Annotated in this window: 39 protein-coding genes and 1 pseudogene (1 of these 40 only partly in view); 20 read left to right on the forward strand and 20 right to left on the reverse strand. The window is 73.2% G+C overall.

Features of this window, described 5'->3' with window-relative positions; genetic code table 11:
- The 5 genes from ACFVFR_RS17975 to ACFVFR_RS17995 all read right to left on the reverse strand — a co-directional run.
- Positions 1 to 297, reverse strand: the 5' portion of a protein-coding gene (locus ACFVFR_RS17975) for a hypothetical protein (protein WP_383702590.1). The gene continues 225 nt to the left of window position 1, outside the view; only the first 297 of its 522 coding nucleotides appear in the window; the start codon lies at positions 295 to 297; the stop codon falls past the left edge of the window.
- A gap of 79 nt (positions 298 to 376) precedes the next feature.
- Positions 377 to 1,270, reverse strand: a complete 894-nt coding sequence (locus tag ACFVFR_RS17980; protein WP_383702592.1) for a hypothetical protein — start codon at positions 1,268 to 1,270, stop codon at positions 377 to 379.
- Positions 1,267 to 2,355, reverse strand: a complete 1,089-nt coding sequence (locus ACFVFR_RS17985; RefSeq protein ID WP_383702594.1) for a hypothetical protein — start codon at positions 2,353 to 2,355, stop codon at positions 1,267 to 1,269. Before ACFVFR_RS17985 ends, ACFVFR_RS17980 begins: the two co-directional genes overlap by 4 nt.
- Entirely contained in the window at positions 2,352 to 3,371 is a 1,020-nt protein-coding gene (locus tag ACFVFR_RS17990; protein WP_383702596.1) for a hypothetical protein, read from the reverse strand. The genes ACFVFR_RS17985 and ACFVFR_RS17990 overlap by 4 nt, the downstream gene beginning before the upstream one ends.
- Positions 3,368 to 4,093, reverse strand: a complete 726-nt coding sequence (locus tag ACFVFR_RS17995) for a cupin domain-containing protein (protein ID WP_383702598.1) — start codon at positions 4,091 to 4,093, stop codon at positions 3,368 to 3,370. The genes ACFVFR_RS17990 and ACFVFR_RS17995 overlap by 4 nt, the downstream gene beginning before the upstream one ends.
- A gap of 860 nt (positions 4,094 to 4,953) precedes the next feature.
- Here ACFVFR_RS17995 and ACFVFR_RS18000 point away from each other — a divergent pair.
- Both ACFVFR_RS18000 and ACFVFR_RS18005 read left to right on the forward strand, forming a co-directional pair.
- Positions 4,954 to 5,583, forward strand: a complete 630-nt coding sequence (locus ACFVFR_RS18000; RefSeq protein ID WP_383702600.1) for a restriction endonuclease — start codon at positions 4,954 to 4,956, stop codon at positions 5,581 to 5,583.
- A gap of 167 nt (positions 5,584 to 5,750) precedes the next feature.
- Positions 5,751 to 6,563, forward strand: coding sequence for an SAM-dependent methyltransferase (locus tag ACFVFR_RS18005; RefSeq protein ID WP_383702602.1), 813 nt, complete (start codon positions 5,751 to 5,753; stop codon positions 6,561 to 6,563).
- Positions 6,564 to 6,741: 178 nt separating this feature from the next.
- On the opposite strand, the pseudogene ACFVFR_RS18010 reads toward ACFVFR_RS18005, so the two are convergent.
- A pseudogene (locus ACFVFR_RS18010) lies at positions 6,742 to 7,089 on the reverse strand (DUF664 domain-containing protein); the annotation flags it as partial.
- 179 nt (positions 7,090 to 7,268) lie between these two features.
- The gene (locus tag ACFVFR_RS18015; RefSeq protein WP_383702604.1) at positions 7,269 to 8,540 is read right to left on the reverse strand and encodes a trypsin-like serine peptidase; all 1,272 of its coding nucleotides are present in this window, start codon (positions 8,538 to 8,540) and stop codon (positions 7,269 to 7,271) included.
- A gap of 266 nt (positions 8,541 to 8,806) precedes the next feature.
- Between ACFVFR_RS18015 and ACFVFR_RS18020 the strand changes: the two genes are divergently transcribed.
- Positions 8,807 to 9,778 carry an NAD-dependent epimerase/dehydratase family protein gene (locus tag ACFVFR_RS18020; protein WP_383702606.1) on the forward strand — a complete coding sequence of 324 codons (972 nt, stop codon included), beginning with the start codon at positions 8,807 to 8,809 and terminating at the stop codon, positions 9,776 to 9,778.
- Positions 9,779 to 10,541: 763 nt separating this feature from the next.
- Positions 10,542 to 11,750 (forward strand): lactonase family protein, encoded by a 1,209-nt coding sequence (locus tag ACFVFR_RS18025; protein WP_383702609.1) that lies wholly within the window; start codon positions 10,542 to 10,544, stop codon positions 11,748 to 11,750.
- A gap of 641 nt (positions 11,751 to 12,391) precedes the next feature.
- Here the strand turns inward: ACFVFR_RS18025 and ACFVFR_RS18030 are convergent.
- Positions 12,392 to 12,907, reverse strand: a complete 516-nt coding sequence (locus tag ACFVFR_RS18030; RefSeq protein ID WP_383702611.1) for a lytic polysaccharide monooxygenase auxiliary activity family 9 protein — start codon at positions 12,905 to 12,907, stop codon at positions 12,392 to 12,394.
- Between the two features lie 474 nt (positions 12,908 to 13,381).
- A complete protein-coding gene (locus tag ACFVFR_RS18035) occupies positions 13,382 to 14,929 on the reverse strand; it encodes a glycosyl hydrolase family 18 protein (RefSeq protein ID WP_383702613.1) in 1,548 nt (515 codons plus the stop codon).
- Between the two features lie 493 nt (positions 14,930 to 15,422).
- On the opposite strand from ACFVFR_RS18035, the gene ACFVFR_RS18040 reads away from it, so the two are divergent.
- The 4 genes from ACFVFR_RS18040 to ACFVFR_RS18055 all read left to right on the forward strand — a co-directional run bounded on the left by ACFVFR_RS18040 (position 15,423) and on the right by ACFVFR_RS18055 (position 21,164).
- Positions 15,423 to 16,307, forward strand: coding sequence for a serine/threonine protein kinase (locus ACFVFR_RS18040; protein WP_383702615.1), 885 nt, complete (start codon positions 15,423 to 15,425; stop codon positions 16,305 to 16,307).
- A gap of 320 nt (positions 16,308 to 16,627) precedes the next feature.
- The gene (locus ACFVFR_RS18045; protein WP_383702617.1) at positions 16,628 to 18,490 is read left to right on the forward strand and encodes a protein kinase; all 1,863 of its coding nucleotides are present in this window, start codon (positions 16,628 to 16,630) and stop codon (positions 18,488 to 18,490) included.
- A gap of 123 nt (positions 18,491 to 18,613) precedes the next feature.
- Complete coding sequence (locus ACFVFR_RS18050) at positions 18,614 to 20,719, forward strand: protein kinase (protein ID WP_383702619.1); 2,106 nt, start codon at positions 18,614 to 18,616, stop codon at positions 20,717 to 20,719.
- 124 nt (positions 20,720 to 20,843) lie between these two features.
- The gene (locus tag ACFVFR_RS18055; RefSeq protein ID WP_383702621.1) at positions 20,844 to 21,164 is read left to right on the forward strand and encodes a DUF6191 domain-containing protein; all 321 of its coding nucleotides are present in this window, start codon (positions 20,844 to 20,846) and stop codon (positions 21,162 to 21,164) included.
- A gap of 102 nt (positions 21,165 to 21,266) precedes the next feature.
- Here the strand turns inward: ACFVFR_RS18055 and ACFVFR_RS18060 are convergent, their stop codons facing one another.
- Complete coding sequence (locus ACFVFR_RS18060) at positions 21,267 to 21,866, reverse strand: TetR/AcrR family transcriptional regulator (RefSeq protein ID WP_383702623.1); 600 nt, start codon at positions 21,864 to 21,866, stop codon at positions 21,267 to 21,269.
- Positions 21,867 to 21,936: 70 nt separating this feature from the next.
- On the opposite strand from ACFVFR_RS18060, the gene ACFVFR_RS18065 reads away from it, so the two are divergent.
- A complete protein-coding gene (locus tag ACFVFR_RS18065; RefSeq protein WP_383702625.1) occupies positions 21,937 to 22,752 on the forward strand; it encodes a class I SAM-dependent methyltransferase in 816 nt (271 codons plus the stop codon).
- 138 nt (positions 22,753 to 22,890) lie between these two features.
- Here the strand turns inward: ACFVFR_RS18065 and ACFVFR_RS18070 are convergent, their stop codons facing one another.
- Both ACFVFR_RS18070 and ACFVFR_RS18075 read right to left on the reverse strand, forming a co-directional pair.
- On the reverse strand, positions 22,891 to 23,160 hold the full coding sequence (locus ACFVFR_RS18070; protein WP_383702627.1) for a hypothetical protein: 270 nt from the start codon (positions 23,158 to 23,160) through the stop codon (positions 22,891 to 22,893).
- Positions 23,157 to 23,651 (reverse strand): ATP-binding protein, encoded by a 495-nt coding sequence (locus tag ACFVFR_RS18075; RefSeq protein ID WP_383702629.1) that lies wholly within the window; start codon positions 23,649 to 23,651, stop codon positions 23,157 to 23,159. The genes ACFVFR_RS18070 and ACFVFR_RS18075 overlap by 4 nt, the downstream gene beginning before the upstream one ends.
- Before the next feature lie 102 nt (positions 23,652 to 23,753).
- Between ACFVFR_RS18075 and ACFVFR_RS18080 the strand changes: the two genes are divergently transcribed.
- Positions 23,754 to 24,614, forward strand: a complete 861-nt coding sequence (locus ACFVFR_RS18080; protein WP_383702631.1) for a DUF5753 domain-containing protein — start codon at positions 23,754 to 23,756, stop codon at positions 24,612 to 24,614.
- 13 nt (positions 24,615 to 24,627) lie between these two features.
- Positions 24,628 to 25,446, forward strand: coding sequence for an SAM-dependent methyltransferase (locus ACFVFR_RS18085; RefSeq protein WP_383702633.1), 819 nt, complete (start codon positions 24,628 to 24,630; stop codon positions 25,444 to 25,446).
- Positions 25,447 to 25,564: 118 nt separating this feature from the next.
- Here the strand turns inward: ACFVFR_RS18085 and ACFVFR_RS18090 are convergent, their stop codons facing one another.
- Positions 25,565 to 26,215, reverse strand: coding sequence for a BlaI/MecI/CopY family transcriptional regulator (locus ACFVFR_RS18090; protein ID WP_383702635.1), 651 nt, complete (start codon positions 26,213 to 26,215; stop codon positions 25,565 to 25,567).
- Between the two features lie 583 nt (positions 26,216 to 26,798).
- Between ACFVFR_RS18090 and ACFVFR_RS18095 the strand changes: the two genes are divergently transcribed.
- From ACFVFR_RS18095 to ACFVFR_RS18105, 3 genes are all read left to right on the forward strand, one after another.
- Complete coding sequence (locus ACFVFR_RS18095; protein WP_383702637.1) at positions 26,799 to 27,416, forward strand: TOPRIM nucleotidyl transferase/hydrolase domain-containing protein; 618 nt, start codon at positions 26,799 to 26,801, stop codon at positions 27,414 to 27,416.
- 176 nt (positions 27,417 to 27,592) lie between these two features.
- Positions 27,593 to 28,198 (forward strand): hypothetical protein, encoded by a 606-nt coding sequence (locus tag ACFVFR_RS18100; RefSeq protein WP_383702639.1) that lies wholly within the window; start codon positions 27,593 to 27,595, stop codon positions 28,196 to 28,198.
- 200 nt (positions 28,199 to 28,398) lie between these two features.
- Complete coding sequence (locus ACFVFR_RS18105) at positions 28,399 to 29,352, forward strand: nitrilase-related carbon-nitrogen hydrolase (protein ID WP_383702641.1); 954 nt, start codon at positions 28,399 to 28,401, stop codon at positions 29,350 to 29,352.
- A gap of 155 nt (positions 29,353 to 29,507) precedes the next feature.
- Here ACFVFR_RS18105 and gap read toward each other — a convergent pair whose 3' ends face one another.
- From gap to pabB, 5 genes are all read right to left on the reverse strand, one after another.
- On the reverse strand, positions 29,508 to 30,506 hold the full coding sequence (gap, locus tag ACFVFR_RS18110) for a type I glyceraldehyde-3-phosphate dehydrogenase (RefSeq protein ID WP_383702643.1): 999 nt from the start codon (positions 30,504 to 30,506) through the stop codon (positions 29,508 to 29,510).
- 108 nt (positions 30,507 to 30,614) lie between these two features.
- A complete protein-coding gene (locus tag ACFVFR_RS18115) occupies positions 30,615 to 31,568 on the reverse strand; it encodes a GlxA family transcriptional regulator (protein ID WP_383702645.1) in 954 nt (317 codons plus the stop codon).
- A 129-nt stretch (positions 31,569 to 31,697) separates the two neighbouring features.
- Positions 31,698 to 32,630, reverse strand: a complete 933-nt coding sequence (locus tag ACFVFR_RS18120) for an FkbM family methyltransferase (protein WP_383702646.1) — start codon at positions 32,628 to 32,630, stop codon at positions 31,698 to 31,700.
- A 693-nt stretch (positions 32,631 to 33,323) separates the two neighbouring features.
- Positions 33,324 to 34,517, reverse strand: coding sequence for a 4-hydroxybenzoate 3-monooxygenase (locus tag ACFVFR_RS18125; RefSeq protein WP_383702677.1), 1,194 nt, complete (start codon positions 34,515 to 34,517; stop codon positions 33,324 to 33,326).
- 105 nt (positions 34,518 to 34,622) lie between these two features.
- Complete coding sequence (gene pabB, locus ACFVFR_RS18130) at positions 34,623 to 36,857, reverse strand: aminodeoxychorismate synthase component I (protein WP_383702679.1); 2,235 nt, start codon at positions 36,855 to 36,857, stop codon at positions 34,623 to 34,625.
- Positions 36,858 to 37,565: 708 nt separating this feature from the next.
- Between pabB and ACFVFR_RS18135 the strand changes: the two genes are divergently transcribed.
- The 4 genes from ACFVFR_RS18135 (at position 37,566) to ACFVFR_RS18150 (ending at position 41,710) form a co-directional block, all read left to right on the forward strand.
- On the forward strand, positions 37,566 to 38,645 hold the full coding sequence (locus ACFVFR_RS18135) for an LLM class flavin-dependent oxidoreductase (RefSeq protein ID WP_383702648.1): 1,080 nt from the start codon (positions 37,566 to 37,568) through the stop codon (positions 38,643 to 38,645).
- Between the two features lie 12 nt (positions 38,646 to 38,657).
- Positions 38,658 to 39,389, forward strand: a complete 732-nt coding sequence (locus ACFVFR_RS18140) for a methyltransferase domain-containing protein (RefSeq protein WP_383702650.1) — start codon at positions 38,658 to 38,660, stop codon at positions 39,387 to 39,389.
- Positions 39,386 to 40,828: an MFS transporter gene (locus ACFVFR_RS18145; protein ID WP_383702652.1), complete on the forward strand. Its 1,443-nt coding sequence runs from the start codon at positions 39,386 to 39,388 to the stop codon at positions 40,826 to 40,828. The genes ACFVFR_RS18140 and ACFVFR_RS18145 overlap by 4 nt, the downstream gene beginning before the upstream one ends.
- A gap of 99 nt (positions 40,829 to 40,927) precedes the next feature.
- The gene (locus ACFVFR_RS18150; RefSeq protein ID WP_383702654.1) at positions 40,928 to 41,710 is read left to right on the forward strand and encodes an aminotransferase class IV family protein; all 783 of its coding nucleotides are present in this window, start codon (positions 40,928 to 40,930) and stop codon (positions 41,708 to 41,710) included.
- 373 nt (positions 41,711 to 42,083) lie between these two features.
- Here ACFVFR_RS18150 and ACFVFR_RS18155 read toward each other — a convergent pair whose 3' ends face one another.
- Complete coding sequence (locus ACFVFR_RS18155; RefSeq protein WP_383702656.1) at positions 42,084 to 43,628, reverse strand: MFS transporter; 1,545 nt, start codon at positions 43,626 to 43,628, stop codon at positions 42,084 to 42,086.
- Positions 43,629 to 43,692: 64 nt separating this feature from the next.
- Here ACFVFR_RS18155 and ACFVFR_RS18160 point away from each other — a divergent pair, with 64 nt between their 5' ends.
- On the forward strand, positions 43,693 to 44,337 hold the full coding sequence (locus tag ACFVFR_RS18160) for a TetR/AcrR family transcriptional regulator (protein ID WP_383702658.1): 645 nt from the start codon (positions 43,693 to 43,695) through the stop codon (positions 44,335 to 44,337).
- 526 nt (positions 44,338 to 44,863) lie between these two features.
- Here ACFVFR_RS18160 and ACFVFR_RS18165 read toward each other — a convergent pair.
- Positions 44,864 to 45,472 (reverse strand): CGNR zinc finger domain-containing protein, encoded by a 609-nt coding sequence (locus tag ACFVFR_RS18165; RefSeq protein ID WP_383702661.1) that lies wholly within the window; start codon positions 45,470 to 45,472, stop codon positions 44,864 to 44,866.
- 79 nt (positions 45,473 to 45,551) lie between these two features.
- Here ACFVFR_RS18165 and ACFVFR_RS18170 point away from each other — a divergent pair, with 79 nt between their 5' ends.
- On the forward strand, positions 45,552 to 46,334 hold the full coding sequence (locus ACFVFR_RS18170; RefSeq protein ID WP_383702663.1) for an MBL fold metallo-hydrolase: 783 nt from the start codon (positions 45,552 to 45,554) through the stop codon (positions 46,332 to 46,334).
- Positions 46,335 to 47,074 lie beyond the last annotated feature (740 nt).

Raw genomic sequence — 47,074 nt, forward strand, 5'->3', positions numbered from 1 at the left:
ACCGGCTCTGCCGCCGAGCGAGGTGCGGTTGACCAGCACCGTCTCGCCACGCCCCCACAGGGTCCGGCCGTAGCCGATGTCCCGCCCGTAGGTGACCCGCCCATCGGCGTCCACACGCTTGATGACGCGCTGGCCGAGCAGTTCGTCGGTGCCCGTCGCGCCCCGGTCGTCGTGCCAGTGCACGACGCCACCGTCGCCGCGACGACGCCACTCCTGGCGGCCGTCCTCGTATCTGCGGTGGACGCTGTCATCGGCGAGCAGCTCGTCCGTGTAGCCGATGTCACGTGGCCGGATCATGCGCGTGTGGTCCTCGGGTGTGCGGTCGGCGGGCAGTGGCTGCCCCGGGTGGTACGGGCGCGCGGCGCGCGGCGCCCCGTCACGGCATGGGCCAGGTCAGGAAGCCGGCGGCCCGCGCGCCCCGCAGCTCGCCCCACATCGAGAGGCGCGGCGGGCGCGACCCGCGCGTGAGCCGCAGCACGGCGCGCAGCAGCCGAGCCGGCGGAACGGCGGCCATCTGCGCGAACCGCCCCCGCGCCAGCCACGCCACCTCGTGCGGGCGCAGCCCCCCGGGCAGCGGATCGGGCAGCGTCACCGGGCCCCGGGCCCGCCCGGACGGCAGACGCAGCGCCCCCGCGTGCCGGGGCGCCAGCCCCAGCGACGACACCCGCACCCCGGGCACCGGGCCCAACCCGGCCCGTACCAGCCCCGGCAGGGCCAGGCCGGCCGGACTCGCGTCGTGCAGCACGTGCACGGTGGCCCCCTCCGCCCGCCCCAGCGCCGCCACCAGCCGCGCGTCCAGCGGCCGACTCTCCCCGGCGGCCAGGATCGGACAGCCGGCCTCCAGGTGCACGTGGTTGGCCACCAACATCCTGGCCAGGGAGGCGTCCTGGCAGACCAGCAGTCGCGGCAGCCCGTAGGCGTACACGTCGGGCTCCCGCGCCGGGCCCCTCGCGGGACCGGTCGCCCTGGCCCCGGCCTCGCTCAGCAGCCCCGGCACCGCTGCCGTACGGTCCCGCAACGCCCGGGTGAAGTGCGTCAGCCGCAGGGAGGGGGCGGGGGAGTGCGGGAGGCGGCGCGGTGCGGCGGGCAGGGGCCACAGGACGCGGCACGTCGCGTAGTAGAGCTGGCGTTCGGTGAAGCGGATGCCGCCGGGCGCCGAGGCGCGCGCGGCGGCCACGGTGATCGCCCGGTCCAGGAGCCGGTGCGGCAGCGCGCGCCCCGCGCGCTGCCGCCACCACGCGTCGTGGGCCGACTGGTCGAGCTCGGTCATCGCGGGGCCCCGCCTTCGGTCGGTGTGGTCTCGGGCGGGGTGGGCCAGGTGAGGAAGCCGGCCTGGGACAGACGCCGGTGTCGTGGGTCGCCCGCCAACCGGTCCCGCTCCACCGCCTGCCGCACCGCGTGCCCGACGACGGTCTCCAGCCGCGCTGGGGGCACCGACGCGAGGGGGCACCACCAGCCCTCGGCGAGCCAGTCGGCGATCGTCAGCGGCAGTCCGGCCGCCGTGCGCAGCCGCTCCGCGTCGATCGTCGAGGGCCCGTCCACCAGCCGCACCAGCTGTCGGGCGCGCGCGGTGTCCGCCGAGAGCCCGGCGTCGACGACCACCCGGCCGGGCAGCGCGGCACGCGTCTCCAGCGCCAGCACGGTGCCCCGCGCGCTCGCGTCGTGCAGGACCACCACCGGAACCCCGGCGGGCAGGTCATCGACGGTCCCGGCCACCACCAGCCCCCACTCCCGCAGCAGGCCGTTGACCGCGAGGAAGACGACCACCGCCCGATCGGAGCACAGCAGCGCGGCCCGGGGCCGCTCCGGCGGCGCGGCCTGGTCGACGTACGTCTGGTCGTCCACGATCCCCGGCGGCAGCGCGCCGTACACCCGCGTCCAGCGGTCACACATCATCGCGCGGAACGCGGCGTACGAGGGCTCGACGCGTGCCCAGGCGGGCCGCGCCGGCAGGTACGAGCTCTGCCGCTCGGACGCCCAGCCACACAGGAACAGGCACAGCATCGCGGTGACCCACCACTTGGCGCCCCGGGGCGCGGGAAGCAGGCTGGCGGTCACCACGAGCGCGGCGGACAGCAGCAGCGCGCACGGCCAGGCGCTCCGGTGACGCTTGCCGCGCGGGGCCGTCGCCGCCAGGTACGGGTTACCCGTCCGGCTCAGGTACCAGAACTGGGTGAGCGTCACCTGAAGCCGGCCGTCCTGGGTGAGCTGCCGGGCCCGGCGCTGGATGCGCAGGTCGTTCATGCCCCGGCCGTCCGCCTTCGGGTCCAGGGCGAACGCGCGCCCACAGCGCGCACACGTACCGCCCACCCGCTCCTTGCCCAACAGCCGCGCCTGACAGTGTGGGCACGTCATCGCGCCTCCCCGGAGGGCCAGGTGAGGAAGCCGACGCCGGCGGCGCGCCGCCACTCGGGATCGACCCCGCGAGTCATCCGCTCGGCATCGCGGCCCACCACCGCGAGAAGTCGCACGGGTGGGATGGCGACCAGCGGAAACGACCATCCCCGACGCAACCAGGCGAGCTCGTCCTCGGTGTGGTCCCCCGTCGCGGTGAGCGCGACCAGCACGTCCTTACCGGGCCGGCGCTCCCGGTAGGGCACCGCGTTCGGCAGGGCCCGCACGACGCGCAGCGGCGGCCCGGCGCCGACCACCCGCCGCCCCGGCAGCGCCGCGCGGACCTGCCCGGGCAGCAACAGGCCCCGCGCGCCGGCGTCGTGCAACACGAGGACGGGCCCGTGCGCCAGCACCCCGGACACCTCGCGCGCCAACAGCAGACCGAAGCGCGCGGGCAGCCCTTCCGCGGCGAGGAAGGCGGCGACGGACAGGTCGGGGCACAGCAGGGTGGCGTGGTACCCGCCGGCGGGCTCCGGCCCGGGCCGGGGGTACTTCCGGTCGTCCACCACACCGGGCGGCAGCCCGCCGTACACCCGTGCCCACGGGCCGAGCACGTCCGAGTGGAACCTCTCGCGCGGCAGGCGCGGTCGGCCCCGTCCCACGCCGAGCGCCTTCGAGACGAGCAGCACGACGCCGAGCAGCAGCAGAAGGACGCCGACGACCACGAGGAACGCGGGCCCGCCGACCATCGCACTGGCGGTCAGCACGCCCCCGAAGAGCAGCGAGGCGGCGACACACCCACCGTCGCCCCGCGCGGAGCGCAACGACCTGCGCGACAGGGCGTACCACAGGTGCCCCGGCGTGCACGGCAGCCGGCCCTCCTCGGTCAGCTTGGCCAGCACCCGGCGCACCCGCAGGTCGCTGAGCTCCAACGGGCTGGTCTTGGGGTCCAGCGCGTAACGTCGCCGACAGCCGCCGCAGACGTTGCCGGGGCGCTCCTTGCGCAGCAGCGACTTCTCGCAGTGCGGACAGATCACCGAGGGGCCTCCAGCGCGCTGGCAAGGCGACGCATCCGGGTGGCCAGCCGCTCCCGCACGGTGGTCGTCCCCGGGCCCCGCAGCCGCTGCGCGCCCTCGATGTCGCGCAGCGCCGTGGCCAGGGCGGCGAAGTCGGTGCCGGAGCGGGAGAGGGTGCCCAGCGGCCCACCGCCCTCGGCGGGCGTGGCGGCCGAGCGCCGCTCCGCCTCGCTGGCGGTGATCGCGTAGTCCTCGTGGTCGATGCCGTAGCCGGTGTTGGCGGCCAGGATGGTCAGGGGCGCGGTGCCCCGGTTGGCGAACGAGTGCGGCATCATCTCAGGGATACGAATCATCACGCCCGGCACCAACGGCACCTCGGTGACCTCGCCGCGGTCCGCGTCGTAGAGGCCGCAGGCGGCGTGCCCAAGGCTCAGGACGAAGTGCTCGCCACCGTGCGCGTGCGGGGTGAAGGCGCTGCGCGGGCCGACGACCCCCAGCTTGACGGTCGCGTTCGACGGCCGCTCGGGCGAGGTGGCGGCGTCGCCGACCAGGTAGTGGGCGAACTGGCCGTCGTCGATGAAGCGCAGGAAGTCCCGCTCCGGCCCCAGCTCCCTCGCCCCGTCCCGGTCGGCGAGGACGATGCCCCCGCCGGGCAACAACCCGTACAGCTCCACCCCGCTGGGCAGCGTGCCGGCGAGTCGCCGGATACGCCGCGGTCCCCCGCCGTCGAGCAACCCTGACAAGCCGTCAGCGTGTGGCATGCCGGACATCAAGCCCCCCGTGGTCCCGTGTACGCGCATGCGCATCGTAAGGCGCTGATCGGCGTATTCGGGAGCGTGCGGATCGATTCGTGACCAACGGACCCTCCCGAACCCGCCGTTCCCGACCCGGCCCGGTCGTGCGCCGAACCACCCACCCCGGACATCCGGAACAGCAAGCTCCGCGAGGAGGGCCACCCCGGGCCGCCCCCTCACCACCCCATCCCGGCACGTTGCTCGGCTGGTTGGCTGGCTGGTTGTGCGCGTGCGCCGCCGGGTGGGTCGGCCGCTGGGTGGCGGGGCCGTCCGCCGCAGGGCGTGCGCCGGGTGGTACGCCGTGGCCGCTCGGGGCGACCCCGGGTGCGGAGGCCGTCGAGGTGGCCGGTTCCCGCGCCAGCGATCGCGCATCGTCACCGTTCGGCTGCTCACTGTCAGTGGTCCGTGGTCTGATGGTCGGGCACGACGAGGAGGCGTCCCGGGCGGCGCCGCCCCCGTCGTGCCGGTAGAGGCGGCGAGGACGGCGGGGGAGACACGATGTGGGCTCGTGGGGTGTGGCGCACCCGCAGTGGGTGGGGGCGGACGGAGTCGTGCGGGTCGGGGACCGGCGCGTGTGGGTGGACGTGGGTGACGGTGGTCGGCGGGGGACGCGCTGCCACGCGGTCGGCCCGCAGCGGGTCCAGGTGGCTGGGTGCTGCGCGCGGCCTTTCGTGGGCCGGTGCCATGACCACGCACCGGCGGGGAGGCGGGCGATGAGCCGACGTCCGGCGCCCCGGTCACCACGCCGTGGCGGCCGACCGCCGGCCCGTAGGCGTGGCGGGCCCCGTCGACGGCGTACGACGGCGGCGGTGCGGGCGCGCCAGCGGCTCCTGGTGGGTGTGGCGGCGGCCGTGGTGGTGGTCGTGCTCGTCCGGTGGCTCGTCGCGCACTGGTGGGTCGCGGTCGTGCTGGCCGTGGTGGCGGCGGGAGCGGGCGGGGTCGTGCTGTGGCGCGTCCGCGAGCGCGCGGCCTGGGCCCGGGCCCGGGCCGGTGGGCTGCGGCTCAGCCTGGCGGAGCTCGACGCCCTGCACCACAGCGAGTTCGAGACGGTCGTGCGGGACCTGATGCGCCGGGACGGCTGTCGCGCGGAGCGCGTCGGGGGCCGGGGCGACGACGCCTGCGACGTGAAGGCCGTCGACCCGGCCGGCCGGGTCTGGGCGATCCAGTGCAAGCACCGCAGAGACGGCGAGCGCGGCGCGGCGGTGGGTGTCGGCGTACTCCAGCAGGTCAACGGGACGGCCCGGCAGGTCCACGGAGCCGACGTCGCGGTCGTGTTGACCAACGGGCGCTTCTCCGCGCCGGCCATACCCTGGGGCCGGACCCATCACATCCACCTCGTCGACCGGCGGCGCCTGGGTGACTGGGCGGCCGGCTCCCGCCCCCTGTGGGAGCTGGTGGCCCCCGTCCCACCACCGCGCCGCCCCGCGCCCCCGCCGTGAGCGGGCCCCACCGCGCGGGCGGGACCCCTCGGGACGCGGGCGGCTCACCCGGCCCGCGCGCTCGCCCGTGAAGGCGTCACGGTGACGTACGTCGCCAGCCGCGTGGTCACTGTCGTCAGCACACACGCCGGGATCACACCGGACCTTCGGGCCAGGGAAGGCAGGACATGACGCGGAACCACCGCACCCCACTCCCGCTGGACACCTCCACGGCCCACCCGGCGCGGGTCTACGACTACATGCTGGGTGGCAAGACCAACTACCCGGCGGATCAGGACGCCGGGCGGGCGATGCGTCGCGTCTGGCCGTCGCTGTCGGTCTCGATGTGGCAGAACCGGGACTTCATGAGCCGTGCCGTCGCCTACCTGGCCCGCGAGCACGGCATCCGTCAGTTCCTCGACATCGGCACCGGCATCCCCACCCACCCCAACCTGCACGAGGTGGCCCAGGGCATCGCCCCGGAGAGCCGGATCGTCTACGTGGACAACGACCCGATCGTGCTGGCCCACGCCCAGGCCCTGTTGGACAGCACCCCGCGCGGGCGCACCAGCTTCCTGCGGGCCGATCTGCGCGACCCGGAGGCCATCATGACCTCGCCGGAGGTGCGCGACACCCTCGACCCGTCACGGCCGACGGTCCTCAGCGCCATCGCGGTCGTCCACTTCCTCGAAGACACCGACGACCCGTACGGTGTCGTGCGCCGACTGCTGGACCCCCTGCCCAGCGGCAGTTTCCTCGCCCTGACCACCGCCACCGCGGACTCCGCGCCACGACAGATGACCGGCGTGGCACGGGAGTACGCACGGCGGGGCATGACCATGCGGCTGCGCTCGTACGCACGCTCCCGGGCGTTCTTCGCCGGCCTCGACCTGGTCGACCCCGGCGTGGTGCTGGTGCACCACTGGCGCCCCGGCAGCGCGCAGGCCAACGTCCCGGACCGCCACGTCGCCATGTACGGCGGCGTGGCGCGCAAGCCATGAGCGGGCCGGCCCCCGGCCCACCAGGCCAGGGGCCGAGAGCGTGCGGACGGGCGGCGTGCCAGGTCGTGGGGGCGAGGCGCCGGCGTGACGGCCCCGGCGACAGGGCCCGCGTCCGACGGCCCGCCCCCGACCTCCGTCGCCCCGGGGTGACCTGCTCGCCGACCGCGCCGTCGATGCCCTCGCGCAGCAGGTCGGCGTGCCCGTCGTGCCGCGCCCGCCCCTCGATCATGTGCGTCAGGACGGAGCGCAGCGAGCTGGTCTCCCCACGGAAGACCACCGCCGTGTCGATCGACGCGAAGGAGTCGGTGACGGCGCGGGAGTCCGCCTCGTGCCACCACGCGAACGCCTCGTCCACGTCGGCGCCGGCCACGGGGAACTCACCGAAGACGCCGTCCACCGCCGTCCACCGGCCGCTGCCCGACCTTCCCTGGGCCACCATGCGGAACCAACCGCGCTCCACCTCGGCCGCGTGCCGACCGGGTCCGGGCCGGGCCCGGGACGCCACGGGCGCCGGGCGGGGCGGCACCCGGCCGGGCCCGGGGCGGCCGTCGGGGGCGCGCGAGGCCGTGGGCCCGGCACGGAAGTGCCCTGACCCACGACCGTGAGGCGAACTGACGCGCCGGTGACGGGGGCACGGGTCGCGCCCGCTCCACGGGACCCGGCGCGGGGTGGCGCCGCACCGGAGGGTGGCGGCGCGGGAGCCGCTTAGGCGACCGTGGCGGGCGCGGGCTGGGTGTTGTCGATGTCGCCCTTGATCTGGTCGTGGACCAGGGAGATCCGGGTCCCCCAGTTCGGGCAGCCGCCGAGGTGGTGGAGGGCGATGACCTTGTGGGAGGAGGCGGCCAGCACGGGTGAGCCCGAGTTGCCGCCGGAGGTGTCGCACCGGTAACCGGTGTTGACTCCGGAGGACACGACGTCGATCTTGCAGGTGGCGCCGCCCTGCGACTCCTCGTACAGGGACAGCCGCTTGGGCGTGGTGTCACCGTGGCCCGGGATGTAGATGCGCTCGCCGGCCTTGGGCGGGCGCGGGTCGAGGTAGAGCGTGCCGTACCGCTGGACGCTCTCGAAGCTGTTGACGCTGAACAGCGCGTAGTCCAGGTCGGCCAGCGCGCTGAGCCTGATCAGCTGCTGACCGCTCACCTTCGTTCCGGGACCGGGGTTGTTGCCGCCGCACGTCGCGCACTGGTAGTCGAACTGGAACTCGCTGGCCCGCAGGTCGGCCGCGCTCTCCATGCAGTGCTGGTTGGTGAGCATCCGATTGGTGTTGCCCACGCGCCACGCGGTGCAGTGGCCCGTCCCCCTGAGCAACTGGCGCGCGACAGCGTTGCCACGCGCGTACTCGACGGGGTGGCTGGTCTGGTAGCAGGCGATGTCCCGTCGCGCGTCGGTGCCGCACACGCTGCGCGTGGACGGGGCGCGTGCGGCCCGCTCGGCGGCGTCGAAGCCACGGAAGTACCGGTCGATCTCCACGCCGTAGCCGGCACGGGCCAGCCGCCCGGCGTCACGCGGCCCGGCCGCGTGCAGGGTCACCACCGCGGTGTCGCCGTCGATCGAGAGCGCCGCGAACCCGGGGCCGCCGTGCTCGGTGTAGTCCGAACCCCGACCGAGGTCGGCGTAGTAGGTGTGGACCTCGCGTCGGTCGGGGGAGGCGACGGTGACCCGGTCGCCGTCGGCCAGCCTGAGCGAGGCGAAGTGCACCTTGACGTAGGACGCGCCGGGCGAGCGTATCTCCGTACGCCAGGACCGGCCGTCGGCCCCGTAGCGCAACCTCCGCTCGCTGGTCCGCTCGCTGCCGGCGGCGGCCGGCGCGGGCGACGGGGTGGCGGCGGCCGGCCGAGCGGCGGGGGCCGCCGTGGGCGCGGTGTCCGGTCGGGCGGCGGACGCCTGGGGTGAGGCGGGCCCGAGGCTGACGGCCACGAGACCGGTCACCGCGACCGCGAGGCCGGCGAGGCGGCCCCAACGTCTGGTGGAATCCATCACACACTCCTTTGTGGGGAAGGAAACGGGTGTCCGGCGCGCGCCGATGGTCCCCGGGTGCCCGCGCGCCGCCGATGCGGAGCCTGGCACACGCGGTCGACGCGGAGAACTCCCAACTGGCCATAACATCGCGTCAGTTCGACCAGGCCGGATCGCGGTCAGCGGTCACGGGTGCCCGGCGCGGATCGCCCCGTGCCGGGCCGCGCCGGTCGGATGCGGGCGTTCACCCACCGGGCGGGCGGGGGGACGCGCTAGGGTCGGCCGTCATGCGCGTTCTCGTTCTGGGTGGCACGTCGTTCGTGGGCCGTGCGGTGGTCGACGAGGCCCTGCGACACGGCGTGGAGGTGACGCTCTTCGGCCGGGGCAGGACCGGTGTCGACCTCTTTCCCGACCAGATACGGCTCATCGGCGACCGGGACAGCGGCGACTACCGCGCGCTGGGCCGGGGCCGTTGGGAGGCCGTCGTCGACGTCAGTGGCTACCTGCCCCGCCACGTGGGGCAGGCGATGGACGCGCTGGGGGAGCGGGTCGGGCGGTACGTGTTCATCTCCAGCCACGCCGTCTACCAGCAGGCCGGCATCGGCCCGGGCTCGGACGAGGACACACCCCGCCGCGCGCCGGTCCGCGACACCGAGGAGATCGACGGCGAGACCTACGGTCGACTCAAGGTGGCCTGCGAGGACGACGTACTGGCCCGCTACGGTGACCGCGCGACCCTCGTGCGGCCGGGCAGGGTGGCAGGCCCCCACGACCCGTCGGACACCTTCACCTACTGGGTGCGCCGAGCCGCGCGCGGCGGGCGCCTCGCGCTGCCGGCCGACCCCGAGCAGCCGGTCCAGGTGGTCGACGCCCGGGACCTGGCGCGCCTGGTGCTGCGGCTGCTCCTGGACGACCGGTCGGGGGCCTTCCACGCCGTGGGCCCGGCCGAACCGGTCACGCTCGGCGGCCTGATCGCCGTCTGCGGGCAGGTGGCGGGAAGTGATCCGGAGGTCGTACGCGTGCCACCGGAGGCCGGCCCGCCCATGTTCCCGCTGGTGCGCGCGGTGTGGTCGACCCAGCAACGCAGCGCCGCGCGGGCCCGGGCGGCGGGGCTGACGGCCACACCGCTCGCGGTGACGGTGGCGGACGTGCTGGCCTGGGACCGAGCGCGTGGCATGCCGCCGATGACCCGCGGCTTCTCGCCACACGAGGAGGCCGCCGTGCTCGCACGCCACGCTGGCCACACCCCCGACGCGTAGCCCTCCCGGTCGCCACCCCGACAGGCTGACCCACCCGGCACCGCCGAGCCCGTTCCTGGTCGTCGCGGCCGGCGCGCCCTGTGCCTCGCGCTGCGGCCCGAGTCCGCGCGACACAGCCGGTGCCCGTGCGCCGCGCATCCACCGGCGCGGCAGGTGGCGGTCGGGTGGCCCTGTCGCGGTCACGGCGCTCGATGAGGGTGGGTCAGGACGCCCCAGCCGATACTCGCGCGCGGCCCCCGCCCCCGCAGCGGCGATTTTCGGCCTCCCCTTCCGTCCTCCCGGTCATGGCCGCCGGGGTGGAGGCGGTCACCGGGCGCACCCCGGGGCACCCACCCGACACAGCCCACCCCGGCACACTCCCTTGCGACGCACTCCGCGCCGGCCGGGTGGCGGACCGTGACGCGAGCCCCGGCCCGCCGGGACGCGCCGCCCGCCGGGACGCGCCGCCCGCCGGGCCGCGCCGCTCGTCGGGCCCGTCGGCCCGCGCCCCGGCGCGGGACGGACCGGCACTCGCCCGCCGCGCGCGAAGCGTGACCCGTACGCACACGCCCGGCGCGCTCGCACGCCGGTCCGTCGTACGCGGCGGTCGGGTGTGTCCCGCTGGTGCGCGAGGGGGCGTCCGTGTGACGCTCCGTCAGAACAGGCCGTGCGGGCGAACCCCTTGGCGTTAATTGGTCTGTACCTAAGCGGGGGGAGGCAGCACGCTTCTTGACCAAGACATGTCATGCAGTTTCGTCGTCCCAGGTATCGGAAGGTGCCCACCATGTCCCCACACCGCTCGGAGCAACCTCCGTCCACCGGTTCCGGCCTCGGACGCCGTTCGTTCGTCGGGTCGCTCGGCGCCGGCGTGTTGGGCGCCACCGTGCTCGGCGGCGGGGCGTCCGCCGCGCAGGCCCACCCGGCGTCCGCCATCGACGGGGAGGGCGCGGCCGAAGTGCGGCACGCCTTCCTCGGCACGTACGGCAGCGGCATCATCACCTGCACCTACGACACCGCGACCGGCGCGCTGACCAGGACGAGCGCGTTCGCCGGGGTCACCGATCCCTCCTTCCTGGCGCTGGCACCCTCGGGCAAGGTCCTGTACTCGCTGGACAACGGCGGGCGGCAGGGCGCCGTCCGGGCCTTCACCATCGGCGCGGACGGCAGGCTGACCGCGCTGGGGCGCGCGCAGTCCACCGGCGGGGCCAACGTCACCCATCTGTCGGTCCACCCCGGCGGGCGCTACCTGCTCAGCGCCAACTACGGTGCCGGCAGCGTGGCCGCCCACACCCTCAACAGCGACGGCAGCGTGGGCGCGCGTACCTCGCTCGTCCAGCACGTCGGCTCCGGGCCCGACCCCTCCCGCCAGGAAGGGCCGCACGCACACCAGATCCTCACCGACCCCAAGGGTGCCTACGTCTTCGCCGTGGACCTCGGCACGGACAAGGTCTACACCTACGCGCTCCAGCCCGGCAGCGGCGTGCTGCGGTCGGTGTCCGAGCTGAAGTCCGTGCCGGGCGCCGGCCCGCGCCACATGGTCTTCCACCCCACGGCCCCGTACGCCTACGTCGCCAACGAGCTGAACAGCACCATCACCGTCTGCTCGTACAACCCGGCCACCGGTGTCCTCACCCGTGGCGAGAGCCAGCCCACCCTGCCGGGCGGGACGGACCCGGGCACCCGCAACTACCCCTCCGAGGTGGTGATCTCGGCCGACGGGCGTTTCGTCTACCTGTCCAACCGCGGTCACGAGAGCATCGCCCGGTTCGCCGTCTCCGCTGGCGGCGCCACCCTGCGCCTGTTGGACACCGTGCCGTGCGGGGGCTCCTGGCCCCGGCACATCAGCCTCTCCCCGACAGGCGACGTGCTGTTCTCGGGGAACCAGTACGGCAAGACGGTCGGCACCCTGACCGTCAACAAGGAGACCGGCGCCCTGACCCGCTCCGGGAACCCCTTCTCCACCGTCTCCCTGGGGTGTGTCCTGCCTGTCTGACGCGGGATGCGACAGCGCGCGGACGGCTTCGGGTCGGGCCGTCCGCGTGCCGTGTCCCCACCACGGCTCCCCGGGCGCGGCGGCGCCGAGCTTCGGACCGTGCGTCCGGGGTGAGCCAGGCTGGAGGACGGGCGCGGGCCGGTGGGTGAGCCGATCGGACAACCCGCGCCCTTCTCGTGCCCGAACAGCCGGCCGGGTGAGCACCCCACGTCGTGAGGGGCTGCCTGGGTCGCCCCGACCAACCCCGCTCGCGACCAGACCACCGGAGCCACCCGACCCGCGCCGGGCCCGTGGCGAGCAACCCGCGCCGGACGGGCCCCGCACACGGCGCGAGCACGGCACCCAGCCCCGCGACCGTAGGCTCTCGCAGCCGTGCAGCCGTGCAGCCGTGCAGCCGTGCAGCCGTGCAGCCGTGCAGCCGTGCAGCCGTGTCGCACGGCGACGGTGGTGGGCGGGCGGTGTGGTTCCCCCGTTGTGGTGGTGCCGCTCGTCGTCGAGGGGCTCAGCGCTACGCTGTCGGCCCGCCGAGGGGGCGTACCGGATCGGCTGTGCGGGCCGGGCGGCCAGCGGCGGCGACGCTGACGGCCCGGCCCGACGTGGTGGGTGACGGGAGCGTGTGGCCCCGCCGGATGGGTCCCCGACTAGCTGATGTTCAGGTCCACGCAGGCGTAGAACGCGTTGGACGTGTCGGCGATGTTCCACACCGCCAGCATCTTCTGCTTGCCGGAGATGTTGCCGAAGTTGACCTGGTGGGTCACGGTCGAACCAGGCTGTGCCCCGTGGTCGTTGAACTCGGCGACCTTGGTGCCACCCACGAAGTACTGCCAGGTGCTGGTGGAGTGGCGGGCGGTCAGGCGCCAGTTGAAGCTGGTGGAACGGCTGACCGGGGTGACCTTCCAGCCCTTGCTGTCGTTGTCCAGCTCCGCGAAGCGGCCGTTGCCGCCGCTGCAGCTCCGCAGCCCCTTGGGGCCTTCCACGCTCTGCGGCTCGTACTTGATGGCGCCGCAGGAGACGGTGCCGGCCGCGCACTGCGCCTGCCGGCTGGGGGGCGAGGAGATGTAGCCGTGCGCGCTGGCCGAACCCGAGGGCAGGCAGACCGCCAGGATCGGCGCGATGGCCGCGCCGAGCGTGATGGCCAACTTCTTCTTACCGTGCATGTCGGCTCCTTCGGTGGGGGGCTCGCCTGTGGCGGCGAGCGATGTCGCGGGAGGCGTGGCGCGCGGCAGTGTCGGGTGACAGCCGGGTGTGGGGGCATGAGGCGTCGGCGGCCGTGCGGCGGCCCGCGTCTCCTACTTGGTCTAGACCGTACTGCTTGTCGGGACACGGTCAAGGGGTTGTTCGCGGCGAACTTCCGTCGGCGCGACGGCGGCGACGAGGTGGCGAGGTGGCGGAGCCCCCGCCCGTGCGGTGACGGACGTGCGGCCGTGCGCGGGTGCCGGCCCGCCGTCGCGCGATCCGCCGGGAGTGACCCGCGCGGGGGCGCCCCGCCACCGCGCCGTGGCGTCGCGCGCGGACGTCGCGCCCAGCGGGCGGGCATGCCGAAGGGGCTGCCCGCGACGGGGCGGGCAGCCCGGGGGTGACGGGCCGGCAGGTGGGTGCCCCGCCGGCCCGTCAGCCGTTAGGTGAGGGGATCAGCAGGCGCCGAGGTCCTGCCAGACGCCCCACTCGCCGGTGGAGCCGGGCTCCTCGCCCGTCGTCCACCACTTGGCCTTCCAGTTGTGGCCCTTGTGCGAGACCTGCTGGCCGCCGGTGTAGACCGTGCTGGCGGACCAGGGGCTGGCCGAGCACTCGCTGCCGTTGTCGCCGACGACGGTCAGGGTGTACGAGGCCGAGTGGCTCACCTCGGCGCCCGCACCGGTGACGCTGATCGTGTAGGTGCCCGACTTGACCTCGGGTGCTGCGGTGAAGGTGAGCGTGGAGGTGCCGCCCGCCGTCACGGAGCGCGGGCTCAGCGAGGTGGCGATGCCCTTGGGGGCGCCGCTGACGCTGAGGTCGATCTTCTGCGCGTCGCCGGCCGTCACGGCGGTCGACACCGTCGCGGTGGCCGTGGCGCCAGCCTTGACCGAGCCGGAGGTGGGCGTCGTGGTCACCGAGAAGTCGCTGGTCGGCGGCTTGGACCCGCTGGTGAACGGCGCGAAGATACGGCTGAAGTCCCAGGTGTTCTGCTCGATGCCCGAGCAGTCGTTACGGGCGCCGCCGCCGGGGCAGCCACCGTTGTCGCGCTGGAGCGCCCACATCGACAGGGTGTTGATGTTCTTCTTGACCGCCCAGTTGTAGACCTGGGTGGCGTTGGCCAGCGTGAACGTCTCGGCCGGGCCGAAGTCGTCGACACCGGGCATCTCGGTGACACCGACCATGCCCCACAGCTGCGCGTCCGACTTGTCGGGGTAGAGCCGCGCGAGCTGGTCGTGCAGGCCCTGGGCCGCGGTCTCGGTGTCCTTGGCCATGTCGTGGGGCTGGTTGTCGTAGTAGTCGAACGTCATGAGGTTCGCGACGTCCACGCGCGTGCCGTTGCTCACCGCGTTGCGCAGCAGCGCCAGGCCGCTGTCGGCCAGTCCGCGCGTGGTGGTCGGCAGGGTGTAGGAGATCTCCAGCTTGCGCCCGTTCTGCGCGGCCCAGTCCTGGACCTTCTTGATCGCCTTGTTGCGCCGGTCCACGCTGGCGGTGTTGTCCAGCGCGTTGACCTCGATGTCCATGTCGAGTCGCGAGATGTCGTACGTGGTGATCACCTTTTGGTACGCGGCGGCGATCTTGTCCACGTCGGTGCAGCTCTCGGCGATCTCGGTACCGGTGGTGCCGGCCGTGTAGCCGCCGAAGGAGGGGATGGCGTCGCCGCCCCTGGCCTGGAGCGTCTTGATGTCCTCCCCGAAGGTGGCCGGGGCGATCGGCGTGCTCGTGCTGCCGTTCCAGTAGGGCGTGCACGAGCCCTTGGCCTCGGTCTGGATGAAGGCCATCGTCAGGTACTTCACGTTGGCCTGTTTGGCCAGTTCGGCGGGGCTTTCGCCGGTCCAGGCCTCGAAGTAGGGGGCGAAGACGCGGGCCGGCAGCGGAGTCGCCGAGGCGGCCGAGTCACCGGCCGTGGCCTGGGCGGCGCCGCCGCCGACCACGGTCAGTCCCGCCGCGACCACGGCGGTGACGGTCGCGGCCAGAGCCGTACGAAGCGAGCGCTTACGTCGCATGTTTGTCCAAGCTGAGTGAGAAGGGACCGCCAGGGATTCCCGGTGCGCAGCGGTTGGGAGTTATGGAATATCCCTGCCGTTATGGGCATGTCAATGGTCTGAACCAAGATAGGACTAGACCAATTCGCGCCGGTGTGACACCCGTCGAAGTCACCCCGTCCGCCCGGCGCCACCGCCCTCCGCGCGACGCCACGGCCCGCCAGGGCCATATTCCAGCGGCACATCAGGGCACACGCCGCCGACCGGGCCCCCGCCCCAACTCCCGCTCGACGTCCACCGGATGGCCTCGCGACCCTGCCTCCCGAACGAACCACCGCGCCGATCTTCCCCCCACCCGCGCCCCGATGAGACCCCCTCAACTCGCCCCCGCCCACCCCGATACACCGTCGAGACACCCCAGGGACACCCTCGTGAGCGCATCACCGCGACCCCACCCCGGGCGCCCGTGCCGGGCCGCCGGTAGGCTCGCGTGCCAGTGCGAACCGAGGGGGCCATGGAAGGGTTACGGGCGGCGGACCCGCCACGCATAGGGGAGTACACCGCACTGGCCAGGCTGGACCCGGCGAGTCAGCCGCGCACGCCGCCAGAGCGCCGCTACCTGGCGCGCGGCCCAGACGGAGCGCACACCCTGTGGGTCAGCCTGCCCGCACCGGGCGCCGACCCCGGCCGCTGGGCGGCCGAAGCGCGGTGGGCGAGCCAGGTGGACCAACCCGGCTTCTGGCCGGTGGCCCGGCTCGGCGGGACCGCCGCGTTCCCCTGGCACGCCTCCCCGTACCGGCCGCTCCTGCCACTGACCTCCGCCCTGGCCGCGCACGGTGGCCCCCTGCCCGAGAGCACGGTGCGCGCCATCGGCGCGACGCTGGCCGAAACCCTCGCCTCCGCACACGTCCTTGGTCTCACCCACGCCGGCGTGTGCCCCGCCGCCGTACTGCTCACCGCCTACGGCCCGTTGCTGGGCTGTTTCGGGGCGGTGCGCGCCGCGGGGCCCGACGGCACACCGCGCGCCGGCCTGCCCGGCGTCGACCCCGAGTGCCTGGCTCCCGAGCACCTGGCCGGCGGGCCGCTGGATGCCAGCGGCGACGTGTACGCCCTGGGCGCCGTGTTGGCGTACGCGGTGACCGGCCATGCCGTGCCCGAGCGTGACGAGATCCCCGCCGGGCTGCGCGCGCTCGTCCTTGCCTGCCTCTCGCGCGATCCGCGGAGTCGCCCCGAACCCGCTTACCTGCTGCGTGAGTTGGCGCCCGGGGCCGGTTACGGAACCCTGGCCGGCGCCACCGAGCCGGTGTCCCTGCCGGGCCGTGTCGTCGCGGCCCTGTCCGACCAGGCGGCACGCGTACTGGCCGCGGAACTGCCCACGTCCCCCACCGAGGTGCTCTGAAGCGATGCTCTCCGCGCTCCGTCACGATGACCCGCACACCATCGGTCCCTACCGGCTGCTGGCCCGGCTCGGCGGCGGTGGCATGGGCACCGTCTACCTGGCCCGCACCCCGGGTGGGCGGGTCGTGGCCGTGAAGACGCTGCACGAGCGGCTGGCCGCCCAACCGGCGCCGCGTACCCGCTTCCGACTGGAGACGGACGTGGCGCGCGTCATCGGAGGACGCCACGGCGCGGCCGTCCACGACGCCGACCCGACCGCGCCCCGGCCCTGGCTGGCGACCGAGTACGTCATCGGGCCGCCGCTGGACGTCGGCCGTACGGGTGGGTGGCGCGCTGCCGACGGCCGCCGTCCGCGCGGTGGGTGTCGCGCTGGCGGAGGGGCTGGGCCAGTTGCACCGCTCGGAAGCGGTGCACCGCGACCTCAAACCGTCCAACATCCTCCTGACCGCCTCCGGGCCCAGGATCATCGACTTCGGCATCGCGCGGGCCATCGGCACGGAGGGTTTCACGGACGTCGGCGAGAGTGTCGGGACCCCCGCCTTCATGTCGCCGGAGCAGGCGGCCGGCGGCGTGCACGGGGCGCCCGGTGACGTCTTCGCGCTCGCCGGCGTCCTCGTCTACGCCGCCTGTGGCCGAGGCCCCTTCGGGGTGGGCCAGCCCGCCGAGCTCCTCTTCCGCGTCCGCCACGCCGACCCCGATCTCGGCGGCGTGGCACCCGAGTTGATGCCCACCCTCGCCCGCTGTCTGGCCAAGGACCCCGCCCACCGACCCACCCTGGGCGAGTTGGCCACCGCGCTGGGCGCGGGCGACAACCCGCTGCCGTGGGTGGACGCGCTGCCGGACGCCGTGCTGCGGGAGATCGCCCGCCGTGGCGCCGAGGTGTGGCGCACACCCCCCAACCGGCTCCCGCCCCCGCCCCCCGACGCCCCGCCCCCCACCACCGAGACCACCCCCGCCCGCCCCGGCCCCTCGCGGCGCCGACTGCTCGCGCTCGCCGGCGGCAGCGCGCTCGCCGGCGCCGGCCTGGCCGGCGGCGGGGTGTGGGCCTGGACGGCGGACCGAAGGAGGGCGGGCGGGGCCGCCGCTCCGGCCAGGCCCACCGCCACCAGGCAACGGCCACCGGCCCGGGTGTGGACCTTCCCCGCGCGCTGCCCCGACACCTACGCCGACGTCCTGACCACGCGACACGGCCTGGCGATGCCCGCCGGAGTCGTCCTGGCCGGCGTCAACGCCGAAAGCGGGCAGGGCACCTGGCAGGCCAACATGTACGACGGATGGCGCTGGACCACCGACGGCACCAGGGTGTACGCGCTGCGCGAGCACGACGAGGGCCGCACCCTGGCACTCGGCGAGATCGACCCCGCCAGCGGTGAACTCGGCCCGCCCCGGGTGGACCTGGCGGACTTCGCCGGCGACGAGGACCGCAACCAGCTTCTGTGCGCCACCGACGACCACGCCTACCTGGCCGCCCGCACCACCTCGGACAACCGCTGGCACCTCGTCGCCGTCGCGCTGCGTACCGGCCGCGAGGTATGGCGCCGCCCCCTGGACGGACCGACCGAGCAGCGCCAGCCACCCCTGCTCGGCGGCTCGGTCACCGACGGCGACCTGTTCCTGTGGCGCGAGGAGCCCTACTCCGCATCCATCGAGGTGGCGGTGCGCGGCACCAGGGACGGCCGACAGCGCTGGTCACAGTGGGAGAGCTACGGCAGCGTGCCGCCGAGTCGCATCGTGCGCGACGCGCGCCACGTCTATCTGTGCGACGAGGGTGTGACGGCCCGCGACCGCTCCGACGGCAGACTCGGCTGGCTCTTCGGCGACCGGCGCGACGTCGGGGACAGCGCGGGCGAGACCCGCCTCTACGGGGCACCCGCCCTGCGCGACGGCGTCCTGTACTGCACCGAGGGCGACCGCGGAGTCGTCGCCGTCGACGCCCTGACCGGCAGCCTCAACTGGCTGGAGAAGGGTCTCCAGGGCCGACGCCTCCACCGCGACGTGCCCCCGGTGGTCGGCGAGAGGTACCTGTACAGCCTCGACGACCGGGGCCTGCGCGCGGTGGACCTCCGCACTCGACGCGCGGTGTGGACGTACGAGACCGACGCCACGGTGCTCACCCCCGACCACGCGCGCCAGCGCCTGTACGTACGCGAACAGCGCGAGACCTTCGCCCTGCCCCTCGCCTGACCCCTGCCGTCCCACCCCTACCCGCCACCGAGCCACCCACCGGAAGCGAGCGACCCACCGCACCCACACCGCCGCGCCACCCACCCGGCAGCGACGAACACCCCCCTCGAAGGAGGACACCGCGTGAAACCGCTCGGCCCCGGAGACCCGCTGCGCCTGGGCCCCTACCGCACGCTCGGCGTGCTCGGCGAGGGCGGCATGGGGAAGGTCTACCTGGGGCGCGACGCGCGCGGGCGGCCCGCGGCGGTCAAGGTGCTCCTGCCCGAACTCACCCAGGACCAGGACCTGGCCCAGCGCTTCGTCCGCGAGGCACGCACCGCCGGCGCGGTCACCAGCGAGGGCGTGGCCCGCGTGCTCGGCGCCGAACTCGACGCGGGCCGGCCCTGGATCGCCAGTGAGTTCCTCGCCGGCCCCACCCTGAGCGACGCGGTACGCCGGTACGGGCCGTTCGGCGACGCCCTCGTGCGCGAGGTCGCCCGCTCCCTGGCCCACACCCTGCGGGACATCCACGCCACCGGCCTGGTCCACCGCGACCTCAAGCCGTCGAACGTCGTCCTGACCTCGCGCGGCCCACGGGTCATCGACTTCGGCATCGCCCGCCCCGAACACGGTCTGACCCTCACCCGCACTGGCCAGATCCCCGTCACCCCCGGATACGGGGCTCCCGAACAGGTGCTGGGCCGTCGGGTGGGACCGGCCGCCGACGTCTTCTCGCTCGGCGCGGTGCTCGCCTTCGCCGCCGCCGGCCGACCCGCGTACACCGGGGCCGAGGTGGCGGCGGTGCTCTACGAGGTCGTCCACGGCGAGCCGCACCTAGGACAGGTACCCGAGCCGCTGCGCCCCCTCCTCGCGCCGTGCCTGGCCAAGGACCCGGCCGCCCGCCCCCGGCCGGAGCAGGTCGCCGACGCGCTCCGACCCCCCGCCGGCAGCCAACGCCTGTGGCAGGTCGGACCGTTGGCCGACGAGATCCGCGCACGCGAGGCCGCCGCCCGACTCCTGGTCGCGGAGGAGAGCGCCGCCGGCCCGCCACCCGACCACCCACCCACGGCCACCGCCGACACCGCCCGCCCTACCCGCAGGCGCCTGGTCTGGAGCCTCGCGGGCGGCGGCACGCTGCTGGCCGCCGGCGCGGGCGGCGTGGCCTGGTGGCTCGCCCGCGAGGCCGACACACCCTCGGCCGACCCGTTCGACATCCCCCCGGCCGCGACGGTGCGACCCGCGCGCCTCGGCTCCGACACCGGCCCGCCACGCCCCCTGTGGGGCCCGCTGACCGAGGTCGCCGACGCCGGCTCGCCCCGACCGCTGCCCGTACGCGACGTGGTGGTCTTCGCCGCCGCCGGCGGCGGCATCGCCGCCCACCAGGTCACGGACGGCCAACCGCGCTGGACGGCGGGCGAAGCGCGCGCCGGCGCGGGATACCTGTCCATCGCCGACCGGCTGGTGGCCACCGCGGACGACGACGGAGTGGTGCGCACCTACGTCGCCTCGACCGGCGCCCCCCGCTGGAGCGCGGACGTGGACGCCGGCGCCCTGCTGGCCGCCGACGCCGACCATGTGTACGTACTCACCACCGAGGGCGCCGTGCGCTGCGTACGCACGGCCGATGCCCGGGTGCGATGGACGCGCCGCCCGCCCCTGGCACTCACGGGCGGGCAGTCGGCGGCGGCGCTCGGGGCGGGCCTGCTCGTGGTGTGCGCGGCCTCCGGGGACGTGGCCGCCGTGCGCACCCGTGACGGCGTCAGGGCGTGGGTACGCCCCGGCCAGGCGGCGGCGGCCCTGCCCCCGGCCGTCGACGGCGGCACCGTCTTCCTGGGGGGCCACACCCTCGCGGCCATCCGCGCCAGCGACGGAAAGGCGCTGTGGACCCACGCCCCCCTGCACCCCGTCCGACGCGGAAGCTACGGCTTCGGACCACCCGTGGTGGCCGGCGGCACCCTCTTCACCCTGGACAGCGAGGCGCTGCGCTCTCTGCGGCCCGACGGCGAAGAGGCCCACCCCGCCGCCTTCGTCTCCGGCGTCGCCCCACCCTGGCAGCCGCCGGTGGCACAGGCCGGCAGCGTCTGGGTGGCGGAGAGCCGTGACAGCGGCGTCAGCGGCCTCTCCCGGGTCAGCTCCGGCGTCATCCAGACCTACCCCCTCACCGGCGACCAGGGCCGCACCCTCGCGGGGGCCGGGAACCGGCTGTTCGTCCTCAACGCCGGCTCGCTGCTGGCCCTGCCCATCTTCTAGGCGTCACCCCGCGCGGATCACCCGGTGCGCCCGCCGGCACGGCCCGCCTCTTCACCACGGCGAGCCCGAACCCGCGCCGCGCCAGGGGTGCCGGTCGGTGGCCGGCGGCCCGGATACTGCGGACATGGAACTCGTCCTCTTCATGACCCTGCCCGGGTTGGTCATCGTGCTCACCCTGCTGGCCTTCGTCGACCAGTTACTCCTCCGCGCGGGGCGTGCCGGGATGCTGCCCTGGCGTGGCGCCGCGCGGCAGGGCCAGATATCGGCCACCGGTTTCGAGCAGTTGCACGCGAGCCTGTCCCCGGGCAAGCAGAACGAGTTGAGAGAACGGCAGTCCGCCCTGGTCCTGCCGGACGACGAGGACGACGGGGCCCCACCGAACCGGACCACGGTGGACCTGACCGCCGGCACGGCGATCGTCCGTATGCCACGCACCGAGCGGTAACCGCCCAGCCCCTCGCCCCACCTCGGGGGACGGACCCGCGCCCCCTCGCGGTGACCGCGTGGCGTGGTCGACCCTGCTTGTCTGCGCGGCTGGTTGTCTGCGTTACGTCGCGCGTTCACGGGCGGTGCCGGCGAGGGCCGAGGCGACGGCCCGGCGTACGGTGTCCCGCTCCGGCGGGGTGGCCGTACGATCCGCGAAGAGCAGATGTCCGGTGCCCACCAGCATCGGGGCCAGGGCCTCGACATCGGCGTCGTCGGCGAGCCGACCCCGCTCGCGCTCGGCGGTCAGATACGTGGCGATCACGGCGGTGGCCTCGGTGAGGACCGGAATACCGTGGGGTGTCGTCGTCCGGAGCCGGGCACGGACCTCGTCCCGCGAGGTCACCAGTCCGACGACGGCGACGGCGACGGCGTCGAACAGTTCCCCCAGCGCGTCGGTGAGGTTGTCGACCAGGCCCGCCCGCCCGACCGCGCGCCGCAGCGCCGCCGCCTGGTCATCCAGACGCCGGACGCGCTCGCGGACGAGCTCGGCGAGGAAGGCGTCGAAGTCCGCGAAGTGCCGGTGCAGGACACCCTTGGCGCACCCCGCCTCCTCGGTCACCGCCCGGCTGGTCAACGCGCTCGGCCCGGCCCGCAGCAGGATGCGCTCGGCGGCCTCGAACAGTCGCTCCCGCGCGTCGTGGAGCGCCACTCCGGTCGGCATCGTACGTCGTCCCCTCGCCGTCACCGCCCCACTCTTGACGAGTGGGCGACCGCCCACCAATAGTGGGCGCATGCCCACCATACCGTCGGGGGTCACCCCCGCGCCGCGACCCGAACCCCACCACCTCCGCGCCATGGCCCAGTCGTTCGGCGTCGACGCCGAACGCTACGACCGCACCCGACCCCGCTACCCGGAGCGCCTCCTGGCCCGGGCCGTGGCCGACACCCCCGGCCCACGCGTCCTGGACATCGGCTGCGGCACGGGCATCCTCGCCCGCCAACTCCAGGCCGCCGGCCGCACCGTCCTCGGCGTGGACCCGGACGCGCGCATGGCCGAGCTCGCCGGCCGGCTGGGAGTCGAGGTGGAGGTGGCCACCTGGGAAGCCTGGGATCCGGCCGGCCGCGCCTTCGACGCCCTCGTCGCCGGCCAGGCATGGCACTGGATCGACCCGGTCGCGGGCGCGGCCAAGGCCGCCCGGGTGCTGCGCCCGGGCGGCAGGCTGACCGCGCTGTGGAACGTCGTCACCCTCCCACCCAAGGTGGCCGACGCCCTCGCTGACGCCTACCGGCGCTTCGTACCCGCCCTGCCCGTCGTGGACCAGCAAGCCACCCTGACGGCGTACCAGAAGCTGTTCGCCAAGGTCGCCGACGGCATGGAACAGGCGACCGGACTCGACACCCCGAAGCAGTGGTCCCACGCGTGGGACCACCCCTACACCCGGGCAGCCTGGCTGGAGCAACTCCCCACCCACGGCCCCCTGACCACCCTCCCGCCGGACCAGTGGGCGCGGGTGCGAGACAGCGTAGGGGCGGCCATCGACACCCTGGGTGGCGGCTTCACCGCGCGCTACACCACGGTCGCGGTCAGCGCCGTCCGCGCGACCTGACACCCTCGGCGCGCCGCCATTGACCGACGTGCGAACCCGCTCGGAACCGTGGCGGCCGACACCCGCCAGCCACCCCGCCCCGCCCGCCGCGTACGACACCGGCCGGGCACGCTCCCCGCGAGCCGGCCGCGACAGAGTTCACAGCCGGTGCCGGGGCGCCGTCCACTCGTGCGGCCAGCGCAACCACATGCCCGGCTCGTCACGCTCCCCGCTGGGCGGGGACCAGATGAGCGTCTCCCGGGGCAACAGAATGCCCCGCTCGCCCCAGCCGGCCAGCGCCGGCCCCGGCCCGCGCCCCGGCACACTCCCCACCGGGTACGGCGCCTGCCCCAGCGCCTCCAGCCGCGCCAACGCGTCACACAGGTCCCGGGTCGCCCGCTCCACCTCGGCCCGGCGATCGCCCCTCACGAGTGCGCCCACTGCCGCGCGGGGATGACGGCCCACACCTCGCGGCTGACCCGCCCACGGCGCGTCCCCCACTGCTGGGACAGCGCGTCCACGATCAGCAACCCACGCCCTGACTCCGCCAGGGTGGCCACCTCCACGCCGGCGTCCTCGACCGGTCGCCGCGCCTGTGGAACCGTGTCACCCACCGGCCCCCACACCCCCAGCCGCAACCCCGCGGGCGTACGCCGAAGGTGACACCACACCATGCGCAACCGGCCCCGGTGCCGGCCGTGCTCGACCGCGTTGGTCACCAACTCGCTGATCAGCAACGCGGCATGCTCGATGGTGTGCTCGTCCAACCCCCAGTGCTCCAGGGCCTTGCGCACCTGTCTCCGAGCGATGGCCGGCCCCTCCGGCTCGGCGGGAATCCAGCGGCGACACGCACAGTCCGGCCCAGTGCCGCGCTGTGACGAGGGTTCCTCTGGAAAGCGATAGCTCATACGCTCAACCATGCGCGCACATTGCACACTTGGCAATATGTGACTATCGGGAATCTCGCACCACCGAACGCCTCGCCCACCCGGGCGACGAACAACCCATACGGGGAGGAAAACGTGCCGCAGCGGCCACGTCCCAGCCCCACGCTGGAGCACCGCGTGGTGGCGAAACGGCTGCGCAGAGTACGCGAGGAGGTCGGCCGCAGCGTCGCACAGGCCGCCGAGGCCGCGGGAGTCGCGCACACCACGGTCTGGCGCCTGGAAGAGGCGAAGACCTCGATCGACCTCGGATTGATCGAGCAGCTCCTGACGCTCTACGGACTACCGCCCGCCGAACGTGAACGCCTGGTGGACCAGGCCGCCGCGGCGGCCAGACCCGGCTGGTGGCACCGCCGCTACCGCCCGGTGATGCCCCGCGACTACCAGGAGTGGATCGCGCTGGAGAGCGCCGCCTCCCTGGTACGCGTCTGGCACCCCGCCCTCGTCCCCGACCTGCTCCAGACCCCCGACTACACCGCCGCCCTCCACCAGGCCCAACACCCCGGCCACAGCGTCGAACAACGCGACCTCGCCGTCGAACTCGTCGCCGAACGCCAACGCCGCCTGAGCCAGCGCCAGGCCCGCCTGTGGGCCGCCCTCTCCGCGACGGCCCTGCACACCACCGTCGGTACGCCCGAGGTGATGCGCGCCCAACTCCAGGCCCTGGAAACCCTGGCGGCCCGCCCGCGCGTCACCCTCCAGGTGCTGCCGCTGGCCACCGGCTGGCACTCGCTCACCGGCGCGCCCCCGGTACGCCTGCTCCGCCTGGACGTGGACGAGATCGGTGACCAGATCCTGCTCGACCTGCCCGGCGGCACCACCATCATCGAAGCCCCCGAAACCGTGGCCACCTGGCGCCAGCGGCTGGACGCCACCTCCGCCACGGCCGGCTTCCCCGGCACCCCGATATCCGACCTCATCGCCCCGACGACCCGCTGAAGGAGCCCTACCGATGACCCACCACGCCACCCCCGCAGGCCGCCCGCACCCGCCCACCGGCGTGGACCCCACGGTTCCCCACCCCGCGCGGTTCTGGAACTACATGCTGGGCGGCAAGTACTGGTACCCGGCGGACCGACAGGCCGCCGAAGCGGTCATCGCGCAACTGCCCGAGGTGAGCGAACTCGCCCTGTCCGGCCGCGAGTTCCTGTGGCGATCCGTTCGGTGGACGGCCCGCGAGGCCGGCGTCCGTCAGTTCCTCGACCTGGGTGCCGGCCTGCCCGCCGAACCCAACGTCCACCAGATCGCCCAACGCCACCACCCCGACGCCCGCGTCGTCTACGTCGACAACGACCTGATGGTCAGCATGTACCAGCAGGCGTATCTGGACAGCACCCCACAGGGCCGAACCGACTGCTTCATCGCCGACATGCGCGACACGGCCGACGTGCTGCGCCAGGCGGCCAAGACCCTCGACTTCAGCCAGCCCATCGCACTGATCTTCTCCGACAGCCTGGGCCTGATCGCCGACCACGAGGAGGTCTACAGCCTGGTCAGCGAGTTCGTGAACGGCGTCGCACCCGGCAGCTACCTCATCATCAGCCACTCCGCGCCCACCTCGGACGCCGTGGTCGCCTCCGAGCAGCAGTACAACGACCAACCCGGGGTCATCCCCTTCACCCTGCGCGACCGCGAACAGATCACCCAGTTCTTCGACGGGTTGGAGATGGTGGAACCCGGCCTGGTCCTCATGCCCGACTGGCGCCCTGACAGCGACACCCTCCCGGCCCGCGCCGGCATCGGCTACGGTGCCGTCGCCCGCATACCCTGAAACCACCACCGGGCCCCCACGCGAGGCGCCCCCCCACGCACACCGGGCCGGCCCCCACCTCACCGGGGCCGGCCCGACACCACGCTCGCCGAGCGTGCCCACACCCTCGGACGAGAGGTCAGGAACCCGTCGCGGCCTCGGCGGCGTCCGCCACCGGAGCATCACCCGTCGACGCCTGGTCGGCCGCGGCCGAGTAGAACACCGAACGCCCCTGGGTGGTGCGCTGCGCCTGGTTCTTGGACACCAGGTGCTCCAGGCTCTCGCGCACCCCGGCCCGACTCCAGTCCTGGCCCGGATGACGCTCCTGCAACGCGGCGGTCACCTCGGTGGCCGACCGCGGTTCGCCGTGCTCGGCCAGGTAGTCGGCGATGGTCTGCCCACGCTGTCCACGCGCCGGCGCCTCGGCCTTCTTGGCGACCGGCTTCTTGCGCGTCTTGGCCCGACCGGTCGAGCCCTGCCGCGCCGCCCGCCCACCGGCACGGGCCGCCGGAGCACGCCGCGCGCCGGGCACAGCCGCCGCCGCAGCCGCCGGCCGCTCCACCTCCTGGCCCGTGGGCCCGTCCTCCCTCTGGTCGTCGTCGCCGGAGGTGCCGACGTACGTGAGCAGCAGGGCCTTCGACGACTCCAACTGCTCCAGCCGGTGCCGCAACCCGGCAAGCTGGCTGACCAGTTCCTCGCGCTCCTCGTCCATGTGCCGCAGCACGGACTCCACCGAGGCGGACGGGTCCAGGGGCAGCGGGGGAGTGCTCTTCCGACGTTGGGCTGTCACGTGCTCTCCTGCGTTTCGGGGGATGTTGGCCCTGGATGCTACTCATGAAACCCCGCCGCGCGCTGCCACGAGCACCCGCGAATCCCACGGGAGTTCCTGCCAACCCGAGGCCGAGCCACCACCCGACAGGCCCGCCGTCACCCATCCCACCTGCGCGTTGTCGCCCCCAACTGGGCTCCCAGACAGCGCCATTCGTGTGTCAGGCAGCCCACTTGTGTCACCCGACACCTGCCCCGACGTCACCGGTTCGGGTGTCTCACACCACCCCCGGCACAGCCCCGTGGCACAACCACCAGCCCGCGTGGGACACCAACTCCACCTCACCACCCGCACCTTCCCCGCCCGCCCCCACCCTCCTGGGAGGCGGTCGAACACCCACGACGGCCCGCCGCGCAGCGGCCCACCCACCCCGATCACCCACCCACAACCCGACACGCCCCGCACCACCGACGGCAAGGGCGGTGCCTCGCCACCCGGCGCGTACCCCACCGGCCGGCCACCGTGGTGGCGCCGACGCCGAGCCGATCGACAGGCTCACGAAAACTCCCTACCGTGGTGATCGCGGGAGGCGCAGACTTGCGCCATGACCGACATGGGCGCGTTCCAGACAGCCATGGCCACCTGGGCGGCCGGCGGCCCCGGCGAGCCCGCACGTGACCTGGCCACCCGGCTCTCCCTGCGGACAGCCGTCCTCCTCGAAGGGCCCAGCGACCTCGCCGCGATCAACGCGCTGGCCGCACGCCGCGACCGCGACCTGGCGGCCGAAGGGGTGTGCGTCCTGTCGATGGGCGGCGCGATGAGCGTCGGACGCTTCGCCCACCTCCTCGGCTCACCCGGCCTCGGCCTGCGCCTCATCGGACTCTGCGACATGGGCGAGCGCCGCTTCTACGCCCGTGGTCTGGAACGGGCCGGCGACGCCGAGGCCGAGTTCTTCGTCTGCGCGGCCGACCTGGAAGACGAACTCATCCGCGCGCTCGGTGTGGCACGGGTGGAAGAACTCGTCCACGCCGAGGGAGACCTCCGAGCTCTGCGGACCTTCCTCCACCAGCCCGCCCAGCGGGGCCGCACCCCACAGCAACAGCTGCGCCGCTTTCTCGGCACGAAGAAGGGGCGCAAGATCCGCTACGGTCACGTCCTGGTCGAGGCCCTGGACCCCGACCACGTGCCCGCCCCCCTCCACGAATTGTTCGCCACCCTCTGACCACGACCCGCCCAGGTCAACGCGTGCTCGGACCCCGAACGACACGTACCCGCCGTGCCGCGCCCCACCGACCCTCGGCAGCCCGCTTCGCCCCGGCGAGTACCGGTCACCTCGGCCGCCGAGCGCCTCCGCCGAACGTCGGGACCGGTCCCGACGCGGGTCGGTTGACTGGGCGTATGACCCGCCTGCCGTCACCGACGACCACCTCACCCCGACCGCGCGTACGTCGCCTCGCGCGCGGCACTCTCATCCGCGCGGCGCTGTGCACGGCCACGGCCACCCTCCTGGCCTCCTGTGGCTCCGACAGCTCCGAGGACACGCGCTCCCACGACACGAGCCGGCCCCCCTCGGCACCCACCTCCGCCCGCTCGCCCTCGACCGCCCCCACGTCCGCCAGCCCGACACCCCGGCCGACGCTGCCGCGCGCGAAGGACGGCACGAACACCGCCGCGTGCCGAGACGGCCGCTGCGAGGTCCGCGTCGCCGAGGGAGGCAGCGTGCCGGTTCCACGGCGGTCGGGCGTCGGCCAGATCGAGGTGGCGGAGGTCGGGAGACAGACGGTCGTGCTGTACGCGCCGCTGGTCCAGCCGCAGTACTCCACCGACGGCGGGTGCACGATGAGCATCGTCGGGCCCGACGCCACCTCACCCGGATCCATGCGGTTGACCTGCCCGACGGGGACGAGGGCGGGCGTCAACAAGCTGCGCCTGCACGTGGTCGGCGCCCTGGGCAAGACCGCCGTCCTCCGCTTCGAGCTGGCCTCCTCCGACGCGGCGGCCTAAAGCCCATCCACCCGGGCTGTCCCACTCCGCCGTGCGATCGCCCCGGCGTCCCACCGGGGGAGTAGGACCGCCTGGGCCGTACGAACCGCCCGACAGCCGGCACACCCGATCCGCGCTCGGCGGTGCGCCCGGCGCCGCGGGCCCACTCGCCTCGGGCGGCGCTGTTGCCGGACGGGTGGTGGGGTTCCTAACGTCACGGCATGACTGATGCCGCTTGCGAGTCCGACCGCACCGTGACCGTCGCCGTCGTCCAGGCGTCCGCCCCGCTCTTCGACACCCCGGCCGCCCTCGGCCGAGCCGAGGAACTGCTCCGTGAGGCCGCCGGACGGCGGGGTGCCGCAGTGGTCGTCTTCCCCGAGGCGTTCCTGGGCGGCTACCCCAAGGGCCTGGACTTCGGCATCGCGGTGGGCAGCCGGAGCCCGGCGGGCCGCGACCTGTTCCGCCGCTACCAGGCCGCGGCCATCGAGGTGCCCGGCCCGGAGGTCACCGCCCTGGCCGCCCTCACCCGCGAACTCGGATGCCACGCCGTGATCGGCGCCATCGAACGCCAGGGCGCCACCCTGTACTGCGTCGCCCTCTTCTTCGGCCCCGACGGCTACCTTGGCCTGCACCGCAAACTGGTCCCCACCGCCGCGGAACGCTATCTGTGGGGCCAGGGTGACGGCTCCACCCTCCCCGTCATCGACACCGGCACCGCCCGCCTCGGCGCGGCCATCTGCTGGGAGAACTACATGCCGCTCCTGCGCACCACGATGTACGCGAAAGGGGTGGACCTGTGGTGCGCGCCCACCGTCGACGACCGCGACGTCTGGCAGGCCACCATGCGCCACATCGCCGTGGAGGGCCGCTGTTTCGTCCTCAGCGCCAACCAGTACCTGCGCCGCGACGGCCTGCCGGGCGACCTCCACCCCGTCCAGGGTGACGAGCCGGACACCGTCCTGATCGGCGGCGGTTCCGTCATCGTCTCCCCGCTCGGCGAGGTGCTCGCCGGACCGCTACGCGACGGCGAGGGCATCCTCACCGCCAGGCTCGACCTGAACGACCTCGCCCGCGCCCGCTTCGACTTCGACGCCGTCGGCCACTACGCCCGCCCCGACCTGTTCACCCTGCACGTCGACGAGAGCCCGCGCACCGCCGTGAGGTTCGGCGGCTGAGGCCACCCGACACCAGGCACCACGCCGACAGCCGAACGCGCCGGGCCCCCGCGCGACCAGCCGGCCCGCCCCTCGCGGGGGCCCGGCCACCCGGAGAGGTGGCCGGACGGTGCCATGGTCGGTCGGCGCGGGGCCGGGGTGGGGGGCCGGGCGGGTCAGCCGGCGGCCAGGAGTTCGAGCGTGTCGATGACGCGGTGGGAGAACCCCCACTCGTTGTCGTACCAGGCGACGACCTTCACATGACGACCGTCCACCCGCGTGAGAGCGGAGTCGAAGATCGCCGAGGCGGGGTTGCCGGTGATGTCGGATGACACCAACGGGTCCTCCGAGTACTCCAGGACACCCTCGAGCGGGCCCTGGGCCGCGGCCCGGTAGGCGGCCAGCACGCTCTCACGCGTCACCTCGCGGGTGACGGTCGTGTTGAGCTCGACGATCGACCCCACGGGGACCGGTACGCGGATGGAGTCGCCCGCGAGCTTGCCGTCGAGCTCGGGCAGGACGAGGCCGATCGCCTTGGCGGCGCCCGTCGTGGTCGGCACGATGTTCACGCCGGCGGCGCGGGCGCGACGGGCGTCGCGGTGCGGGCCGTCCTGCAGGTTCTGCTCCTGGGTGTAGGCGTGCACGGTGGTCATGAAGCCGTGCTCGATGCCGGCCAGCTCGTGGAGCACCGAGGCCAGCGGAGCGAGCGCGTTGGTGGTGCAGGAGGCGTTGGAGACCACCGTGTGCGCGGCCGGGTCGTAGGCACCGGTGTTGACACCGTAGGCCAGGGTGACATCGGCCCCGCTGGAAGGCGCGCTCACCAGCACCTTCCGGGCACCCGCGGCGAGGTGGGCGCGCGCGGCCTCGGCCGAGGTGAAGCGGCCCGTGGACTCAAGGACGATGTCGACGTCCAGCTCGGCCCAGGGCAGGTGGGCCGGCTCGCGCTCGGCGAGCACCCTGATGCGACGGCCGTCCACGACGATGGCGTCCCCGTCGACGGTCACCGGACGCCCGAGCCGGCCCGCCGTGGTGTCGTAGGCGAGCAGCCGCGCCAGGGTGGCGGGCTCGGCCAGGTCGTTGACGGCGACGACGTCGAGGTCGCTGCCCCGTTCGAGCAGGGCACGCAGCGCGTTGCGCCCGATGCGGCCGAATCCGTTGATGGCGATACGAGTCATCACAGGTGTCCTTTCGGTTCGCCACCAGCCTCGCGCGCCTGAGCCGCTCACGGCCCTGGCACGAGCGCCACGCTTCGAAAGAATCGCGCCAGACACCCGGACGGCGGTCTATCTGCTCCGAAAGGTGCGCCGGTACTGGCTCGGGGTGGTGCCCAGGGTGTGTTGGAAGTGCAGCCGCAGGTTGGCTCCAGTGCCCAGCCCGACATCGTTGGCGATCTGCTCGATGTCGCGCTCGGAGCGTTCGAGGAGTTCGCGGGCCATGTCGACGCGGGCGCGCGTGACCCACTGCATCGGCGTGTACCCGGTGTCCTCGACGAAGCGCCGCGAGAAGGTACGCGGCGAGACCGACGCGTGCCGGGCGAGTATCTCCAGGGTGAGCGGCTGGGCGAGATGGGCGAGCACCCACTCACGGGTGGTGGCGAACCGCTCCCCGAGCGGCTCGGGCACACTCCGTGGCACGTACTGCGCCTGGCCGCCGCTGCGGTAGGGGGCCGCGACCAGCCGCCGGGCGGCGTGGTTCGACACCGCCACCCCCAGGTCACCGCGCAACATGTGCAGACACAGGTCGATGCCCGAGGCGGCCCCGGCCGACGTCAGCACGCTGCCCTCGTCGACGAACAGGACGTTCTGGTCGACCCGCACGAGCGGGTGCTTGGCCGCCAGCGCCCGGGTGTAGTGCCAGTGTGTCGTGGCCCGCCTGCCGTCGAGCAACCCCGTCGAGGCCAGCGCGAACGCCCCGGTGGAGATGGCCGCCAGCCGCGCCCCCCGACGGTGGGCCGCCAGCAGCGCGTCCACGACGGCCGGCGGCGGGTCCTCACGGTCCGGAAGCCGATAGCCGGGGATGAAGATGACGTCAGCCCACTCCAACGCCTCCAGGCCGTGGGCGAGGTGGTACGACAGCCCGTCACCCCCGGCCACCAGCCCGGGGGCCGCACCACACAGCCGCACCTCGTACGGCATGCTGGCACGCGTGGTGAACACCTGCGCGGGAATGCCGACGTCGAGCGGCTTGGCCCCCTCAAGGACCAGAACGGCGACCGGCCGCAGATCGGAAGCTGACATGGTGGTCACCCTAGGCAGTCCACCCCACGCCGGCACGCCGAGACAGGTAACCGCCGCCCGGTGACGGCCTTCCGCGGTGGCGGGGAAAGGGTGACACTCGCGCCAGGCGTCGCGACGCGTCGCCCCGTGTCAGTCGAGCACGTCGGCGTCGACGCGGGAGAAGACCACGTCCATCTCCCCGCTGATGGGACGGTCCCAGCGACGGGGCGGCTCTGGACGCCTGAGAGCCTGGGGGTAGCTCGCGGCCCGGTAGTCGTTGGTCAGGCGGTACGTGTGGAAGCCGCGCACACGCATCGCCTCCAACAGGTCCTCGACGGAGAAGCCGAGTTTCTCCATGCGAGCCGGTGTGACCTCCACCGCGAGCTCCACGTCCGGGCGCATCCGGTCGAGCGCCGGCAGAAGGCCACGGACCACCGCACCCTCGGCGCCCTCCACGTCGATCTTGATGACCCTGGCCCGAGCGATCTCATCCGCCTCCAACAACTCGGTCAGCGGATACGCCGTGGCGTCGAACGTCGACTCGGCCGGCCCGTCGTACGGCACGATGGAGTTGGCGCCCGTATTGCGCGAACTGGCCAGCACGAAGGTCAGCGTCTCCTCCCGGTCCGAGACGGCCGCGTTGACCGCGCGTATGTTCTCGATCCCGTTCACCGCGATGTGTCGCAGAACTCGCCCGTGGGAGACCGGCGACGCTTCGAGGGCGACCACGCGGCCCTCGGGACCGACGAGCCCGGAGCCGAGCAGCGAGAAGTAGCCCACATTGGCGCCCACGTCGACCAGGACGTCCCCGGGCCGCAGACGTCCTTCCATCCAACGCGTCATGTGCACTTCCCACGCGCCGAAGAGCTGGATATAGCGCTGGATCAGGTCGCGCGAGTCGCAGGCCATGAGGGCGCCGAACCGGGTCGTGACCACCCGCTGACGTGGATGGTCCCGGAGGCGTGGATTCAGGTAGTGGGCCGCGAGACGCCCCTTCAGCAGAGAGCCGGGGGCGTTACGCACATATCCACGGCCCAGGGTGGTCATGAGGTCCGACGCGCGGAGGCGAACAGAGGGAAGCATGCGGCGACGGTACGAGTCGGGCCAGCCCAGATCAAGATCCCGTGGCGTTGACGCCCTCCCGACAGGGGGCGGCTCCCGCGTGGTCCTCGGTGGCCTGTCGGCTGCCCACGGCACCCGGGAACCGGCTTTCCTCACGCCCGTGGTGCTGGATTTCCGTCGGATGGTTGGCCGTGGCGGGGGCCGCCCAGCTCCGCTGACCACCCCGTGCGATCGGGCGAACACCACCGTTCGTGCGACCCTCGGCGCTTGCTCGCGAGAGAGAGATCCCGAGACTGATGCGCGGGTCAGGACGCGGATAGCGGGCGGCTCCGGTATCCGAACCACCCTCCCGCACGCACCACATGCATGCGCCCCCCCGAGCCCCGCGAAAAAGGGACGAGGGGAGAAGTGCCACCGGGATGCGCTCCGTTCGCGGGGCGATGCGCTGAGAGCGCTCGAAGGAGACCGCCCCTGCCAGCCCGCAGGAACGGCGGCCCTCCGCGGTGGGTAGGGACAGCGGTGCTCCTCCGTGGGGCTGGCGAACGCGTCACCTCTTCCACCGTCGCCGAACGCGTCACCGACCCGCCCGGCCCAGCATGCCGACGGCCCGCCCTGACGACCCACGCCGCCCGGCTCCCCGGTCACGGGGCGACAGCACGCCGCCCCGCACCACCCTGGCCGACACCCGACCGCGACGGCCCGTGGGGCGCTCGCTCAGAGTGTCGTGCGCAGCGCGCGGGGTTCGCGGGTCAGGCCGACGTAGTCCTCGGCGAACGCGGTGGCGGCCCGGCGCGAGGTGACCAGGTGGCGCAGCCGTGCCACCCGCATGCGCCGTTCCATCGCGTCGTCGTCCGGGCGTGGGTGCAGCAGCCAGGTCATGCGGGCGGAGAAGTCCTGGGCCTGCCACACGTGGCGTAGACAGGTGGCGGTGTAGTCGTCCAGGGGCGCGCGGTTGCCCGCCGCGTACCAGGAGACCAGCGAGCGGGCCAGGATCGTCGCGTCAGCCACCGCCAGGTTCAGGCCCTTGGCCGCCGTGGGGGGCACGATGTGCACGGCGTCCCCCGCCAGGAAGAGCCGCCCGTACTGCATGGGTTCGGCCACGAAGCCACGCATGGCGGTGATGCCGCGCTGCCGGATGGGGCCCTCGTGCAGAGGTTCCCCCGAGGGACACAGCCGGGTGTGTAACTCCTCCCAGATACGCGCGTCCGACCACTGGTCGAGACCCTGGTCCGGCGGGACCTGGAGGTAGAGCCGGCTGACGGTCGGCGAGCGCATGCTGTACAGCGCGAAGCCCCGCTCGTGCGCGCCGTAGACCAGCTCCCGGGCGGCGGGTGGCGCGTCGGCCAGGATGCCCAGCCAGGCGAAGGGGTACTCGCGATCGTAAGTGCTCAACCGGCCGGCGGGTACGCTGCGGCGAGTCACCCCGTGGAACCCGTCGCAACCGGCGACGAAGTCGGCCCGCACCGCGAGCGGTTCACCGTCCACGGTGCATCGCACCTCCGCGTGGTCCCCGGTGACACGGGTGAGCGTGACCTCGTCCGCGCCGAACAGGGGCGCCGCCCCGGCGGTCACCCTGGCCTGGATCAGGTCCTTGACCACCTCCTGCTGCCCGTACATGGTCACCGTGCGACCACACAGCTCGGCCGTGCTCAGACGATGGTGCCCGCCGTCGAAGCGGAGCTCGAAACCCTCGTGCACGCGCCCCTGCCGCCGCATGCGCTCCCCGACCCCGATGTCCCGCAGGAGGTCGGCCGTGCCCTGCTCCAGCAGCCCGGCGCGGACCCGCCCCTCCACGTACGCGCGCTCGCGCCGCTCCAGGACGACCGACTCGATCCCCTCCAGGTGAAGCAGGTGTGCCAGGACGAGCCCGGCCGGGCCCGCGCCGACGATGACCACCTGGGTACGTATGCGACGCAACGTGTCCGTCTCCTTCGTCGGGCCCCGTCCACGGCGTCGTCCACCGTTCGGCGGCCGGGGCCGGGGCCTGGCCGAACCGGTGGTCGTGACGGGGACTCAGCCGGCCCGACCCGGCTGGCGGTCGGGAAAGCGGGTGTCCAGCAACCGCAGCAGCGGCGTGGCCTTCACCGCGGTCTCCTCGAACTCCGCCGCGGGGTCGGACAGCGCGACGATCGCGCCCCCGACGCCGTAGGTGAGCCGGTCGGGGCCCGCGACCACCGTGCGGATCACGACGCTCAGATCCACCGCGCCGGAGAGGGAGAAGTAGCCGACGGCCCCCGCGTACACGCCGCGCGGCCCCGCCTCCAACTCGTCGATGATGCGCATGGTGCGGATCTTGGGGGCGCCGGTCATGGAACCGCACGGAAAGGCGGCGCGCACGCAGTCGACGGCCGAGTAGCCGGCCCGCAGCCGGGCCCGGACGGTGGAGACCATCTGGTGCACGGTCGCGTACGTCTCGACGTCGAACAGCCCCGGCACGTACACCGAGCCCACCTCGGCGCACCGCCCCAGGTCGTTGCGGACCAGGTCCACGATCATCAGGTTCTCCGCCCGGTCCTTCTCGCTGGCGCGCAGTTCCGCGCGGAGCGACGCGTCCTCGCCCGGCGTCGCCCCCCGCGGCCGGGTGCCCTTGATGGGCCGGGACTCCGCCACCCGGTCGGCGGAGACGGACAGGAAGCGCTCGGGTGAGGTGCTCAGCACCGACAGGTTGTCCAGGAGCAGCAGTGCGCCGAACGGCGCCGGACTGGTGCGCCGCAGGAAGCGGTACGCCTCCCACGGGTCGAGCCGCCCGTCGGCCTGGGCGACGTTGGTCAGGCACACCTCGTAGGTCTCACCCTGGTCCATCGCCTTCTGGCAGGCGGCGATGGAACCCAGATACGCTTGCCGCCCGTGCCGCGCCCGCAGCGGGGACAGCCGCTGGGCGCCGGCGGCCGGCTCGGGCGCCCGGCCTGTCAGCCGGTCGAGCGTCGCACGGATGTGTTCGAGCCAGGAACGGGCCGCGCGCTCGTCGTGGCCCTCGACGAGCGCCAACAGGTAGGTGGTGCCAGTGAGATGGTCGAGGACCACCGCACGGTCGGCGTAGATCAGGAACGCGTCGGGATCGGGGGAGCGGTGGGCGCGCTGCCCGCCGCACTCGGCCTTCAGCTCGTAGCCCAGATAGCCGACCCAGCCCAGCGTGAAGTCGAAAGGTGTCTCAGGTATCGCGGCGGGGTGGGCCGCCAGGTCGCGATCCAGCCAGTCCAGGAAGCCGCTGGTGATCACCTCGGTGCCGGACGGCGACTCGACCGTGACCGTCCCCTCCCACACGTCGCCCCGGGCCACCCTGGCCAGTGGCCCCGTGGCGTCGCCCAGGAACGAGAACCGACCGGTCCCCGGCCCGCTCGCGCTGCTGTCCAGCCAGAACGCGTACCGCGAGGAACGGAAGAGGTGATCGAAGACCACCTCGTCAGCGACCCGGGTGGGAAACGACTCCACCAGCACCCGCCGTGGCCCGCCACCGGGCCGCCGGCCGTCCCCGCCCGCCGCCGACCCGGCTGGCCCGCGCGACCCCGCGTGCCGCGCCTCCGGCCCGTGCGGTACGGACGGGCCCGCCTTCGAGGCGCCGGGCGCGGCGGTGACCGGCGCGTCGGCGCTGGGGGCGAGTGGGCGGGGCGCGGGCGGGGAAGTGGCGCCCCGCCGCGAGGTGTGGGGGCGCGAACGGTCCGCCGTGCGATGCCACTCGATCGTCAAGTGCCGGAAGTTGCGCAGGAGTTGATGACCATGCTCCGTGGAGACGGATTCGGGGTGGTACTGCACCCCCCACTGGGGCCGGTGCCGGTGACGCACCCCCATCAGGACCCCGTCCGCCGACCAGGCGGTCGCCTCCAGCTCGGCGGGCAGTTCCCCGACCGCCAGGGAGTGGTAGCGCACGGCGTCGAACGGCGAGGGTATCCCCGCGTACAGGTCCCCTCCCGTGTGCCGTACCGGGGAGACCCGGCCGTGCCGCACCTCGGGCGCGTATCCGACGCGCGCTCCGGCGACCTCGCAAATCCCCTGATGGCCCAGGCAGACGCCGAGTAGCGGCAGCTCACCCTTTTCTATGAGGGGGCGACACATGCCGAAGTCCTCGGTCCGTTCGCAACTTCCTGGTCCGGGGGAAATCACGACATTGTCGAATGCCAACAGTTCGTCGGCGGAGGGACAGCGGTCGTCATTACGCAGCACCACCGGGTCGGCACCGTTCACCTCCGCCAGATAGTGAAAGAGGTTGTAGGTGAATGAGTCGTAGTTATCGACGAGTAACGTCCGTATGACACCGGAATTCACCAGCAGACTCCTGTTTCCCCCGTTGTGACCGCCACCGCGCACCGTCGCGCGTCCGTAGGGCCGGGCGGGCGCGTAGCTGACAGGGCCGCCCGTCGCGTGCCCGTTGTCGTGAAGCGGCGGTCGTCGTGCGGTACGCGTGCGAGGCGGGGGGTTTCCACGGCGCCCCGGGCCGGAGACGGACACCGGTACCGCCGTACGGCGGCATACCGCGCACCGCGCGTGCACTCCACCCAGGCACGGTCGATCCCGGGCCTCCGACGCGCGAAAGCGCTTGGCCGGCGAGGCGACCGGGCCCGGTGACCGCGACCCGCGCTCCTCGCCGTGAGCCCCCCGTGGCCGATGCTAGGGAAGTCGGGAAGCCGGGCCTCACGTCACCCTAAGCAGCGGCCAATCACAGGATCTGCCGGCCTCGATGACATGTCAAGATGCTTTGGGTATAGGTAGTGACGCGGATGGCAATTTCTCGCGATCATTACCCGCGACCGCACGAAAAAAGCCCGTCTTGACGCGGCATACGCGCACCTGCTGTGCTGGAAGTCGCCGCCGTGCCCGTCGGGTTCGCCCAGCGCGGCAAGGCAATCGGGAACCGAAAAAGCTTTACCTGTTCCGCTCCGCAGAAAAGGCCGAAAGGCGATCATCGGTGCGCCGGTCAGCACTGCCGGGCACACCACGAGGTGACGGGGGACGGCGCCGTTGACGCAGATCGGAATCAACTTCTTCCCTGACGTGGATCACCGCACCAAGGCCGCGGACCAGTACTTCGCCGAGTGTCTGGATATCGTCGAACTGGCCGACCGGCTCGGCTACCATCACGTACGCATCGTGGAACACTACTTCCACCAGTACGGTGGCTACTCGCCCAACCCCATGATGTTCCTGGCCGCGGCGGCAGCCAGAAGCCGACGGCTGCGACTCATCACCGGCGCGGTCCTCCCGGCGTTCAACCACCCGCTCAAACTGGCCGGTGAGATCGGCATGCTGGACGCCATCTCCGGCGGCCGACTGGAGGTCGGCTTCGCCAGGGCCTTCCTGCCCCACGAGTTCCTCCGCTTCGACGTGGCCATGGACACCAGCCGGGCCCGCTTCGACGAAGGCGTGCACACCGTCCGCAAGCTGCTCACCGAAGAAGAGGTCACCCACCAGGGCCGCTTCCACTCCTTCCCGGCCACCACCTCACTGCCCCGACCCACCCAACGCCCCCACCCCCCGATGTGGATCGCCGCCCTCTCCAGCGAGCAGAGCTTCCGCCGCGCGGGCGAGCTGGGGTGCGGCATCATGGCCAACCCCCTCGCCGCCGAAGCCATGCGCCACAACCTCGGCGTCTACCGCGAGGCATGGCAGACAGCCGGCCACCCGGGACGCGGCCGGGTCATGCTCGCCTTCCACATGTACTGCGCGCCCGACACGAAGACAGCCCAGGACCAGGCCGAGGGGCCGATCAACTCCTACCTGCACAGCCTGGTGGACGCCGCGTCCGACTGGACGGGCGGCGCCGCGAGCGCCGACTACCCCGGCTACCAGCAGATGATCGCCAGCCTCGCCAAGGACGACTTCCGCAGCGTGCTCGCCCGCTCGGCCGCGCTGGTCGGAAACCCCACCGACATCCTGGAACGGCTACGCGAGGTCCAGGAACTCAGCGGGGGCTTCGAGGTCGCCAGCCTCCAAGCCAACTTCTCCACCCTCGACCCACGGCTGGCCCGCGCGTCCGTCACCCTCTTCGGTGAGAAGGTGCTGCCCAGGCTGCGCGCCCCCCACCCCGACAGCCCCGCCTGAGAAGAGCACCACATGGACCAGCCCAGCCACGCGGTGGGTGACTACCACGGCTCACTCCAGCGCAGCCACGACAGCCGCACGCGCGCCGACCGGCCGGCCGAGTTCCACCTCGCCGGCCGCCAGTGGACCCTGCTGGGCGAGGTGTTCGCACCGGTGTACTCACCCTCGTCACAGACCTTCCTCGACCTCCTGGACTTCCCGGTCGGCGGCACGGTCCTGGAGATCGGAAGCGGCGCCGGCGTCATCGCGGTCAGCGCCGCACTCGCGGGCTGCGCCCAGGTCGTCGCCACCGACATCAGCCCCGAAGCCGTCCGCAACACACGACTCAACGCAGCCCGCCACGGGGTCGCCGACCGGGTGCGCTGCCAGGTCAGCGACATGTTCGCGGCACTCGACCCCCACGAGCACTTCGACCTGGTCTTCTGGCACTCCAACTTCGTCCACGCACCCGAGACCCTGGACCACCTCGACTACCACGACCTGGCCTACGTCGACCCCGGCTACCGGGCACACCGCGCTTACCTCGCCGAAGCCCCCCACCGCCTCCGCCCGGGCGGCGACGCCCTGCTCGGCTTCAGCAGCCGAGGCGACATGGACCTGCTGCGCCGGCTGGCCGCCGAGACCGGCGTCGAGCTGGCCCACCTCGCGCGCCGGCCCGTCCCCGAGACGACCCATGTCGTGGACTACCAACTGCTCAGACTGACCCAGGGCCCACACCCCGAGCAGGGAGAAGACACCGCGTGATCCACCCCGGCCACGGACGCCGCCCAGCCGGCTCCGCGGCACTGACCGTGACCGTCCTGCTCGCCGGCGAGTTCCTGGCCATCTTCGACATCTCCGTGGTCAACGTGCTGCTACCCACCATCCAGCACGACCTGGACGCCGGCGACGCCGAGTCCTACCTGGTGGTGGCGTGCTACGCGATGACCTACGCGAGCCTGCTGGTGACCGGCGGTCGGCTCGGCGAACGACACGGCATCCGCGTCGTCTTCCTCACCGGCGTCGCCCTCTTCGGCCTCGCCTCCGCCGCCTGTGCCCTCGCACCCACCCTGCCCGTGCTGGCGGGAGCACGCGCGGCCCAGGGCGTCGGCGCGGCACTCCTGTTCCCCCAGGTCCTGGCCGGCATCCAGCAGGTGCTGCCGGCCCAACGGCGCGGCCCGGCACTCGGCGCGTTCGGCGCCGTCCTGGGCGCCGGCTCCACCCTCGGTCAGCTCGGCGGTGGCGTCCTGGCCGAACTCGACATCGCCGCCACCGGATGGCGCTCGGCCTTCTGGGTCAACGTGCCGCTCTGCCTGGCCATCGTGGCGGCGGGAGCCACACTGCTGCCCGGCGAGCGGACCAGCACCCGACGCCTGGACCTGCCCGGCGCCCTGCTGCTCGCGGTGACGATGGCCGCCGTGACCCTGCCCTGGTCGATGCCGGGCACCACGAACAACCCGCGCCACGCGGTGCCCGCACTCGCGATCCTGGCCGGCGCGGGCACGGCCTTCGTGTGGTGGGAACGACGCCTGACCCACCGTGGCGGGTCACCCCTGCTCCATACCGACCTCTTCCGGCACTGGACCTTCGGCGCCGGCCTGGCACTGTGCCTGCTGTTCTTCTGCACCCAGGTCCCCTTCTACGTCGTCCTCGCGCGAACAGCCCAGGACGGCGCCGGGCTCTCCCCCCTGTCGTCAGCCATGCTCTACGCCGGGCTCGGCGTGGCCTTCCTCGCCGCCTCCGTCCTGGCGGGCCGACTCGACGCCCGCCACATGGTGTGGCTCACCACCTGCGGCCCGGTCCTCACCGCGCTCAGCTACCTGGGCCTGTCCCGCCTGACCGCGCACCAACTCCACCCCGCCGAGCCCTCGGTAACCCTCCTGCTCATCCTCAACGGCCTGGGCGCGGGGCTTGTGGCACCCACTCTCATCCGCTTCGTCCTGACCGGCGTCCCCACCCCACTCGCCGGCGTGGCATCCGGACTGCTGGCCACCGCGCAGCAGACCGCCAACTCCATCGGAGTGGTCACCGCCGGCGCCGTCTTCCACGCCGGCGGCCACGGCCCCCGCACACTCACCGGCTTCCACGCCACCCTGCTCTACTTCACCGCGCTCGCCGCGGCGACCGCGGCCCTGGCCGCGACCGTCGCCCGTGGACACGCGACACACCGACAGGCACCCGAACCCGACCCAGCACACCCGTAGCACAGACCACGCCCCGGGCAACCGCGTACACCAGGCGAAGCCACGGCAGAGAGCCGCCGGTCAGGCCACGGGAACCCGCCCCCTGACATGCTGGACGACATGGCGACACTCGACGGATCACCCGCCTCCACGGACGACCTGCTTCCCCTGGCCCTGACCAACTTCGGCCACTTCACGACCATGCGCGTCGAAGCCGACGGCAGCGTACGGGGCCTTCGACTGCACCTGGACCGCCTGGCCCGAGACTGCGCGACCGTGTTCGGCACGGACCTCGACACCGGGTACGTACGCGACCTGATCCGCGATGCCGTCAGCCCACAGCGAGGACCGTGCGTCGTACGCACCACGCTCCACGACCCCACGATCAACATGAACAACCCCGCCGCCGCCACCACCCCACGCCCCCTGATCTCCGTACGCCCCGCCGCCGCCCCGCCATCGGCCCCGCTGCGCGCGCTGAGCCTGACCTACGAACGCGACCTGCCCGAGGTCAAACACGTCGGCCTCTTCGGCACCCTGTGGGCACGCCGGACCGCACAACACGCGGGCTACGACGACGCGTTGTTCGTCGGCCGCGACGGGCTGGTCAGCGAGGGCGGAACATGGAACGTCGGCTTCGTCGACGACCAGGACACCGTGGTGTGGCCACAGGCCCCCGTACTCCCCGGCATCACCATGACACTGCTCCAGCGGCGCATCGCACACCGCGTCGCCCCCCTGACTCTGGCCGAGGCCACCACCATGAGCGCGGCCTTCGCGACGAACGTCAGCATCGGTGTCCGCCCCCTGGCCACCCTGGACACCACCGGCTTCGCCCCCGACCACCCCGTCCTGAAGCAACTCCAGGCGGCGTACCAGTCGATCCCCGGCGAACCGCTGTAGGCACGGCCGGCGGTACACAGCCCGCCGTGGCAACCCGTAGACCAACCTGCCGCGCACGAGTGTGACCCACGAGCCCCTGGGGCACCGCCGCGCGGGTCACCGACCATCGGGTGCCCACGACCTGACGAGCGAGTACGGCGACAGAGCCAGGACCCGCCGACCACGGGGCCCGCTCACGCGCGGCACCCGCTCCCTCCGGCACCGGTGACCCATGGCCAGGTGGGCGCGCGATCAGGAACAGGACCGCAGAGAACCGGGGACCTCCTCCGCGCGCACCGCGCAGGCCACCCCCGCGCGATCCTGGTTCGCCCAGCCCGCGTCGCGAACAGGGCCCCCGGACCACCCGAGGGTGGCGAGTGCGTCTGGAGTCAGATCACTGTGCCCGGGGTCGGATGCGGTAGGCCGTCGCGACGCCGGTGACGGCCAGAGCCGCCGTCAGGGCGAAGGTCACGGCCAGCGCGGTGGACGTGGTCCCACCGTGGGCGTGGGCCAGGGCGATGGCCGCACCGCCGACACCGCTGAGCCCGGCGGTCGCCAGCGTCTGGGCCAACTGCATCGACCCGCTGGCCTCACCCTGCCGAACGGCGGGCGCCTGCTCCATCGCATCGGTCGTGGCGGCATTGAACGCCACACCCATCCCCGCGCCACCGATCGCCCAGCCGACCACCGCCACCAGCGGCGGCACCGCGTCGACCAGGATGCCGGCGGCGATCACCGCGATGCCCACGGCCAGCACCGCGAAGCCGACCGAGATCGGCACCGCCCGCGACCGGCCGCTCCAGCGGCTGTCCGCGCGCCCCTGCCAGGCCGCGCCGACCACCCAGGTGATCGCCCCGGCCGACAGCCCCAACCCCGCCTCGGTCGCGCTCAGCCCGCGCAGCCGGGTCAGGCCCAGCGGCAGGAACGCCTCGCTCCCGAAGTAGGCGCCACACAGCAGGAAGCGCAGCACGACACCGGTGGGTACACCACGCCGTACGGTGAGCGTGCCGGCCGGCATGACCGACCGCAGCCCGACCACCGCGCCCACCGCACCGACCAGCACGAGCGGTACGAGCAGCGCCGGATCGGTGCGCTCCAGACCCACGAGCAGCACGGCCGTGCTCGCGCTGACCAGAACGCCGAGCGCCACGGGCCCGCGCCACCACGGGACACGGGCCCCGTCGGCGACCGGCACGGGCGACGTACGGCTGAAGCGTGCCAACGGAGGCACAGCCATCATCCAGGCGACCACGATCAGCGGCAGCAGCAGCACGAACACCCCACGCCAGTGCACGTGCTCGGCCACAAGGGCGGCGATGGCCGGACCGACCAGCGAGGGAACCGTCCACCCACCGGAGACCAGCGCGAACATGCGGGCCCGCAGCCGTTCGGGATACACCAGGGAGATCGCCGTGTACGCCAGCGCCATCACGGCCCCGACCCCCAGTCCCTGGACGAAGCGCCCGACCAGGAAGACGGGCCAGTTCGTCGCGGCGCCCGTCAGCGCGCAGCCGACGGCGAAGACGACCAGCCCGGTGCCCAGCGGCCGGGCCGGGCCACGACGGTCCGCCGCGCGTCCCGCCGCGACCGTCCCGATCAGGTTCGCGAGCATCAGTGTCGAGAGCCCCCACCCGTAGGCGTTGAGTCCGCCGAGCTTGCCCGCTATCTCGGGGAGCACGGTCGCCACGCCCATCGACTCGAACGCCACCAGACTGACCGAGAGCACGATTCCCCAGGTCATGGCCGTGTACGGAGCCTGGAAGATGCTCCCTGCGGTGGGTGGGGGAGGGGTGGGCGGCTCGGCCGCGACCACCCGGTCGGAGCGGTGGGCCGTCGTCGACTCGGTGGCGGTGGGCGATGGCGGGTCCAGCTCGTTCGGGGACGGCTCGGTCCTTCGGTCGCGGGCGGCTGCGCCGTCCGTCAGGTCGTGCTGCGGCATGCCGGGCCTCTATTTCGTTACGTTCCGGATCGCAATGAAATGCATGCTACCTATACTGGGCGACATGGCAAACCCCGGTAGCACTTCGCCCTCGACCGGGCCTCGCGCCGGCCGACCGCGCGACGCCCGCCTGGACGCGTCGATCCTGGAGGCGACGAGGGAACTGCTGGAGGAGGTCGGCTACCAGGGGCTGACCCTGGAAGCCGTCGCGGCGCGGGCCGGCACCACCAAGCCCGCCATCCGGCGGCGTTGGGCCTCGCGACAACTCCTCGTCATCACGGCCCTGGCGGAGATCATGGGCACCGCGCCGACCCCCGACACGGGCTGCACCCACTGCGACCTGATCAAGGGCATGGAAACGATCAGCCAGGCGTTCGGAGGCACCTTCGGTCGTCGAACGCTGCCCGCGCTCGTCGCCGACCTGGCCGATGACCCGGCGCTGGACCAGGTCTTCGCCGAAACAATCTTCCATCCCCGGCGCGTTACCACCGAGTTGGCCCTGCGACGCGGCATCGAGCGCGGCGACATCCGGGCCGACGCCGACATCGACCTGTTGCTCGACCTTCTCGCGGCTGCCACCTACCACCGCGTCCTCTTCGGCCATCGGCCGGTCACCGACCAACTGGCGCACGACGTGGTCATGACCGTCCTGGACGGCGCGGCAACCCCAAGCTGGCGCGACCACTACCGCCAGCGCCACCACGCGTAGCGTCCGGAGCGCGCTCAGCTCGGAAGCCCGCCGGCTCGCGTCCCCGCCGGCTGGGTCGCACTCACAGCACCCCGTCGACCACACACCGCACTCGTCGCCTCCCACACCTGGCGTGCCCGATGCGTCAGATGCGCGACCCACTCGGTGATCGGGCCACGGCTGAGGCTGCCCTACCTCGCGCGGCCGAGACGCGAACACCGTCGTCGCACCCCGTGCGGGCGGGTGCACTCCGCCCGGCGGATACACCGGAAAGCACGTACGTCGCCTGTGCGCCGACCGAACCGCCCGGAGGGGCGAGGTCCGGCTGTCAGGGTCCCGCTTCGGAGGCGCCCCGGCTGTGGCCGATCTGTGCGATGGCCGGGGCGGCGCCATGCCGGGCCGGCCGCGGATGCCCACGGGTGGGGGCTTGGCGCTGAGCGCGGGGCCTGGCGGGAGCTTCGTCCATCCCGACGGCCGCCGAGGGCGCGGCTCGTGAGGCCCAAGGCGCTGAGGAAGTGGTTGTCGCGCTCCTCCGACGCGGGTTGCTTCAGCGCGGTGCGGGCTGGGTGCGGCGTGCGTAGGCCCGGGCCGCTCGGGCACGGTCGCCGCAGCGGGTGGAGCACCAGTGGCGGCGGCCATGACGGAGCAGATAGCGGGTGCACGGGGGAGAGCCGCAGGCCGTGAGACGTTCGGCCGCAGCGCCGGTGAGGAGGTCGGCGGCGTCGGCGGCGAGGGTCGCCAGGGCGTGTTCGACGACCTGAGTGGTGGGATGAGCACCCGCTCGGTGCAGGCCACGATCTGCGTCCCAGTACAACAAGGTGGCCGCGGGAGCTCGGGTCAGGGCCTCGTTGATGGCGTGGAGGGCGCTGACGGGCGCGGGATGTCCCCCGAGCTTCGAGGCGATCAGCGCCCGGATCTGCTCGCGCAGGGTCCGCAGTTGGGCCGCGCACATCTCCTGCAACCCCGGGTCGTCCGGGGCGAGACCGCGCTCGGTCAGCCACTGGCCGGCGGTGGCCGGCGTGCCGATCAGATCGAGGAAGTGACCGCCTGGCAGAGCGATAGCGCTGTTGGCGAAGTCGAGGGAGGGGTACTGCTCCGCGCCTGGCGCGGAGGGTGGGGCGAGTGCGGCGGCCACGGGCTCCGTCATGGGCCTCATGGTACGGCTTGCTGGTATCCGTGAGGAGCCGCTACGGTCATCACGGATAGACTCCTTCTCATCCGTGAGGTTTTCTTTCATGTCTGTTGACAGCACGCCCGACGAGCAGATCACCGTCCGCGTCTTAGGCGGCCCGACCGCCCTCTTCGAGTACGGCGGACTGCGCTTCCTGACCGACCCCACCTTCGACCCGCCCGGCGACTACGCCGTGCCCGGCGGCCCGGGCCTGACGAAAACCGCCCCGTCCGCAGCCGACCCCACCGAGCTTGGCCGCATCGACGTGGTGCTCCTCTCGCACGACGAACACCCCGACAACCTCGACATCTCCGGCCGGGAACTCCTCGCCGACGTGCCGCTCACCCTCACCACCCCCGGCGGCGGGCAGCGCCTCGGGAGCGGAGCCAAGGGGCTCGCAGACTGGGAATCCATCGAGCTAGACCGCCCCGACGGCGGCACGGTGACCGTGACAGGCGTGCCCGCCATCCACGGCCCCGAGCCACGCGAGGACGTCGAGCCGATCCTCGGCCAGGTCGTCGGATTCGTACTGACCTCCACAGACCTGCCCACGGTCTACGTCAGCGGCGACAACGCCTCGCTAGATGCCGTCAGTCAGATCGCGGAGCGCTTCGGCCCCGTCGACACCGCCGTGCTCTTCGCCGGAGCTCCACGCTTCGACGGCCTCTTCGACGGCGCGCCGATCGTTCTCGACAGCGCGCAGGCCGCAGAGGCAACCAAGGCACTCGAAGCCCGCCGAGTCGTTCCCGTGCACTGCGACAGCTGGGCCCACTTCACCGAGGGCCGCGACGACCTCGTGACAGCCTTCAACCAAGCAGGCTTGGCCGACCGCCTCCACCTCAACTGACCCCACCCCAGCGCGCCCCCCGACTGCCAGAAACCCCATGTGACCCCCACGAAATCAAGGGGTCTGTCACCCGAATATCTGGGTGGCAGACCCCACAGCGGGCGCGACCGACGGAATCGGGCACGGGTCGCGGGCGAACGCCACGCACGGCGCGCGGTTGACATACTCGCCGATGTCACGGTGGACAGCCGTCCAGTTAAACTCCTCCGCCTTAGGAGCTGTTCGGGGCTTGGATCGCGCGTGTGGCGTATCAAGCGTGCACCACTCGCGTGCGCTGTTGTACGGGCCCAAGAGCGCCTTGACGAGATGCGGCCGCAGGACAGACGCTGCCCAGTTGCTCGAGCCGCACTTGCCTTGCTCGACGACCTCACAGCCCTGGGCCAACCCCAGAGCCCCCCGACTGAAACCAAGAGCGGCTCAAGAGTTGTCGAGTTTACAACTGATGACCCGTCAACTTTAGCTGATGCTCCATCAAGCTCCTTTATTCAGCGAGTAGTTGTTGCTATTCATGTCGGCGAGCGCGGGCCTAGTGTTGGTCTTCTGGCAGCCGTCCTAGCCAACTAGCTTGCGTACTGTGGGTGAGACACAAGTAGGGAAGGGGGCAGATCGCGGAGCGATCAGCCTCCTTCCCTACGAACCAACCCGGATCCGCGGAGCGGATCATCGGCCACGGAGTGGCCGCCCGTCTTCGCGGAGCGGAGACGGGTACCGACGCGTAGCGTCGGCGCGTCGTTCCTGCG

The organism is Streptomyces sp. NPDC057702, assembly GCF_042799315.1.
Classification (GTDB): domain Bacteria; phylum Actinomycetota; class Actinomycetes; order Streptomycetales; family Streptomycetaceae; genus Streptomyces.

Bases quoted from the DNA above. Each gene is read 5' to 3' on its own strand.
- ACFVFR_RS18015 (WP_383702604.1), bottom strand. From the start codon at position 8,540: ATGGATTCCACCAGACGTTGGGGCCGCCTCGCCGGCCTCGCGGTCGCG.
- ACFVFR_RS18165 (WP_383702661.1), bottom strand. From the start codon at position 45,472: ATGAGGCCCATGACGGAGCCCGTGGCCGCCGCACTCGCCCCACCCTCC.
- ACFVFR_RS18005 (WP_383702602.1), top strand. From the start codon at position 5,751: ATGACGCGGAACCACCGCACCCCACTCCCGCTGGACACCTCCACGGCC.
- ACFVFR_RS18075 (WP_383702629.1), bottom strand. From the start codon at position 23,651: ATGGTTGAGCGTATGAGCTATCGCTTTCCAGAGGAACCCTCGTCACAG.
- gap (WP_383702643.1), bottom strand. From the start codon at position 30,506: ATGACTCGTATCGCCATCAACGGATTCGGCCGCATCGGGCGCAACGCG.
- ACFVFR_RS18140 (WP_383702650.1), top strand. From the start codon at position 38,658: ATGGACCAGCCCAGCCACGCGGTGGGTGACTACCACGGCTCACTCCAG.
- ACFVFR_RS18060 (WP_383702623.1), bottom strand. From the start codon at position 21,866: ATGCCGACCGGAGTGGCGCTCCACGACGCGCGGGAGCGACTGTTCGAG.
- ACFVFR_RS17985 (WP_383702594.1), bottom strand. From the start codon at position 2,355: ATGACGTGCCCACACTGTCAGGCGCGGCTGTTGGGCAAGGAGCGGGTG.
- ACFVFR_RS18020 (WP_383702606.1), top strand. From the start codon at position 8,807: ATGCGCGTTCTCGTTCTGGGTGGCACGTCGTTCGTGGGCCGTGCGGTG.
- ACFVFR_RS17980 (WP_383702592.1), bottom strand. From the start codon at position 1,270: ATGACCGAGCTCGACCAGTCGGCCCACGACGCGTGGTGGCGGCAGCGC.
- ACFVFR_RS18085 (WP_383702633.1), top strand. From the start codon at position 24,628: ATGACCCACCACGCCACCCCCGCAGGCCGCCCGCACCCGCCCACCGGC.
- ACFVFR_RS18065 (WP_383702625.1), top strand. From the start codon at position 21,937: ATGCCCACCATACCGTCGGGGGTCACCCCCGCGCCGCGACCCGAACCC.
- ACFVFR_RS18160 (WP_383702658.1), top strand. From the start codon at position 43,693: ATGGCAAACCCCGGTAGCACTTCGCCCTCGACCGGGCCTCGCGCCGGC.
- ACFVFR_RS18115 (WP_383702645.1), bottom strand. From the start codon at position 31,568: ATGTCAGCTTCCGATCTGCGGCCGGTCGCCGTTCTGGTCCTTGAGGGG.
- ACFVFR_RS18095 (WP_383702637.1), top strand. From the start codon at position 26,799: ATGACCGACATGGGCGCGTTCCAGACAGCCATGGCCACCTGGGCGGCC.
- ACFVFR_RS18155 (WP_383702656.1), bottom strand. From the start codon at position 43,628: ATGCCGCAGCACGACCTGACGGACGGCGCAGCCGCCCGCGACCGAAGG.
- ACFVFR_RS18035 (WP_383702613.1), bottom strand. From the start codon at position 14,929: ATGCGACGTAAGCGCTCGCTTCGTACGGCTCTGGCCGCGACCGTCACC.
- ACFVFR_RS18120 (WP_383702646.1), bottom strand. From the start codon at position 32,630: ATGCTTCCCTCTGTTCGCCTCCGCGCGTCGGACCTCATGACCACCCTG.
- ACFVFR_RS18025 (WP_383702609.1), top strand. From the start codon at position 10,542: ATGTCCCCACACCGCTCGGAGCAACCTCCGTCCACCGGTTCCGGCCTC.
- ACFVFR_RS18040 (WP_383702615.1), top strand. From the start codon at position 15,423: ATGGAAGGGTTACGGGCGGCGGACCCGCCACGCATAGGGGAGTACACC.
- ACFVFR_RS18030 (WP_383702611.1), bottom strand. From the start codon at position 12,907: ATGCACGGTAAGAAGAAGTTGGCCATCACGCTCGGCGCGGCCATCGCG.
- ACFVFR_RS18105 (WP_383702641.1), top strand. From the start codon at position 28,399: ATGACTGATGCCGCTTGCGAGTCCGACCGCACCGTGACCGTCGCCGTC.
- ACFVFR_RS18100 (WP_383702639.1), top strand. From the start codon at position 27,593: ATGACCCGCCTGCCGTCACCGACGACCACCTCACCCCGACCGCGCGTA.
- ACFVFR_RS18170 (WP_383702663.1), top strand. From the start codon at position 45,552: ATGTCTGTTGACAGCACGCCCGACGAGCAGATCACCGTCCGCGTCTTA.
- ACFVFR_RS18150 (WP_383702654.1), top strand. From the start codon at position 40,928: ATGGCGACACTCGACGGATCACCCGCCTCCACGGACGACCTGCTTCCC.
- ACFVFR_RS18055 (WP_383702621.1), top strand. From the start codon at position 20,844: ATGGAACTCGTCCTCTTCATGACCCTGCCCGGGTTGGTCATCGTGCTC.